This is a genomic window from Runella zeae DSM 19591 (genome assembly GCF_000423565.1).
GTDB lineage: Bacteria > Bacteroidota > Bacteroidia > Cytophagales > Spirosomataceae > Runella > Runella zeae.
This window is the reverse complement of record NZ_AUIF01000042.1, coordinates 57,672-103,969: the sequence shown is the minus strand read 5'-3', so window position 1 is coordinate 103,969 and position 46,298 is coordinate 57,672. Positions and strand designations below refer to the sequence as shown.

Sequence of the window (46,298 nt, the reverse complement as noted above, 5' to 3'; positions counted from 1 at the left end):
TGGGTCATTGAAGCCATAACTGATAAAAAAAATACCTGCAAAAGTCAGCATCTCAAGCAGCAGGCAGATAGCCTTATGAAGTACTACCAACATAATCGATACCGAATGAAATACCATGAATATCGGGCTGTATTGGGAGTGGGGCTATTGAATCGGCCATTAGCACAGTGGTGCAGCAAAGGTGCAAGCTCGTAGGACAACGTTGGACTAAAGGACTAAGCGCGGTACTCAATATGCGTACCGTTTTTAAAAGTCAGAAAAGAGATAGCTTACGCAATGTAATCGCCCTAAAAATGGGCCTCAAACACGCCGCTTAAGCGACAATTTGGTTTGCGCCCCTATAGTGGGGCTGATAATTATAAATTTAACATTGAAAATATAACACAGCAGCCAACACTGACGACCTTTCAAATACTCTCGACAGCTAAAATGCTACAAATCAACAGGATAAATAAAAGACTTAAAAAAATAGGCATACAGTTTTAGAGAAGTGTAGCTCAAAAAAAACGTCTAACTTATTGAAAATCAATTAGTTAGACGTTTAAATGTGGGCCCAGCAGGGCTCGAACCTGCGACCACCTGATTCACTTTCCTTCGATTTCCCGAAGTAGTAGGACTATCTCACCACCCTTTCCGAAGGCTTTCGGAATTAGGGTGAGGGGCGTTGTTAGAAGCTTATTGGTTGGTCTCCTCACTTCTTAGTCTCTGCACCTTCCAAGTTACTCTTAAACCTTTCACTTGGCTTGGCTCAGGATTACCATCGGCGCTATCCGTTAAGGCTTCCCTGAATTAACCCCTTTCACATCTTTTGCTTACGCAAAAGTGGCACCATTTAAAATTCTTTGAACATTTACAATGCTTAGTTCTGGATTATGCTCTTCTGCATGACAATTAGAACATAAAAGCAAACATTTACTAGCTTCCTTTACAATACTTTCCCACTTTTTATTCGAGAGAATACGAGCATCTAATTTAAAATGCTTTGTTGTCGAATCAATATGGTGAAAATGTAATGCAGCTAGATTAGCATTGTAACCGCACTTTGAACATTTACTTCCAAACATTTCAACTAATTTAACTTTGCGCGAAATTGAGCGAATTGTTTGAGAATAATACGTATTTGTTTGATGTTTAACTCTGTAATAATGGCTTTTTTGCTTACATGTATTGCTACAGTATTTTTGCTTTTGGCCAAATATTTCAGTTTGACAAACAACACAAATGCGGTTCATAAATTCAAAGAACTTTAATTGATGAGTCAGATGCTCTAACCGACTGAGCTATGGGCCCGAACTCTTTATTAAATACTCAATATACTTTCTACTTTTTTACTTCATTTTGATGAGTCATCCCGAAATTGCTTCGGGATAAACGACTGAGCTATGAGCCCGAACTCTTTATTAAATACTCAATATACTTTCTACTTTTTTTCTTTTTCACTTCAATTTCTCGTCTTCTAGCTTCTCCTAATGTTTTAAACTCTTCCCAATAAACTCTCTTCCATGGAGTTCCTTTGCTAGTAAAACTTGAAAGCCCTCTGTTATGTTCATCAAGTCTCCTGTCTAAATCTTCTGTACAACCAATATAATATTTATTTATTATCTCAGAATAAAGAATATAAACAAAATACATTTGTTATACATTTTGATGAGTCATCCCGAAATTGCTTCGGGATAAACGACTGAGCTATGAGCCCGAAAATACCGCTTTGGCATTTTGTGGGTGCAAAAGTATAAAATGCGAATGAAAACACAAAATGTTCGGCCAAAACTCATGAATAGATTTTCTGGCAATTTCTTTGATTATACTGAATATCAACAATTTATCTTTTGCCCACAAAATTCTTATTACCCATTCAAATACGCTAGCAAGGATTTTGACGTTATGATTGGCCTTGAGGGAAGCCCCCTACCCCGCCGATTTTTACGGAGCTGATGGCCTGATTCCCTCAAAATTTCTTTAGCTTAGTAGCCTCATCCACCTATGATTTAAGATTCATATGGCAAAAAAACTCCCCGTGGCGTATGCCCACCCTTACGCGTTTGACGCTCGCTACAAAAAATCCGTCGTTTATTTTTCAATGGAATTTGCCGTTGACCAAGCCCTCAAAACCTACTCGGGTGGTTTGGGATTTTTGGCAGGCTCGCACATGAAAAGCGCCCATGATTTACGCCAAAATTTGGTCGGAATCGGGATGCTTTGGAAACACGGCTACTATGACCAAGTCCGCAATACCGACAATAGCATGGTACCGCAGTTTCGCGAGAAAATGTACAACTTCTTGAAAGACACGGGTATTCGCTTTCAAATCACTATCGCCCAACAGCCCGTTTGGGTAGCGGCCTATTATCTTGATCCTAAGTATTTTGGAACGGTGCCGATGTTTTTCCTAACCACCGATACCGACGGCAACGACCCTTGGGCGCGGCGTATTTCGTATCATCTTTATGATGCCGACCCCGCTATCAAGGTCATGCAGTGCATGGTGTTGGGGCTAGGCGGAGCCAAATTTTTGGACGCTATCGACTACCAACCCGACATATATCACCTCAACGAAGCTCATGCGGTGTCGGCGGTTTTTCATTTATACAAAAAATTTGGTAAACTCGAATCCGTTAGAAAACGCTTGGTATTTACGACCCATACCCCCGAAGAAGCTGGAAATGAAAAGCATGACATTCAATTTTTGAATGATTTGAGCTTTTTTGGGGAAGTACCTCTTCCTACAGTTCATAAAATCACGGGTATCCAAGACTCAACTTTCAATCATTCATTGGTGGCATTGCGGCTTAGTCACCAAGCCAATGCGGTCTCCAAACTCCACGGAGAAGTATCCCGACACATGTGGAGTTGGGCAAGTGGTATATGTCCCATTACGCACGTTACCAATTCCCAACACAAGGCTTCGTGGACCGACCCTGAGCTAGAGCAAGCCCGCGTCAAAGGTGACCTTACGGCTATCGACAATCGCAAAAAAGCCCTCAAAAGTCAGTTGTTTTTGACCGTGGCCGACCAAGTGGGTAAAATATTTGACCCTAACGTCCTCACTATTGTGTGGGCAAGGCGTTTTGCAGCCTACAAGCGCCCCGACCTTCTCACCCGCGACCGCGAGCGTTTTGACCGCATCATGCGTAATCCCGAAATGCCGATTCAGTTTATTTGGGCGGGAAAACCTTATCCTAAAGACGAAGGAGCGATTTATACTTTCAATCAGCTTTTTTATCTGAGTCATTTGTATCCCAATATGGCGGTGCTTACAGGCTATGAGTTGGCATTGTCAAAACAGCTCAAACAAGGTTCGGATGTTTGGCTCAATACGCCTGTTGTAACCCGCGAAGCCTCAGGTACCAGCGGTATGACCGCCGCGATGAACGCTAGTCTCAATTTTTCTACCTACGACGGCTGGATATGCGAATTTGCCAAACACGGCGAAAACGCTTTTATTGTGCCCGTAGCTTCCGAAGACAATCGCGACGCCGAAGATATTTCTAACATGCTAGATGTACTCGAACACGACATCCTTCCGATGTACTATCAACGCCGCGAAGATTGGAACAAAGTTGTTTTGCAAAGTATGAACGACGTGGGAGACTTTTTCAACTCTGACCGCATGGCGGCGGAATATTATACTGAAGTCTATAAATAGGGTAAAAAACATTCATCTTTAGCAGTTAATCGTTGGGGGGAATCCTTAACGATTAGCTGCTTTTTATATTTACAAATACAAATCACAATTGATGTCGGTTCGGTCGATTTGAGCGCCCATTTTTTTGTAAAATTCGATGGCTTCGCTATTCCAGTGCGACACTTGCCAGCGTATTTTATGACACTTTTCAGCATTGGCTAGATCGATGAGTTTTTCCATGAGTCGAGTGCCTATTTGATGCCCTCGGTAGGTCTGCTCTACATACAAATCATCCAAATACAGTGCCTTGCCCGACCACGAATAATAGGCCCAGAAGAAAGAAGCAAATCCGATGACTTCGCCTTCATTTTCAACCACTAAACACTGAAAAAAATCTTTGTTTTCGAGCATTTGCGGGAGCGTAATGGTCAATTTGTCGGGTGTTTTTTGAAAAACCGAAAAATCTTTGATGAGCTTAAAAATCGCGGGAAAGTCTTCTGGGGTGGCTTTTCTTATCAAAAAATTCATCCGATGGTAGGGTTAGGTTAGTGCAAGAAATAATAACTGGACAAAAAACGGCAAAACAAAGAAGAGAAACAAAGATTGAAGCTCACTTTTAGGCGAATGTGCTCATTTGAAAATGAATATAATCAATTTTATTGGCATTTGGAACGACTTATAACAAAACATCCCTGACCTTTCTGATAAAAGTCAGGGATGTCACGCTATTTTTAAACACTAAGGAGTCTTAACGATTTTGCGAAAAGCGCGTTCGTTCCCCTGTTTGATTTCAATCACGTACGTACCCACTGGCAGCGATTTCACGTCTATTTGCTCAGATAGTTTAGTATCCACTTTCTGAATAGTCATTTCTTTGTGAAGCGTTCCTAAACTCGCATTGAAAAACTTCACTTCCAGCGGTTCAGTATTGTCATTTTCAAAAGCAATAGTAAGGTAATCGACCGAGGGATTGGGGTATACTTTTACCAACACATGCAAAGCCTGCCGCTCCGCCACCAAAGGAAGATGCTCACTCAATGTAGGCTCGATTCCTGAACGAGCAACGCTGTGAGTGAGAGCAGAATCTGACGACGAAACGATTTGGTCAGACGCAACCACAAAAATGGGCGTTTCGGTGGCAGTCACAATCAATTTTCCGTTTACGGTATTAACAGTTTGCTCACTCATCACATTGCTACCTGCCATTGGCGTGTAGATTTTGGCCCACGAAGCCGTTCCCAAATCAAGCGTATCAACGGCGGTACGCCCCACTTCATCAGGCACTACGAGTACATAGGCCGATTTACCATTCCATTCATACCTGTCTACGATAGGGTCGTTTTGGAGGGTTTGTTTGTAGGTATATTCTCCAAACAATTGATGAGTCTGGTACAGAAAATCTGCGGCAGGCTTGCGGGTCTGATTGGTGTTCAACAAGCCTGATGAACCAAATTGGGTAGGATTGTTGATGTCGAAATCATAGGTCTGATAAAAATATACTTTTTCAATGCCTTTGCGGGCATACAACAGTGCTGTTCTCAAAATCCAGTCGGCTTGGGTATCAAGCGCCGATTTGCTACCAATTGGAATGGCTTTGATAGGACTTCCTTGATTGACATCATAACCTGTTTCTGACACCCATACCGGCATATCATAAGAAGACTCATGTGATGTTTTTAAGAAATCATCAGCCACGCTCACAGCTGCCGAAATTTCGGGTGCTACTCCCCTTGAAGCCGTGCCGCTTTGGGAGGAGTTGGCATTGTCGGGATAAAGGTGATAATTAATCACGTCCCAGCACAAATCTACGCTTCCGTCGGGTTTATAACCACGGTATTGTTTACACCAATCTATCATTCCTTTGATATAATCAGCCCCGATGTAAGCCGACGCCAATCCCCCGATCACCACTTTCATGTTAGGGTCGGCATTTTTGACACCTACGCCGGCTCCCATGGTATTTTTATGTCCGTCGTAGAATGCCGACAAGTTGGCGGCATATTCACGAGCCGTTTGATAGCCTTTTCTCCCTTTCCACCACTTATCGCGCTCATTGTCACATTCCATGTATTTGATAAGATTCATCCCGATTTTGACCACATTGATACCATCCCCAAACCAACGTTGGTTAGGATTGACGCTCACAAGGGCAGGATTAACGTTTGGATTGCTTCCATAACGAGCGGCGTACTGAAAAGCCACTTTGGCTTGCTCAATGTATGAAAGCGGACTCGAAAAATCACTTCCGTACCTGACTGGGACATTTTCGTGGTCGCGCTCAGAAGAAGGATAAGTTTCGAGGAGCCAATTAGGCAATGTTTTAATACACGCCAATACCTCTATTCCTTCGACTTTACATCTTACATAAATGGTATCGTAGTTCCAGCTTCCGCTGTGGGTAGGATTGTAAGTATATCCACCTTCGCTCGATTCGAGTTTTTCCCAATCTATATAATGGCGTATACCCTTAAAACTTTTCATGGCCTGCATCTTGGTTTCGTTGATAAGCCATGAAGTTTGGGCATCTTCAAAATCCCATTCAAATGCATTGACCCCAATCATGTCTTTGAGTTTGACGGTTTTGGGAGGAATCGGCCCTGGGTTGGTAGTAGGAGGCGTATAACTACCATAAAACTCAATTTCATTGGGGTATCCCCACCAAGTATTGATGACCAAATAACGAGCATTTGAGATAGGTGCATCCAGATTGAATCTGGCCTCTCCCGTGGTGGAGCGGTCGGGGTAAGGTCCTACCCAACCGTTGTATTCTTGTCCAGTAAATGTAGCGATGGGGATTCGTTGCCAATCGCTCGTGATGATAGAAATCGTGAGCGGCTTGTCGGGCATGCTTCCTTCCCCGTCAAAAAACTTAATACGCTCAATCGTCATTTGTTCGCCTTCTAAAAGAGGGTAATAAGCATCAAAGTTTTCGAGTACCTTGCCCCAGCCCGTTTGAACCGTCGCCGAGGTATTGTTATCAAACAAGCCATCAAGTCCATTACTCACATTATTGAGCTGATACCAACGCTTAGGATTAATCGGAATTTTTACGGCATTAGGATTGGTGGGTGTTTGTATCACTAAATTCCTGACGACATTGTTGGCCGTTGTAAAGTTGCTATTGCCCGCTTGCGAAGCCGTTATATCCACGCTACCAGTGGCCAAAATAGTAGCTTTCCAGCTTCCAGTAGCATTAGAGACCGAGACCACAGAAGGATTGGAAGACGAAAAAGTAATGGGTGTTTGGGCATTGTTGCTAGTGGCTACCAAGTCAAACGGCTCCTCGCCCAAAGTTTTGGCGGGCAATGCCGCAAACGTAATGACCGACTGAACGGGTCCGCTACCTTGACTAGCCTCAAACCAGTTAAAATTCCAATCCCCACTGACGGCATAAATCCGCAATACTTGACTTCCTGCGGGCAAAGTAGCAGCAGTGGTAATGGTAGTCCAATTGTGCCAGCCGCCCGTTTGGGGTACGTCTAAAGAAGCTAAAGCCGTTCCCGCGCGATTTCTGATTTCAATTTTACCATTTCCAAAACTATTGGACACCCTAAACTGAAAAGTATAACTTCCTGTGGCAGGCACATTGAGGTTATAATCCATCCAATCGTTGGTATCAATCCACCCTACGTTTAGGTTACCGTCTACGTCGCCCGTAGTTTCGGTCTGCACACCATACATCGCATCGAAGTTTTCGGCTTCGATACGCCCTAGCATGGGTTTTGAGCCAGTTACCTCAAACCAATTGAAATTCCAATCCCCGTTTACAATGTGAAAGCGAATATTTTGCTCACCAGCGCTCAGCATCGCGGTGGTACTGATGGTAGTCCAGCCTTGCCAACCCCCTGTTTGAGGAATATTGAGAGAAGCCAAAACGCTCCCAGCGGCATCTCGAAGTTGTACAATGCCATTGCCGTAGCTATTGGCCACGCGAAGTTTGAAGGTATAAGCTCCCGTATAAGGGGCATTGACGCGGTATTCGAGCCAATCATTGCTTTCAAACCAGCCTACATTAAGCCCACCGCCCTCGTCGCTTGTGTTTTCAGTTTGTACCCCAAACATCGCATCATAGTCTTCTGCTTCCATTTTTCCGATGAGAGAAGGCACATTGCTTGGAGTTTCGGCGGTATTTACTTCAAACCAGTTAAAATTCCAATCACCATTGAGGGCATAAATTCGCAATACTTGACTGCCAGCCGCTAAAGTAGCGGTAGTAGTGAGAGTAGTCCAGCTTTGCCAACCACCCGTTTGGGGTACATCTATAGTAGCCAAAGCCGTACCCGCCGCATTTCGAATCTCTAGCTTACCGTTGCCATAGCTATTGGCAATCCTGAACTTGAAAGTATAACTACCTGCCGTGGCTACATTTACATTGTAGTCGAGCCAATCGCCCTCATCAATGCGACCCACGTTTAAGCCACCTCCTACGTCTGATGTACTCTCGGTTTGGATTTCGTACATATCATCGTAGCTTTCTGCTTCAAATTTCCCACTAAGGGGCCTTGAAGAAGCCACTTCAAACCAGTTAAAATTCCAATCGCCGTATTTGGCAAATACCCTCAGCGTCTGTTCTCCAGCCGATAATGGCACCGTGGTAGTGACCGTAGTCCAAGCTTGCCACCCTCCAGTGGTAGGTACTGCTATGGTACGCAATACATCCCCAGAGGCGGATTTGAGTTCAATCGTACCATTGCCATAACCTTTTGAAACCCTAAAACGAAAAGTATAAACCCCCGTAGCAGGTACATTGAGATTATAATCAAGCCAATCGCCGTCGCCTATCCATCCCACATTCAACCCTCCACCGTCATCACTTGTATTTTCGGTTTGAATACCCGACATTGCGCTATAACTTTCGGCTTCAATTTTGCTAGGTATATTTTGATAATTTTGTGAATAGGTTGTGGTTAAATAGAAGCACAAAAAGATAAAAAATAGTAGTTTTTTCATAGAGTTTTACATAAGATATGGATAATAGAATACATTCATGGCCTTAATATATTGGTTATTGTAAATGAAGATAATGACATACCGCTTTATTTGGCAAATAAACCTTTTAGGAATGCAATTGTACTGTGCAGGATATATAATATTGATATTTTTAGCTGTTATTTGATTTTTCTTAAAACATTATCTAATTATTATCTCTTCCTTTACAAATTGTACTTTTATCATTTAACCCTTTTTTTCATCTAAAAAACACAGAAAATGCTCTCCATCATATGGTATCTTTTTATTATGCCTATCAGCATCTATTTAGGACTCAACGTGGCTTACCTTTTGCTCTGCGCAATAGCAGGGCGTTGGGGCGGTGGAGATGATGTACCCTTGACCCAAAACCCGCAAAAATTGCGCCGAATTGCCGTTTTGATTCCTGCATATAAAGAAGATAAAGTAATCATCGACTCCGTAGAAGCCAACTTACAAGTAGACTATCCCCGTGAGTTGTTTGATTTGTACGTGATTGCAGATTCATTTTTGCCCACTACCCTCCAAACCCTCAAAGCATTACCAATTCATGTGATAGAAGTATTTTTTGAGCAATCGACCGTTCAAAAATCTATCACCTTCGCCCTAAATCAACTCCCTCATAATCAATACGATATAGTAGCAATATCGGATGCCGACAACCACATGAAGCCTGATTTTCTGAGACGCATCAATTTGGCTTTTGACCAAGGCTGGCAAGTGGTACAAGGGCATCGTATTGCCAAAAATACCAATACCAGCGTAGCGGTGTTTGACGCCATGAATGAGGAGGTCAACAATCATTTGTTTCGAAAAGGGCAGCGTGCCATTGGCATGTCGGCGTCGTTGATTGGCTCGGGAATGGCCTTCGAACCCAAAGCCATGATAAAAGGCATGAACAGTCTCCAAACCATCGGCGGCTACGATAAAGAACTAGAAATGAACCTATTGCTAGACGGATATAAAATTGCGTACTTAAAGGATGCCTATATCCTTGACGAAAAAGTACAAAATCTGGCGGTATTTGAGCGTCAGCGCTCCCGGTGGATTGCTGCCCAAATCCACTTTATCAAATTTTACTTCAAAACCGGAATTGTCGAATTGTTTAAAGGAAATGTACACGCGTTCAATGCTTTAGTTAAATCCCTCATTGTTCCCCGTACACTCTTGTTGGCTATTCTTGGGATAGGCTTTTTGGCAGGGTTGGTGTTCCTTTCGTTACCTACGCTTACCTTTTTCGGGATTTTACTTTCGGGGCTTGTGTTGAGTTTAGTACTATCAATCCCGGATTATCTTCTCACAAAAGTCTCGGCCAAAGACTTTGTGACGTTGTTTCAACTCATTTTTAGGATGGTACGTTCGCTGCTCAACCTCAACAAAGCTAGCAAGAGTTTTTTGCCTACTCCTCACGGCGAAGTAGACACTCATGCCAAATAACAATCTACAATCTTTGAGAATTCAGGCCCTTTAATGCCTCATTTTACCGCTAGGACTACGTTTTTTTAAGTTTTTGAAAAAATTATTTGGAAAAATAAAATTGACGCTTCACATTTGTATCAAGTTTAACCAGATGATTAAACCATCAGATTAATAATGCAAAACGAGGAACTCTCAACAGAAGAAAAAATCTTAAAAGCGGCGATGGAGGTGTTTTTGCGAGATGGGTACGACGGCTCCCGTATGCAAGATATTGCGGATGTTGCAGGTATCAACAAAGCTCTTTTACACTACTATTTTCGCTCTAAAGACAAATTATTTGAAAAGGTATTCGATTATAAAATACAACGTTTTTTTCCCCAAGTAGACGCCGCCTTCGATCAAGAAGGGCCGTTTATTGATAAAGTAACCTTCTTTATCGAAGCATACATCAATTTCCTGCGTAAAAACCCTTTTTTACCGCTATTTGTCTTAAACACAGTTAATAACAAAGACAAAGCAGATTTTATTAAAAAAATTCCTATTGGGATTGCCCACAAGATCATCCCACGCTATTATGCCGATTTGAAGGAGGGCAAAGTACGCACCCTCGACCCTGCTCAGTTTATTATGACTGTCATGGGAATGTGCATATTTCCTTTTTTAGCAAGACCTATTTTTGTGAGTATGCTTAAGATTGAAGATCATAATTTTGATATGGTAATGGAAGCACGTATCAACGAACTTAAGGCATATGTCAAACTCATCTTAACTCCCTGACACCAATCTCTTCTCGACTTTACTTTGGTTAAAGTCGAGAAGAGAAATAAAAGAACCTATTTTTTTACAACAAATTTAACCAAATGATTAAACCAAAAGGTTATGAAAAGTAGTATTATATGTTTAGGACTGTGGTTGGCGATGTCGACAGTAAGCTGGGCACAAACTACGCTTAGCCTAGAAGAATGCTACCGGCAAGCAGAACAACACAATCCTCAAGCTGGTCAAAGGCGGCTTATCCAAGAAGCGACCGATTTACAAATAAAATTGCTGAATCGTGGCTATATGCCTCAATCTCGCCTCAATGGTCAAGCTACTTGGCAGTCGGAGGTGACAAGCGTGCCTATCAAACTTCCTAATTTTGAGATTACTCCCCCTCCCAAAGACCAGTACAAACTCACCCTCGATGTGACCCAATCCATATGGGATGGAGGCTTGACCCAAAAACAAAAAACGATAGCCCTTGCCAATCAGCAAGTAGAACAGCAAAAAGTAACGGTGGATTTGTTCCAAATCCGCGAGCAAGTAAGCGGATTGTTTTTTGGTGCACTCTTTTCGCAACGACAGCTAAGGAATTTTGAGATTTTGCAAAAAGAGCTGCTTGCCAAACTCGAAAAAACCAAAGCTTCGGTACAAAATGGCATCGCGATTCGAGCCAATGTATTAGCACTAGAAGCACGGCTATTGGAAGTAGAGCAGCAACTTTTAGAAACCCAAAAACGGCAAGCAGCGGCATTGGAAGGACTATCGCTATTGACGGGTCAAACAGTGGATACTAAAACCACTTTTGCTACCGAATCACAAACCACCAATAGCCTTGACGTGACCCGGCCTGAATTGCAGCTTTTTGAAACCCAAAAGCAAGTTTTGACCCAAAACGAACGTCTCATCCGAGCCAAGAACCTTCCTAAATTATCGGCTTTTGCGACGGCAGGTTATGGTAGACCGGGACTAAATTTTTTGGCAACCAATTTCCAAACTTACTTCATCGGCGGTATTCAGTTACAAATTCCCCTTACGCACTGGTACACCAATACCCAAGGCATCGAAACCCAACAATTGCGCGTCAATCAGCAGCGTATCGACAAACAACGTGAAAGTTTTTTGCTAGGAACCCAAGTAAAAGTAGCCAATCAACGTCAGGAAATCAGCCGTTTGGAAGCGCTGGTCGCGAGCGATCAAAAATTAATTGAATTGCGCGGTACTATACGTAAAGCTTCAGAATCTCAACTTGATAATGGCATCATTACAGCTAGTGACTACCTGACCGAAGTTGATAATGAAGATATGGCACGGCAAAATCTGATTTTGCACGAGACACAACTCCTCCAAGCACAAAACAACCTCAAATTGCTACTGGGTCATTGATACTTAATAAAATCTTTTTCCTTTATTTTTTTTACCTCATAGTAAAACAAATTTCGACCAAGCATTGAATCCAACTACCTGACTAACAATAGCCAATTGGCATATTTTCAAAATTTACTCATTTACTTATACTCATTACATAAAGATTTTAAAGAAATGAAAAGTGGATATTTTTTCCTTTTACTACTCGCCTTAGCCGCTTGCCAAGGAAGCGAGCAAGACTTTGATGCCAGTGGTGTTTTTGAAGCCGATGAGGTAGTAATTTCGTCGGAGTCGATAGGACGGATTTTGCGTTTGGAAGTAGAAGAAGGTTCCGAATTGAAAGCCGGACAGGTTATAGGAAGTGTGGACTGCAAAAACCTGTCTTTGCAAAAAGCCCAAATCGAAGCCAGCATAGATGCTCTCTCCCAAAAAACGAATGACGCCAGTCCGCAAACTCAGATTTTGCGCGAACAACTCAATACCCAACAACGCCAAATCGCCACTCAACGCGAACAAATGAGAATACTCGATCGTGAGCACAAACGCCTTCAAAACCTCGTAAAAGCCGAAGCCGTACCTTCCAAACAACTGGACGATATTGAAGGACAAATAGAGGTATTGAAAAAACAAATCGAAACGACCGAAAGTCAAGTAGCGGTACTTCAACAGCAAATCAAATCACAACAACAACAGGTATCCATCCAAAACCGTGGCGTACTGAGCGAGAAAAAACCTTTGGAAGAACGCGTAGCACAGGTCGATGACCAACTTCAACGCTGCAATATCACCAACCCTCTCGATGGTACTGTGCTCGTCAAATATGCCACCGCCGACGAAATGACCGCTACGGGCAAGCCTCTTTATAAAATCGCCAACCTGTCTACGCTTATTTTGCGGGCATACATCACAGGCGACCAACTTAGCAGTATCAAGCTCAACCAACCCGTAAAAGTCTTTGTAGACAATGGGAAAGACAGCTACAAAGAAATCAGCGGTACTGTCACTTGGATAGCAAGTAAGGCGGAGTTTACTCCCAAAACCATTCAAACCAAAGACGAACGCTCTAACTTGGTTTACGCTACCAAAATCAAAGTCAAAAATGATGGATACCTCAAGATAGGAATGTACGGCGAAGTGAAGCTTTGAGAAAATAGGCTGCTTATCAGAGAATTGTTTTAGGTCACCCCTCATGTGATTCGACAACCTGAGAGAAATTCACAAACACCTGATAATCAAAACAGAACCTTAGATTTTCTCATTTCCAAATTATCTATTTTCAAATTCTTTCATTGAACATATGTCCACTGTCCGTGTAGAAAATATCAAAAAAACCTACGACAAAGGCACCGTGATTGCCCTTGAAGAGGTAAGTTTTGAGGTAAAATCTGGCGAGCTGTTTGGGCTTATAGGCCCAGACGGCGCCGGCAAAACCTCTCTTTTCAGGATACTTACCACTTTGCTCCTCCCCGACAGCGGCCACGCCGAAGTCGCAGGTTTGGATGTGGTAAAAGACCTATGGCAAATTCGCCGCATAGTGGGCTATATGCCTGGTAAGTTTTCGTTGTACCAAGATTTAAGCATTGAAGAAAATCTGAATTTTTTCGCAACGGTTTTTAACACTACCGTCCAGAAAAACTTCCATCTGATAGAAGAGATTTATGTTCAAATCGAGCCTTTTAAAAAACGCTTGGCGGGAAAACTTTCGGGCGGTATGAAACAAAAACTAGCCTTATGCTGTGCTCTTATCCATGAGCCTAAGGTATTGTTTTTGGACGAACCCACCACGGGTGTAGACCCAGTATCTCGCAAGGAGTTTTGGGATATGCTCGACCGCCTCAAAGCCCGTGGTATCACCATCATCGTATCTACTCCTTACATGGACGAAGCCAGCCGCTGCGACCGTATCGCCCTCCTTCAGAAAGGAAAAATCTTGGAATTAGATTCTTTAGAAAAAATCATTGCTCGCCACCCACAAAACCTCTACGCCGTGGATGCCGACAATGCCTACCAGCTCATGAAAGACCTGCGACTTACGCCCGAGATAGAAAGTACGTTTGCATTTGGAGAGGAGCAGCATGTCACACTCCAATCGCTTTTGGACGGGGAGCAGTTTCTGCATCAATACCTCAGCAACCTTGGACATACAGGTCTTAAAATCAGGAAGATTACGCCGAATATTGAGGATATTTTCATCAAACTTATGTTAGAAAATCAATAATACCTTATGGCAGATTCGGTCATATATACCAACCAACTCACGCGCAAATTCGGCGATTTTGTGGCGGTCAATGCCATTAGTTTTGAGGTAAAACGAGGCGAAATATTTGGTTTTTTGGGCGCAAATGGTGCCGGTAAAACTACCGCCATGCGCATTTTGTGCGGGTTGCTTACACCTACCTCCGGCGAAGCACGGGTCGCAGGTTTTGATGTTTATCGCCAAAACGAAGAAATCAAAAAGCACATTGGATACATGAGCCAAAAGTTTTCGCTCTACGAAAACCTCACCGTACGCGAAAATATCCAGTTTTTTGGAGGTATCTACGGCTTATCTCGACAAGAACTCAAAAACAAAACCGAAGTCCTCATTGAGCGGCTTGGACTGCACGACGAAGCCGACAAGCTAGTCGGTTCTTTGCCACTAGGCTGGAAACAAAAAATATCGTTTTCGGTGGCTATTCTTCATCGCCCCAAAATCGTGTTTTTGGACGAGCCTACGGGAGGGGTTGACCCTATCACCCGGCGTCAGTTTTGGGATATGATTTATGAAGCAGCTCATGATGGTATCACGGTTTTTGTAACTACCCATTACATGGACGAAGCCGAATATTGTGACCGTGTATCGATCATGGTCGATGGTGCCATTGCCGCCTTAGATACCCCGGCAGGGCTTAAACATCAATTTAAGGCCGCTAACATGGATGAGGTATTTTTACAATTGGCACGTGGGGCAAAACGCAGTGATGCTTAATCTACAATCAACATGAAAACCTTTTTATCTTTTATCCGAAAAGAATTTTGGCACGTACTGCGCGATACCCGTAGTTTGGTGATTTTGTTAGGCTTACCCGTGGCAATGATGATTTTGTTTGGGTTTGCGCTCTCAAGCGAGGTCAAAAACTCCAATGTAGCGATACTGGATTATTCCAAAGACGAAACTACCCGTTTGCTCATCGAGCGACTAGACCAAAGTCAGTACTTCAGCGTCAAGAAACACCTACAGTCAGAAGCCGACATAGAGCGGGTATTTAGAAAAGGGGAGGCTCGTCTAGTGGTCATTTTTCCTGCCCATTTCCGCGCCGATTTGTTGCACAGCAATTATGTACAAGTGCGACTTATCGGGGATGCCTCCGATCCCAATACCTCCAACATTGTGATTAATTATGCCAGTAGCATTTTCAGGGATTATCAAAACGAACTTACCGAAAACAAAAAGCTACCCTACAGCATCGAAACCGAAACGCGGATGTTGTACAATCCCCAACTCAAAAGCTCGTACAATTTTGTTCCCGGTGTGATGACCCTCATCCTGATGCTACTAGGTGCGATGATGACTTCGGTCTCAATTGTCAAAGAAAAAGAAACCGGCACGATGGAGATTTTGCTCGTATCGCCCATGCGACCTCTGCTAGTGGTATTGAGCAAGGCTGTCCCCTATTTGGTATTATGTTTTATTGATGTCATCATTATCCTGATTTTAGCGGTATTTCTGCTCGATATGCCCATTCGGGGTAGCTTGTTTTTATTGTTGGCCGAAAGTCTCCTTTTTATCCTCACCACCTTATCATTAGGGTTGTTGGTGTCGGCTTTGGTAGACTCCCAACAAACGGCCATGTTTTTGTCGTTGGTAGGTTTTTTGATGCCAGCTTTGGTATTTAGCGGCTTTATGTTTCCTATCGAAAATATGCCTTTACCGCTCCAAATCATCAGCAATTTTATCCCTACCAAATGGTACTACAGCATTGTGAGGGCGATTATGGTCAAAGGTTTAGGGTTTTCGTATGTCATAAAACAAACCCTCATTTTGGTGGCAATGACAGTCGTTTATCTGACCATTGCTATTAGGAAGTTTAAAATTAGATTGGCCTAACTTTCCAAGTTTGAAAGTTTAACTACAAGCATTATGAGAAATCTTACTTTTTTACTGCAAAAAGAATTTAGGCAAATATTCCGTAACCCTACCATCTTACGGATGATATTGATGATGCCCATCATTCAGTTGATTGTGATTCCTCTGGCCGCAGATTACGAAATCAAACACATTTCAATCAGCGTGGTAGATCAAGACCATTCGCCCTACTCACGTAAGTTGGTTCAAAAAATGACCTCTTCTGGTTATTTTCAGTTGGTAGAGTACACGCAATCTTATCCGCAAGCCCTACAAACCGTCGGAGATGGAAAGACGGATATTATTCTAACGATTCCAGCGCATTTTGAGCGAGATCTTATCAAAGACAACAAAGCCAAACTTCATTTGGCTGCCGATGCTGTCAATGGCGTACGGGCTGGTTTGGGCACAGCCTATGCCTCTCAGATGATTGGGGATTTGAACCGCGAAATCAGAGAAGAATGGATGGTGCTTCCTAAGTTCAACGAACTCCCCCAAATCGACATCACCTCCGCCAACTGGTTCAATCAGCACTTTGATTATCACTTGTTTATGGTACCCGGCATTTTGGCTATTTTGGTGACCATGGTGGGGGCTTTTTTGACGGCACTCAACATCGTTGCAGAAAAAGAAGTAGGTACCATAGAACAAATCAACGTGACTCCTATCAAAAAGCACGAATTTATCCTTGGCAAGCTGATTCCTTTTTGGGTGCTAGGAATGGTCTCTATCACCATGGGAGTAATTGTCGCTTTTGTGATTTTCAGGATTCTGCCTTTGGGTTCTTACCTTACGCTGTATGCTTTTGCAGCAGTTTATTTGTTGGGAATATTAGGAATCGGGCTGCTTATCAGCACTTTTGTCGATACACAGCAGCAAGCCACCCTTTTCTCATTTTTTTTCATGATGGTTTTTATCCTGTTGGGCGGGCTATACACCCCTATTGAAAGCATGCCTGAATGGGCACAGTGGCTCACTCGTATCAATCCTCCCGCTTATTTTATAAAAGTAATCAGAGCTATCTACATCAAAGGAAGTACCCTGACCGACCTCTGGCCCGATTTTATAGCTATGATCGCTTTTGCGATTGGGTTTAATGCCTTGGCGGTTTTCAATTATCGCAAACGAAGCGCCTAAAAATTTGTCTTATCGGGGTCTTGTAAAAAGCAAGTCATAGTTGTACTTCACTTGCCGATACACCGTCCGTAAAATAGATATAAGAGGATTTTTACTCTGCTGTCGCCAGTTATCGCGCTGCACAGTGCTGGGTTCATCACTGGAGTTGAGTTGGTCAAACAGCCCTTTATAATCATCATAAAACAATCCCTTGCCACCGTGCTGAATAAACGACACACACATCAAATATTCGGCTTTGTCAGATTTGATACCCTCTATGTATTTGCCAAATTTTTCTAAAAAACTACTCCTTCGTAAATGAGGGTGGTCGCTGTAATAGTATATTTTATCGTAACGAGTATACCAAGGTTTGTACAACATCCGCGAAAATCCTTTTGCAAAAGGTGCTAAATAAGGATAAGGATAATAGGCATAAAAACGCACTATATCCAACGACGCATCAGCATTCATAAAGTCGAGGCCGTCTTGTAGGGAGGCCGCCAACTTCGGCGTGGGCACAAAGTCTTCTTGAACATATAAGGTATAAGGGGTCTTGATGGCCGCTTGTCCCTTGTTTATATTATTGGCCAAGCCTTTGTTTTTGGGAGTCGTAATCAGCTCAAAATCATACACTTCTTTCAATTTCTCCAAAATAGCTAACTGTTCTGGTTTGCTGGCATCATCTGACACCACAATAGCCCCAAACGAAATCCCCCGCTCTTGCATAGTGCGGAGCAATCGCTCCAAGGAGCTACTCCGGTTGTAATGCGTCACTAGCAGACTGATGTCAGGAAAGTATGATTTGACTTGGCTCATTGCTATCAAATATTGTTAAGTGTCTTCAAACTAATGTCTATCCTCCAACGGTGTTACTTAAAAAATGCCAATTCAAAGGTATTTTTGACTAATCTAAGTTTTAAATATCCCCATCTCAATAACAAAAACAGCGGGTTTTGGCTTTCTCGCCAATCACTCCGATTGATAGTGCTGGGTTCGTCGTTGGTATTTTTTTGGTCAAACAAAGTCGTAAAATCGTCAAAAAACAGCCCTTTTCCGTTCTTTTTTAGAAACGATAAACACATCAAAAACTCGGTTTTATCAGATTTGATGCCTTCGGCATAGGGGCCAAATTTTTCTAAAAAAGAACTACGTCTCAAATGAGGATGGTCACTATAAAAATAAAACTTGAGGTGATTGGTATACCAGAGTTGAGGTTTAAAAATCATTTTGGAAAAACCCTTTGCAAAAGGTCGAAGATAAGGATAAGGGAAATAAGCATAAAACCTGACAATATCCCACGAAACATCGTCTTGCATAAATGCCAAAGCATCTTTAAAATGAGGAACAAAAGCTGCTTTTGGCACAAAATCTTCTTGGACATAAAGCGTGTAAGGCGTCTTTACTGCCGCTTGCCCTTTGTTGATGTTGTTTCCTAGACCTTTGTTTTGAGGCGTAGAGATAAGTTCAAAATGATATTGAGTGGCCAATGATTTTATTTCCTTCAAATGCTCCGGTTTAGAGGCATCGTCCGAAACCACAATCCCCCCAAAACTACAGTTGAGTTCTCGAAAAGCCCGCAGCAAACGAGCAAGCGAAGCACTTCGATTGTAATGGGTAATCAATAAAGTAACTTCCGCAAAATGATGTAAACCTGTATCCATTTTAGCAAATTTTCATTTAATACAAAAGCATAACTTGACCACTTTTCACAAATTTTTTGGGTTCAGAAGTGGCCGTAGCAGCTTCATAGTTGAGCCGCCAAGCATATACTCCTTCGGGGCATAGTTTGTTGAGATACATACCGTCCCATTTTTTGGTGGGGTCAGTGGTATAAAAAACCAAATTGCCCCAACGATTGTAAATCAAAAACTCAAACGCCACCAGATTTCCATAATACACATCTAGCTCATCGTTGATGCCGTCGCCGTTGGGGGTAAATACATCTGGGATATAAATACCCGTATACTTACAATCTGTACACTGCTTTACTCCGAAATCGTCAATCACAAAATCGTTGCCACATCCTCCAAAATTCTTGTCCAGCAATTTGATTACGACGCTTGTGGTGTCTTCCACCTGCGCCGGTATCGAAAACTTCAACGAAAACTCCCGCCAAAGCGGACTATCGGTGCGAGTGATAGTACCTGTGTTGAGACTATCCAAAAACTGCCCGTCGAGGGTTTCAATCACAATCGTAAAATTAGGGTCATTTGGAATCAAAAAACCACAAGTACCGGGTGGAAATTCGATGTTGAGATTTACCATCCAAAAAGAAAACTCGTAGGTAGCTTGGCTACACAAATTAGGAACCGTCTGCCTAAAAAATTCGCTCGGATAAGGCGCATTGACCACCAGCATGTTTCCTCTCACATCACCTAGGGTATGGTCTTGAGGCAGCCCGTGCCAGCTCGATGTGTAGCACAAGCCACTTACCGAATCGGCGAGGGTATACTGCCCGTCATTGGGGCAGCCGTCTGTTACGTACCTGTAGGGTATCTGACTAGCGGGCAAAGGCGCAACGGGCCCTCTTCCAAAATCTTGAAGAAAAACGTAATTGGTACAAGGCTGTGCCGAAACCAGCTGGGCAAAAACAAACATGCCCAACAATACCAAACAGATTTTGGCACGTATTAGCGTAGTTTGTAAATACTTATACAAATCGACAAGCATGAGTTATACTCTTTAGAAGCTATTTACCAAAACATTCCAAGCTCCTGACTTGGGCCGTCTTGGTATCACTTCAAGATGGTGTTTTTTGAGAAGGTGATAAATAAAACCCTAAATCACGAACCGAATGCCATACCCTTTTGGTAAAAGCCTTTACTAGACTTCCCTCGGCTACGAGTCGGCGGTCGCTTGTCCAGGCTCTGGCATTGATGCTAGTGACTCGCCATATTTTCCCTTTTCCTTCATTGAGCAAAGCCAAAGCCATGAGACCATCCTCACATCTTCCAGACGGTGGAGGCGGCGCTCCCGCCGCAATCAACTCAGCTACCGAACCTTCGCGGCCCGAGTCCACCTCAAAACCACCTACCGCCAACGCATCGGCGCGCCGAAAAGCAAAGTTAAAACCGTATACATTGAGATAAGCACGGTGTCGGTTGCGGACAGAATTGATAAGGTGGGCGGCTTTTTCGTAAAAAAACAGCGATATCCGGGAAGATTTTTCGCTTGGCAAAAATGAATACAATCCATACGTACAAGCTACCTGAGGCTGTTGGAGGGGAGCCGTGAGTGCCTCAAGCCAACCCGAAGGATATAAGCAATCAGAGTCGGCATTGGCCATGATTTTGCCACGCGCTGCCATTAATCCTGCTTGTCGGGCATGGGCTACGCCCGGTTTGCGTTCGATAATCGACCTCACCCCACAAGCATCTAAGATTTCTTGGGTTCGGTCTACAGAATTGTTGTTGACGACCAAAAGCTCGGTGGGTCGTGTGATTTCTTGCTCCGCCAACGATGACAACATATTGAGCAGATTGGCTTCTTCGTTGTAAGCGGGTATCACAATCGAAACCTCTGGCGTATCGACCCGAAACCGCGCCAATTTTCGATGTAATTCCGCCACCTTATCGAGCGGCAAATGTGCAGGGTCGTAAGCAAACAAATGCTTTGTAAGCCAGTGCGGCAAAAATTTCTTATTCGCTGACATGCTTGATAGATATCTTCTTATGCCCGCCCTTGAATCGCATTTCAATGTTTTTGTAAGTCCACTCCGATACTTTATATATCAAATAATAGTTGGCAAAAACCAAATACCAATACGCCGAAGGGGGAAATTTCAGGATTCTTATAAATAGAATGTTAAATATACTAATTAGCAGCGAATGTGTCATATAAATCGAATAACTATAGGTCCCAACTTTCTCCAAAAAAGTAGATTTTTTGAATAAGCGCGACACCCAGCCCTTTTCGAAAGAAAAAACCAAAATAGCCACAAAAAACAAGATTTCGTACACAAACCCTACTTCTTTTAAGGCCGCTCCGTAGTAAATCATCAGGCCAATGAGTATCAACATTAGGATTTCGGCCAAGTCAAAAACCGAAGATTTCCACTGACTTCCCACCGAATGAATATACCGAAACAACTCATAACACAACCCTCCCACAAAAAAACCAATGATTCCTCTCAAAAAACCGTAGTCGAAGCTATAGTTGAGCACAAAACCCTGAGTAATAACCGCTAACCCACCAAAAGAAAGCAGGGCGATACTACCATAAAAGAAACCTTTGTAACGCCCAAGTTTGGTCTTTGCTAAGAGTAACATGCCAAGTCCAAACACAATATAAGCAAGCATTTCGGCACTGATGGACCAACTTGGAATATTCCAACTTACGTCGGTAACACCCGGCATCTTGACTGAGTTGAGCAAAAACAAAGAAGTAAAAAAAGTAAATACGTTATTGTTTGGATTGGTAGGTTGATTGACATGAACATAAGAAGCCAAATAACCCTTAGAAATTTCGACTACCACAAAAGCTAACAGCATCAACAAATGTAAAGGGTAAATCCGACGTAATCTTTTTCGAAGAAAATCAGTCACTTGCTCACCCGTAGCGATAGACTGATAATTGTAACTAATCACAAACCCACTCAAAACGAAGAAAAAATCAACAAACATGTCGGAATTATCGACAAAATCGTTGTTGAGCAAGGGCGTTTCTGCAAATGGCGACAAGTGGAATAGCACCACCATAGAGGCAAAAATACCCCTGAAAATATCCAAAATCAGGAATCGATGTTTCATCAGGATGGGGTTAGATAGATTTTCTCATTGCCAAAATTTCGGGCAATGACATTTTATATTTGAGTGTGAGTGCTACAAACACCGCCCCGCCAATCGCAATCTGCACAAAAGTATGAATAACCCCCTCATTGCCAACAAATTGCTGATAGAGATAAACGCTCAATACCATCAACAAACAAAACAGGGCAGGCTTGACAAAATTAGCAAAGAATGCTTGATAGAAGGATCCAATCAACCACTTTGCAATCATAAAATTAAGTACCAAGTTGATAAAAGTAGAAGTCAAAAAGGCCAACGCGATACCCGTCACTTCCCAGTATGACCCAAACCAATACAACAACGGAATCTTGATGATGAGCGTCACTAGATTTAGATAAAATAGCAAGTTGGGTTTTCCTTTGGTAAAGGCAATCGTGAAAAGTGGATTAGCCAAACAACTACACAAACTTTGGAATACGAATATTTGAATCAAAGGCAAAGTAGGCTCCCAGCCTGGCCCATACAACAGCGGCACTACACTACTTGCCGTGATAAAAAGCCCCGCCAAAAGTGGCATATTGAGATAGCTTATCAAATCCAAAATCTTGATATAAGCTTTACGAAGTTCGTTGTCGTCCTCCTTCATTTTGGCCAAAAGCGGATACGCCACTTGCAAAATGATGGGGTTGAGTTTTGTAATCGGAAATATCGCCAACTGCGATGCAATGGTATAATACCCCAGTGACTTTACCCCTAATAGCCCCCCTACTACGATATTGTCAGAATTGCCTTGTACAAAGCCCAAAAAACCGTCGCCTACATTATAAAGACCAAAGCGGAGGTGTTCTTTTATCAAATCAATATTGAAATATAGCGACGGAAAAAACAGCCGAATTCCAAAAGCAATTTGCAGAATCGTACGCACCACGTGCATCGAAAGCTGCCCATAAATCAGCGACAATTCTTCAAAACCTTGATAAGCAAGCCCAATGGCCACACACATCCCTATGGCGGCTCCCGCAATCTCCATAATAGCTATATCCCTGAATCTCAGCTCTTTTTGCAGTAAAAACAAATAGATTTGTCCAAAATATATAATCAAAAAATAAAGCGAAGCCAATTTGATTACTTTGTCGAGACGGGGTTCTTTATAATACGCAATGACCAACGGGGCACTCAAGTACACCAACACAAAAATGACAAAGCCCATCATTAGGCTCAAAAAATACAAGGTCGATAGTACTTTTTGGTCGGTTTCTTGTTTGTAAATGATTGAATTAGAGAAACCTAGATTACTAAAAATATAAAAGAAATTGATGAGCAACGTACTCACACTTACTACCCCAAACACTGCGGGATCAAGCAAACGAGCCAGAATAGATACCTGCACAAACTGAAACACAGTAGATACAACGGTCGAAATGGTAATCCATTTACCGCCCTGAATAGCCTTTTTGGTATTGCTCATGCCTCAAAAAATAGAGTTTTATCCTTCAGAAGCAGAAGGAAGTTTTCGTTGATGTTTTAGTAAAAGCTCTGGTTGGACCAATATCTGCTCCGCTTCACTCCTACTTGGAGCATCAATATAATCGCTTTCTACGCGATTTAAAACCGTAATTAGGGACGACGACGCAATTTTGTTGTACAATGCCATCAATTGTCTTTCACGGCGTCCCCAGCCGCTATTGGCATCAGCCACTAAAATCGCGACATGACTTTTATGAAGCAAATACACCGGAAGAGGGCTACTGATAAGAGCTGGTAACTCTAGCAAGATTTTGTCGAAATAAAAAGGATTATATTCTTGATTTTTGGGCAACAATTCATTTAAGTCCCTCACATTCATGAATTCAGGACGTATCTCAAAGGGATAAAACGTAACGCCCCCCAACTCAAAGGGCAGGTCGTTTTTGGTAATTCGAGGATAGAAATAGGCTATTTTTTGGCCTGTTTCGGCATAGAGGCGCGCTACCCCATGAGCTACCCACGTTTTGCCTTGCTTAGAACGCATGCTAAAAAGCGTAATAATCGGGGGCGGTTGCTTGGAAGTTGCTTGTACAATATCGATATTGATGGCATTGCTAAGCTGCTCAAACATGCTGATAGCGGCTCTACTTTCTTTAGTGCCAATCGAGAATTTTTTGACTTTTGGGAATACAATTGTGACCGATTGGCCAATGCGCACTTCGGCGTGTTCGGGGGAGTCGAGACGACTGTCGAGCAAAAATCTAATGACGGTCAGCATCAAAGCAAAAAACAGGCCAATCCCGAAACCAGCCGCAATAAAAATTAATCTTTTGGTAGGTTTTGCCGTGTAAGGATATTTGGGAGGGTCCACTACCTTGAGCGGTTTGTCAAGCGAAATATCCTGACGATGCACTTGGGCTTCGTTGAGGCTTTGGGTCAAGGCCAAGTATTCTTTCTCTGCTACCTCTAGCTCACGATTGAGCTGTCGGAGTTCTGTTCCCAAAGGACTTAGCTCCGTTATTTTGTTTTGATATTCGTTGAGACGTTGTTTGTATACTTCCAAACGTGCATTGGATTCGGCATATTCAAGCACTTTAGCCAGCCAATCTTCAATCAATTTATTTGACGGAATCGACTCTGGCGAATCACCCGCCGCATAGTATTTTTGAGCTATCACTTTCATTTCGTCGGTGATTTTTCTGATTTTGGCTTCAATTCGCACTATTTCGCTATTGCTTCTGCTCGTTTGAGCACCTACTAGTTCTCCTTGGGCGTCAGCGAGTTCGGCTTGTTTTTTTACAAGTTCGCTATTGATAACCAGCAAGTTGCCACGCTGACTCATTCGCTTTGAAAGTTCATCAATAGAAGCTTTCGTAGCTCTATTTTTCATCAATTCAAGATTATACTCATTGACAAAATTTTCGCGTGAAAAAGCAATATTTTTCGATTCTTCATCATAACTCAGCAATTCATGATCTACATTGAATGCCCTCAACTTAGACTCTGCGGCATCCAATCTGCGCTTGGCTTCATTGGTTTTTTGTTCATAATACCCAATCACAGGGTTGGTATCTGAGCTTTTAAGAGAAATGTAGCGTTGGTTCAAGATTGCTATCACAAAATCTAGGGTCTGAATAGTCACCGCAGGGTCGTCCGACTCATATTCCATTTCGAGCATATCGCTTGAGTTTTTGCGGTTGGCTCTCAGCTTTTTAGAGATATACTCCCCCGAATAGTACATGTCTCCTTTGGCCAGTAAAGCTTTAATGGGATTATAAGCTTCCGACCTCCCCATACTGTCGATTTGGGCATAGCGTACTGCATCAGCTTGCCGGGCAAGGTGATTGGCAAGAGGAGCCGGAATGGCTTGATGAAGCTTCTCAAAACCCTTGGCACCCAATATCAAAGTATCAGGTTTTGTGAGTTTTAGGTGGTCTGTCAACAAACTTATCCCGACCTGTAGCATGGTTTCGGACGAATTGAGCGTAGTCAAGAGATTGTCAAAGGCATTGGTCACACCTGAGTAGTCAAAAGACCCCGAGCTATTGACAGATTTCAAATTATATCCAGACCCTAATCCCGTGTAAATAGTCGCCTGAACGGTATACTCTTTGCGCTCTTTTCGGGTAAAATAATACACCGTAGCTGCCGTCACAATCGGCAATACTATAAACCAAATGATGTGGTCTTTTAAGAATCTTATGAATAAATGATACGACATACCTGCTTCCTATTTACGTTTAAGTGAGTAGATAGGTACACCTACCATGGCTTCGAGATTATACAAAAACTTTAAAAATGTCCCTCTTACTTGTTCGGTAGCAGACTTAGACGAATAGTAGAGGTTGTTGATGGTAGACACGGCGGTCAAGTCAATCTTACGCTGCTGAAATTCTATTTCTGCCAACTGCATAGACGAAAGCGCCAGTTTTTCGTCCTGAAACCGAATCCGCAAGAGTTGTTGGGTAGTGATAAGGTCTTGGTACAAATCAATCAACTCTCTTCTAAGCTGTAACTCAATCACTTCTCTACGATACTGGGCGGCTTGATAATTGGCTTTGGATTGTTTGAGCTGCTGTTTACGGCCAAAAATATCGTACAAACTTACCTGAAAATTGGCCCCTAGTCGATAGCCATTGGCGATTTGCCCGATGGCATCCGTCGGAGCCCCTGGCCCGGTAGAAAGGATGGCTTGATTACCCGTAGAATAACTCGCCAATCCAGCACCCGACTGCAAAATCTGCATTTTTGATAGTTTATAAACGGCACTCTGAGCAGTAGAAATCTCTTTCTCGTATTTTATGGAAGGAGAGTTAGCAATGGCTAATTGGTATATTTCTTCAAAAGGCAATAACTGCTGAGCAATGTCTTTATTGAAGTCAATATATACAGAATCAGGGCGTTGTCCGGCCATCGAACCACCCGAGCTTTGCTGTGTGTGCCCTGTATGTGTACCGCAAAACACCATAATAAACAATAAGGACACATATTGAACACGAATATATTGCCAATTTTTCGTAGTTGTTATCATCCAAATATCTTATTTTATTCTTATTTATGAAGTGTATATTTTAAACACTAAAATATTTATTTTAAGCAGTTTTTGATCATAGACAATCTTAATATTATCGCTCAAAAAATTAATACAACACATTGAATTTCAGTATCTTAAAACAAAAACAAAGTTATTAATCATATTCCTATTATATTTCTTGTATATCAAAATAATCAGTAATATCTTTATTCAATTATTCCTATTTAGTGCTGCCCTACCTCTTTTCACTATGAAACACATCTATCGACGTTTTGTTTAGTATGCAACCAACCCTCCCAAAACTCAACTTTGTCATTACTTCCCGCCAAACTTGGGAAGAAAAAAACCTAGGCAGCAATATCCGAGACATGGCTCATGTTTTGTCGGAATCGCATCGAGTCCTTTTCGTCAACGACCCGCTGGATTGGTCTATTTTTATATCTCAAAAATCAGGCCGATTTCAACAACGGAAAGAGTTCATAGCCCAGCACCAAGGTCAAAATCTCATCGAAGATAAGCCCAATTTGTGGGTCTTAAGTCCACAATCGTTGCTAGCCTCCGTCAATTGGCTTCCAGATGGCCCTCTCTACGACCGCCTCAACTACCTCAATAGCAAGCGCCTCGCCAAAGAAATCAAAGGCGCTATTTCGAGCCTTGGTTGGGAGTCGTTTATACTGCTCAACGACAACGATATGCTTCAAGGGTTTTATATGAAAGAACTTCTCAAACCTAGCGTATCGGTATATTATTTGAGGGACAATTTCTTGGCCGTCGATTTTTGGCGTCGCCACGGAGCTCGCTTAGAACCTTTGCTCATGAAGAAAGTGGACTTGGTAGCAAGCAACTCCTTCTATCTCGCCAAGCAAGCAGCTCGTTACAATCCCAACTCCGTTTATGTAGGGCAAGGATGTGATTTATCGCTTTTCAACCCCCAAAAAAACGAGGTAATCCCCGAAGATTTGGCGGCGATTCCTACGCCTCGCATCGGCTATGCAGGAGCACTTACGGGCTTGCGGCTTGATGGTGGGCTGCTTCAAACCATTGCACAAAACCATCCAAAATGGCAGATTGTACTTATCGGTTCTCCTGATGATTCTTTTCCTACTGACCAGCTCAAGGCTTTTTCTAATGTGCATTTTTTAGGTTCCAAAACCCCCAAAGAAATCCCTGCTTATTTGGCAGGAATGAATGTACTCATCAATCCTCAGCTCCTCAACGAGGTTACGATTGGCAACTATCCCCGTAAAATTGATGAATATTTGGCCATGGGTAAACCCGTCATTGCCGTCAAAACCGATACCATGTCACTTTTCAAAGAACACGTCTACTTGGCCGAAACTCCACAGCAATTTGCCAAACAAATCGCCCTTGCACTTGCTGGTCAAGAACTCTCAAGTAGCCAGGAGCGCATTGCCTTTGCCCATCAGCACACTTGGGAAAATTCGGTAGGTGACCTCATCAAAGCCATTAGCACTATTTCCACCAAAGCCATTTAGTTAGCCCTTATAATCCTTGATTGTATGAGTCTCAAAAGTTATGTCGACCAGCGTCCTGCCCTCAAACGTCTCATTCACTGGTTGTTGATTCCAACTAATCAGGCCCGGCCTCGGTTATGGGTAAGTTGGTTTGTCAATCCCTTTATTCACAAGCGTCATTCTTCTTCCGTTGTCAGATCCAAAGTAAGGCTCGATGTATTGCCCTTCAATGCCTTTAGTCTTGGTGCTCATAGTACAGTGGAGTCTTTTTGCGTAGTCAACAACGGCGTCGGCGATGTACACATCGGCTCTCACTCTACGGTGGGTATCGGGTCGGTAGTGATTGGACCCGTCCATATTGGCAATGATGTGATCATTGCCCAACACGTCGTGTTTTCGGGTCTTAATCACTCTTACGAGGATATATCTGTGGCTATTCACCGTCAGCCCGTTACTACACGTCCTATCGTCATCGAAGATGAATGCTGGATTGGAGCCAATGCCGTAATTACGGCAGGTGTCACCATAGGCAAGCATTCGGTAGTAGCGGGCGGGAGCGTTGTCACCAAAAACGTACCTCCTTACTCAGTAGTAGGCGGCAATCCCGCCCGTCTCCTCAAACAATACAATTCCACCAATGGTCAGTGGGAAAAAGTAAGCAATCGTTCATAAAAAATATCTGTAAATCTGTTAGTCTTGTTTGATTTTCTCATCCAACCAATCCAATATAGAAGCGTCCGTGGCTTCGTTGAATTTACGGGCAAAAAACTTCGTCGAACTTTTCAGTACTTCTTTATCCTTTAGGGTCAATGTTTTGGGGCTACTCTTCCCTTCTGACCAGTCGATATACCTTAGGTTGTCGTTGACAAGAGTGGCATTGAAAGGAGAATTGTACAAAATAGTTTGAAAAATAATTTCATCTACCCCCCAAGTAAACTTAAAAAAACGCACCAAACGGGGATGTTCTTTGAGATAGGTTATGATAAAACGAACCGCCTCTAAAGTAATCGTAAACCATTGGGAGCGCCCCACCGCCACCATTCCTTGAGGCAGCAGACGTGGTGGAAGAATAGTATTGATAAGAGCCTCAAGCTTAAATTTTCCGGGGATATTAAAATTCACCAAATGGTATTTTTTAATCCGTGGAATTGCCTCTTGCCAGTCGTTTTCTACCTCCCTAAACTCCATGTATTGTTGAAGTGGATTGCTTGCCAAAAACCGATGAATTGTCTCCGGCGACTGCAAAGGGTAATCCTGCCCACTCAACAAATTGACATAGCCATAAGGGATGTTTGAGGCCAATATTTCTTCAAAACCGTTGAGGGTAGCCTGTACCATACTATAAGCCCCCCAGCGTACATCTACTCTTTTGGTGACAAATACGACAGAAGGGTGGGTGATTGCCTCCTCAAACGCTTTTATGTCCGCTTTTTTGTCGAGGTGTATATAAAAATCGGCTTCAGGATGAAGTAGACTTCCTATCAATCGATTGAGCTGATGAGGCTGGGTATGAACCAATATCAAATGCGCTACTTTCATCTTTTGCTCTTTTTTGACATCAACCCAAACGCCGGATCCCAGCGTTCGCTTGAAGTAAATAAAATCGAAGTAATAAAAATAAATGAGCTAGTAGGAAACTGCCCCATCACAGGATTGGAATAGCCCATCACCACCACACCTACAAACTCCGCCAACAATGCACACATGACTTTGATAAGCCAGGGGTCTTTTAGGTTCCATATACGATGTACCCCTACCGCGATGAGTCCTAATAGCATACCGATATACACATACAAACCCACTACTCCCGTCTCAATCCAAACTTGCACAAACCAGCTGTCAGGTGGGGTCTGAGAAGCAAAATGATGCGGCGAAAAACGTGCGCCGGTATCTCCTGCCGAGCCAATTCCAGCCCCAAAAGGCAAATGCCGTAAGTAGTTAGAGAGTTTTTGTTGGTTTTCGAGACGAAGCAAAAAAGAAGGGTCTTCCATGGGTCTCAAAGCAGTACGAATCCGGTAAATTTGGTAGTTGGTATTACCGATATTTGTAAAAAGCAGAATCACCATCATCGGAATAGCTACGCACATACCCAGCAAGATTTTATTGAAATCGCGCTTGATAAACAAATAGAAAGGATAGCCCGCCAACATGATGAAAAGCGCACTCCTTGTACCCGATACCGCGAAGCCCCAAAAGTAGAAAAAAGCCAAAATGAGATAGGGGATTTTTGCTTTCCAAGTCTTTTCTTCAAACATAAAAATAAGACACACAAGCGTCAAACCGGCCATTTCGGCCCCAAACTGAGAAGCATCGGTATAAAAAGAAAAACTCCTCAAATGCCCAAACAAGATATGCGTTTTGGCACCACCCGCATTAAGCCATTCTATCTCGGCATTGGTCAGGCTGATGTACTGCTGCTTAAACGCCCAGAGTGCCGCAAAAATCGACCATATCATCCAAGTTTTGAGCAAGTTGACAATATCTTTGCGAGTAATATCAATCACCAAAATGATACAACATACCATAATCCAATGGATAGAAAACTGCCGCGCGTGATAAAACCAAGCCGCTCGATATGGTGACTCAGGATTGGCGATTTCGAGTACGTTGTAAACAAACCACATCAAAATCAAGTAAAAAGCAGGATGTTGTATCCGCTCCCACTTGAAGCTCTTGGCATTGACCACCAAACTAAATAAGGTAAGCCCCAGCACTCCATCGATAATAAGCCCGTAAGGCAAACTAAAAGGCAAAAAACGCGCTAAAGCATTGACCAAATAACTCAACTGAATGTAGGTGAGAAGCCCAAGTTTGGGATTGCGAAAAATGGCCCCTACCACAATCAGCCCTATCGGGATTAAGGCCGAAAATACAACCCCCGTCATTCCCAATTTGGCAATCAATATCCCCCCAAATGCCGCACTCCCAAGACCTACTAGGCCATAAAGCCAGCGCTTGCCTTGTGGTGAATAGGGTATGGAGGAGAGCAGATTGAGCATGAGTGATAAGCAGCTATATTTTCATCCAATTGTCTGGTATCAAGTCTTTTGTGTTCATTTCTGGCTTATTCTTAAACCAGTTTTTAGGGGCAATCACCAATTTGTTATCTAAACTACTCAGCCATGCCCCCCACCAACTAAACGAGCTATTGGCAATGACATGATGTTTACACAAACTCATCAAGTGCAAGTCGTCAATATCTCCGTCATCCCCTGGATTGTCGATGTATACAGTATCCTTTCCTACTTTGAAATTTTCTTTAGTCCACTCTTTATCATCACTAAAAACAAAGAGACGAAAATCAGAAAATTGATTTTGAATCACGTTGACGGCTTGTTGATAATAGCCGTCCCCAATAAACCCAAAAGTCTGACTTGACTCTACATTGTTTACATAATCTCCCCGACGAATGTGAATAGAAATAGGGTTGGGCGTTTTTAGGATTTCATTTTTGTAAAAATCAAACTGAGGACTAAAGCTCTTTTTGAAGGTGAAGTCTTTTTTGATGGTGATGGCGTTTTCTTTAAAATATTTTTCAGACTGCCAAAATCCCTCCAAAATGATAACCGAAGACTTCGCTTGCAGCACTTCAGGGTGAAAGTTGAAACCAGACTCCTTCACAAATTCAAAGAAAGGTTTTAGCGTCCGATTTGGAAACAACTTGGTAGCCTTAGACACATATTCAAGCGGAGAGCCGTTGAGGGTTTTGTAGTCAATATTAAAATTTTGAAGCTTACATACCCTCGGCGTATCGTTGGGATAGGTGTATTTATAATAGCTCAAATCCACATATACCTGAGTACCAAGACGCAGGGCTAGATTACGCGCTAGTGCGTACTGAAAAAGCTGATTGCCAAGACCGTGGGTGATTCGTCCAAAAATCATAAGGATAAAAGTACATGCTAATGGCGCAGCTATTGTGAAGCAGCAGCCTGTGTTATTACGATTTTTTCAAGGTTACGCCCTCTGCTCGTCTTACTTTTTCCCAAGCTCCTGATTGTTTCCCTCGCAAGTATCGTACCAATCCCGCCAGCGCACATACATTCATGAAGGTAAAGTAAAACGGCACAAAAAGGAGTTTCCACCGCAGTTGACGCTGCTCAAGCTGATACCCTACCCATGCTGCTCCATAAAACAAACACTGCAATAGAAACATCACCGTCCAAGCATACGAAATCGCGTCCATAGGAGGATAAGATTTCCAAGCCAACCACGCATTAGTCAAAAAAATGAGGGGTAAACATAAAGGCGCCACCGCCCACCGAAACACTCGATGCGATACGTATTCAAAAGTAAGCACCCCATACCGGAAGGGATTCAGCAAATGTTTAAGACGTACAATCGACTGAAAACCGCCAGCCGCAATCCGAATTTTCCGTTTTTGTTCGTCCAAAATCGAATAGGAAGGAGCCTCTAAAGCATACGCATCAGGCTCGTAAGCCACTCGGTATCCCTGTCCAGCTATGCGCAATGAAATTATAAAATCGTCCAGAATGGTGTCGGTTTCGACGGGTTCATAAAGCTCGGTACGAAGCGCAAACAACTCCCCTGCCGCTCCCACTATGGTATGTAGCTCGGCATCCCAGCGTTTGAGTTGGGATTCGTATTTCCAATATAGACCTTCGCCCGCTCCCGCCGCCGACTCACTATCAGCAGTCTGAATACGTTTTTCGCCAGCTACTGCCCCCACTTTAGGGTCAGAAAAATGCCTCACTATATTTCTGACGGCAAGACGATTGAGGTGGGTATTGGCATCCGTAAAAATCACGATAGGCGTATGAACATACTGCATGGCGTTGTTCATGGCCGCTACTTTTCCACGGCGCTCGCTGCCCCCAAGTACTTCTACCACTCCTTTGTAATGCGCCTCAATCCATTGCTCCGAACCGTCGTTGGAGCCTTCTGTTACAAAAAGAAAGCGGATTTTGTCTTTTGGATATTCTTGCGCAAGAGAATTTTGGATTTTGTCGGGCAAGCACGAAAGTTCGTTGTAAGCAGGCACCGCCAATGTCACCTCAGGCAGATAGTCTTCAGAGTAGTAAGGCTTCCTGCGCCCTTTTATCGCAATCATCACCCACACCACTATTCCATACCCAAGGTAAGTATACACAACCAGCGCCAATCCAAGAATAAATAAAAATTCTATCATCGTCGAAAAAAGAGGGATTAAACTCGGTAAGGAATAAGTTCGACAGGAGGGTCTATGCTACCATTAGCTTTGATATGATGCTGCCAATTCCACTTAATAGCCTCTTTGATGGCTTTCAAATAAGGCCATTCCCTTTTAAGTAAATGCACCACAAAGGCTTTGGGAACAGCAAGGAGAAAATAATACCCACAAAACACAAAAAGTGGCCACCCTTGGGTATTGCGCCGCATAAACCACAGTCGGTTTCGTATATGATAATATACTTTCATGGGATTGGCTTTTCCCACACTCATTGATTCTTTATGATAAATCAAAGCTTGAGCTTGATAGTATATTTGAAAGCCCGCCCGTCTTATACGTGCCGACCAGTCAAGTTCTTCATAATACAAAAAGTAACTCTCCTCCCAAGTGCCTGTTTTTGCCAATACTTCTTTTTTTACCATCATGGCAGCTCCGTGCGCAAAAGGCGTAGGGCCAGATACATCATACTGCCCCTGATCTTGTTCTTTTAGACCAATCGCCCAAGTACGCCCCGTGTATTTGCTCAAAGGAAGATACCCAGCGTATTGAATCACGTTTGGGTGATCAAAAAAACGAATTTTGGGGCAAACGACTCCCACCGTAGGGTCTTTCTCAAAAGGTTGTAGGAGCTGCTCCAACAAATCGGGCGTCACTACGGTATCGTTGTTTAAGAAAAAATAATAATCACCTTTTGCCGCTTTGATTCCTAAATTATTGCCGCCCGAAAACCCTAGATTTTTGTCACTCAAAATCACCCGCACTCCTTCATAGTTTCCTTGGGCTATCAGAGGGGTGGGGTCTTCTGCGGAGGCATTGTCTACTACAATCACCTCAAAATTGCGATACGTAAGCAGGCGTGTCGAATCAAGCATCTGACAAGTCACGGCAGCTTGGTTGTAATTGATCGTAATAAAAGAGACAAAAGGTAAGCGACTCATACATTTTCTTTTTGAAACAATGCTTTGACCGTTTTCAACATAATGACCAAGTCGGTAGTGAAAGAGTATTTTTTTGCATACAAAACATCTAGCTGAATACGCTCTATATCAGACACTTTTGCTTTGCCTCTTTTGGTAACTTGCCAAAGGCCCGTCAAACCCGCAGGAGCCGCAAAGCGCCGTGCATAGCCTGTGGCGGTTAGTTTTTCGGCTTCATAGGGAGGCAAGGGGCGATTGCCCACAAACGACATATCGCCAATGAGGATGTTGAACAATTGGGGCAATTCGTCGATACTCGTATTTCTTAATATCTTACCCAGCCTAGTGACTCGCGGGTCTTCCTTAAATTTCATGAAAGTGGCTTTGGCCTTCTGCCGCTTGTGATATACATCTTCGCAGACTTGTTCGTTGTCCAAAAACAAAGGGCGTTGGCATTCAGTACCCGCTATCCGGCAGGACTCACACAAGTAATCTTCGGTGTCAGCTTCAGGAGTGGCGGTATTGTACAAATTGAGTGAGCTCATGCTCGAAATAAGCTTATCGGCTCCTGTACGCATCGTACGAAATTTGTACATATTAAACATCTTGTAGCCCATTCCGACCCTTTTAGAACCATAAAAGATAGGGCCTTTGGAGTCGAGCTTGACCAATATCGCTACTATCAGCAGTAGCGGTGACAAAAACAGCAAAGCCGTAAAAGATACCACTATATCGAAAGCCCGCTTACCTACGGGCATCCGAATCGACGAATGCGTATACGGGATTTTTTTTGACTCTTTGTATTCTTTTTTCTGGATCAGATACTGAAGCCTTATTTTTAGTGCTTCAGTAGGATAGGGAATACTAAAAACATCAATAATATGTTTTTTTAAGGCTTGATTGTTGAACGTAGATTCGTTGACAGTACTGAATACAATCACCGCCAAATGCTTCATATATTCGTGATAATCAATTCCCTCTAAGATATGGTTGTAGCCTATAGAATCATTGACTACCACCAAATCCGCCAAATTTCCTTTCTCAAGATATTCTAATGCATCTATTTGATTTTGCTGGAGGGTTATTTCAACCATATCTGCAAAATCTTTGGTAAAAGTAGCGATGAGCTGCGGGTCATTTTCGACATATACAACTCGAAAAACAACCTTGCGGTGGGTATCGGTTTGCATTTGATTCTCTTCTCATTAAAGTTGTTTGGCACGGCGCATTACTGCCATTACTTTTGCCCTGACTTCTAAGGGGTTAAAGGGCTTTGTCATATAGTCATCAGCCCCTAGTTCTAGGCATTTGATACGGGTGTTGCTATCATCAAATGTTGACAAAATCATAATAGGTAAATGACGAAAGGTAGGACTAGCCCGAATCGTCCGAATCAAATCTTCGCCGTTCATATAGGGCATTTGCAAATCTGTCAGAATTATATCTACAGGGTTGCCTTCTTCAAGCCAGCCCATAGCTTCAATGCCGTTGATATGGGTAGTTACTTCAAAGTCATCTTTCAAGGAATGGCGCAACACTTTTCGGATAAAAGCGTCATCTTCAACAATCAAAACGTGATACCGGTTTGCCATATTTTAGTAAATTTTTAATATAGTCTTTTGAGTTTTATGGTTAACATACATACTTCATCAAGCCCATGCTTAAATGAGCTCAAATGATTAAAAATGTTGAAGAGTAGGGATTTGAACTAGTAATTGGTACTTATGAATGTAGTTTTCAGGCACATTTGTTTTTAAGTCCTGAAAAGGTGTGGTATGTAATTTTATATGTTCATTAAACAAGTTTATAGAATGCTCACCCAATACTTTTATTCATAGATTACAGACTGGCTAGAAGCTAAATTATTTGCTATATAGACGCCTTTCGTTCCTTTTTGGTTACCTGCCACACCAAATTCAGCGACAATGGTTGAACACATCCTTACTTTTTTCTTTAAATGATAAATATCCTAATAAAGCTTTAGTATTTATTATTATAGCAATAATTATACCTATCTTTTACAAACAAATATACTCTCTTTGCTTCATATCCGCACTAGTACACAAAAAAAATATATACCAAAACACACCGATTATACCTTTTTACAAAGCTCTCCCTATATAATACAATCTTTTACTTGATTACTTCCTCCATTGGAAATAAAACGTACTTCCCTCACCCAGTGTAGAATCTACCCAGATATTTCCGCCTTGCTCTTCGACGAGTATTTTGAGAATCGATAGCCCCAGTCCGGTACTACTATCGGCAAAAGAATTGTTGACAGAGGTACGATAAAATTTAAAAATGGCTTCTTGGTCATCCGCCGGAATGCCCATGCCATTGTCTTTTACATAAAACTCATAGTAATCTTCTTTCTCCAAGTAGCCAATCTCTATGTACCCCTCAGGTTTATCGTTGTATTTAAAAGCATTGCTAATTAGGTTCTGAAAAATTTGTTGCAGCTTTACTTTTTTAGTAAAGAGAGTGGGTAGTTGCTGCGAGTATCTAACGTTGATATGAGCCGGCAAAAACATCGAATGTACCACTTGCTCTACTAGCTCTTGTACATCTACTTCTTCAATCACCTGCTGCTCCATGCTTTTGCGAGAGTAATCAAGCAGAGAATTGATCATATTGGAGAGGTACATTGCAGCTTCTTTGGTATGAGAGATATACTCATGGCGCTCATCTGCGGAGAGCATTTCGTCATCGTCCATCTCCAATAACGAAAGTGCGCCGATAATACCCGTCAACGGTGATTTGAGGTCGTGTGCTACAATGGAGGTAAATTTTTCGAGCTGTTTGTTAATTCTCTCTAGTTCGTTTGCGGTACTTTTGAGCTCTTGTTGATAATAGTAAAGACGCTGAAAAACCTTGACTTTCGCTTTTGTGACATTTACATCAAGGGGTTTTTGGAGATAATCCACCGCACCTTCATCAAATCCTTTCAGAATGTAATGTTCTTCCTTGTTGATGGCTGTCACGAAAATAATAGAGATATTTTTGGTTTTAGGGTTGGTTTTTAGGATACGTGCCACTTCAAACCCATCCATGCCAGGCATCTGTACATCAAGCATGATAAGGCCAATATTGTTGTGTTTGAGGGTATATTTCAGAGCTTCATTTCCCGAATTGGCTTTTAAGAAAGTGCGATTATCATCTGCCAACATTTCTTCTAACGCAAGAAGGTTTTCTTCTCTATCATCAACCAAAAGAATTTTGAATTCCCGTAAAGTATGTGGCATGTGTACTTATATGTTATCGTTAAGTTGTTTCAAAAACGTCGTTATGTGGGAGGTTGGCAAACAAAGTGCCGCTTGATTTTGTAGCAAAGCGGCATGAGGCATAACGGGGTATTCGGCGGTATTGGGATCTTGGACGATTCCTATGCCACCATGTCTGATAACCTCCGAAACCCCCTTAGTACCGTCGGTATTGGCACCACTTAATAAAATACCAACCGTCTGCTGCGCATACACCTGAGCTACACTTTCAAAAGTAACATCAATCGACGGCCTACTAAAAGAAATAGGTTCGGAATAATCAAGACTAAAGGTTTTATTGGTTTCGATAAGCAAATGATAGTTTTGGGGAGCTAAATAAACCCTGTGCGCTAAGATAGGCTCTTTGTCGTCGGGTTCATGTACATTTGGGACATTTCGTATGTGCGACAAAAGTTTGTCCATTTCGCTGAGCACATTTTTTGAACGATGAATCACAATCACTACCGTAAAAGAGAAAGTCTCTGGAAGTGCCTCTAGTAAAGACATTACTACGGGCAAACTCCCCGCAGATCCTCCAATGACCACCATCTTTATGTCTTGTTTTTGCATCTTTCCAAATTTAATTTTTTCGCCGATAGATACGAGCGGCCGCACTTACTGATTCAAACTGCTCCTTTACGTCCGTAAATAATAACGATTCTTTGATTCCAATTGCTAAGTATCCTTTGGGGGATAAGCTATTGTAAAATAGCCTGAAGACATGGTTTTGTAACTCCCGATTAAAGTAAATCATTACGTTGCGGCAACAAATTAATTGAAATTCGTTAAAAACTTGGTCTACGGCCAAATTATGTTGTGCAAAAAGAATATTAGAACGAAACTCTTTTCTAATAATAGCCGACTGATAATGAGCCGTATAATAGGTCGAAAAATCGTTTTTTCCTCCTGATTGGATATAATTGAGGGTATAATCTTTGATTTGTTCCATCGAGATAATCCCCTTCCTTGCACGCTCCAAATTGGCGGGGTTGAGATCGGTAGCGTAGAGTTTGGCCCGGTTAAGAAGCCCTGCTTCATGTAGTAAAATACTCATCGAAAACACCTCTTCGCCAGTAGCACAGCCAGCATGCCAAATTTTGATGATAGGATAAGACGCCAAAGCGGGTAAGACTTTTTCGCGTAAGTCTTTGTAAAACAAAGGGTCTCGAAACATTTCTGTAACGTTGACCGTCAACGTCTCCAAAAACCAAGTAAAAAAGGAAGATTCATTTATCAAATTATACTTCAATTCATAGAGGGTTTTCAGATTGGCGATATTCATGCATCTTGCAATACGCCTAGTAAGCGAAGTACGTGCGTAGTTTCTGAAATCATAGCCATACTTTTGTAAGATGAGCTGAATGATTTCTTCTAATTCTACCTCTGTAAGTCGATACTCTGTATCCATACCTATTTTGACAACCAAACACGCATTAAAGAGAATAATTGCCCGGTATCGATGGGCTTCGTGATATAATCAGACGCTCCTGCTTGCATTACTTTTTCTTTGTCGTCGGGCATCGCCTTGGCCGTCAGAGCAATAATCGGCAAGGCTCCAAGTTTCAAATCGTGTCTTATACGGCGGATGGCCTCATAGCCATCCATTTCGGGCATCATGATATCCATCAAAACTAAATCCGTATCAGGGTTTTGTTTGAGCATCTCAAGGGCTTCTCGGCCATTATCGGCGGTGACTATGTTTGCTTCCTGCTCTTCGAGCAACGTACTCAACGCAAAGACATTGCGCATATCGTCGTCGACAAGCAACACTTTTTTTCCTTTGAGTCCAGTATTGTTAAGAGCCGTCAAAGATACAGGCAGTTTTTTGGCCTCTACTTCTTTGACTTTATAAATAAACAATTCTAACTCATCCATCAATCGTTCCATTGACTGCGCCGACTCTCGAATCACTACATTGGCCAAGCGGTGCAATTGACGGTCAGTAGCAGGGCTAAGGTCTTCGGCTATATACACGATTACGGGTAGGGATTTCGGATGTTTGACAGCTTGTAGTTCTTTTAAATTTTCAATCCCTTTTTGGAGATTTTTGCGCATATCAACAATCAAGCAATCATAATCCAACTGATTCATTTTGTCGATTGCTTCCGAATTACTTTTTACGAAGTCGCTTTTCAAATCACTATAACGAGCCTCTATTTCTTTGCCCAGCAAGTCACCTTGATGACGTTGCTCATCCGATAGAATCAAAACATTTTTGAGGTCCAACTCTAACTGCGCCCCCAAAAGGCTAAATACTTTTTCTAAATCTTGTACTTTGACTGGTTTTTGGATATAGGCCAATGCCCCTCCAATAGACACCCGAGTATCTTCAGCTCCCGAAATCACATGGACTGGAATATTTTTGAGGGCTTCATTGTTTTTGAGCCAATGCAAAATATTCCATCCATCCACTACGGGAAGGTGTAAGTCAAGAATAATGGCCGAAGGATTGTATTTTTTTGCATACATGAGCCCTTCATCTCCTTGTAGAGCCACAATAGTCTTATAGTTTTTGGTTCTAGCAAAGTCCTGCACGATATTAGCAAACACTGGGTCATCCTCAATAATAAGCATGATTTGGTCCCCATTTTTAAGGTTGTTCCGGTCATCGGTGATAGTAGTCTGCGAAATGATTTCTTTAGAAAGAGCGATTTCTTCGATTTTTTTCTCTTCAATGGGTTGGATGGGCACTGCCAAGGTGACTGGTGGCTCAAAAGAATCTAAGGGTAAAAACACCGAAAATTTGCTTCCTTTAGAAATCTCACTTTGTAGTCTAATCTCCCCACCCATGCGCTTTACTAATTCTTTGATAATCGAAAGCCCAAGACCCGTACCTCCATATTTACGGTTGGTAGCACCGTCTGCTTGTTGAAATGCCTCAAAGATAAGCTGTTGCTTGTCTTCAGGAATACCGATTCCGGTATCCGAAACAGATATAGATATTTGTCTTTGGGTCTTGTTGAGAGGGCTTTCCAGATGCGCGTGGGAAGCATTTGTCAGCTCAAAAGTCAAATGTACTTGTCCGCCTTTGGGGGTAAATTTAAAGGCGTTGGAAAGCAGGTTTTGGATAATTTGCTGTAAACGCTGTTTATCGGTAAAAATACTTTTCGGCAAATTTTCATCTACTTTGGTAATCATTTGAACCGATTTTTCTTCTGCTACCACCAGAAACAACTGTTTAATATCTTCTACAATACCCTGTAGCGGTACTTGTTCGTACTGAAACTCAATTTTTCCAGCTTCTATTTTCGACAAGTCTAATATATCATTGATAAGGTTGAGCAAATCAGACCCAGATTTATGAATTACCTTGGCATACTCAAGCTGTTTATCGGTCAAATTGTTGTTTTTATTTTCTTTTAATAAGTTAGCCAAAATCAAAACACTATTCAATGGCGTTCGCAACTCGTGCGACATATTAGCCAAAAACTCTGACTTATACTTACTCGTAATTTCGAGTTCTTTGGCTTTCAAGGCCAAAGCCTGCCGAGCTACTTCTACGGCTTCATTTTTTTCTTCTAGCTCCGTATTGATGTGGCGGAGTTCTTCTTCTTGCACTCTCAATTCTTCTTCAGAAGCTTGCAGGCGCTCTGCTTGAAGCGACAGCTCTTCGTTGGTTTGACGTAGCTCATCTTGTTGGTTTTCCAAAACACTTTTTTGGTACTGAACTTGCTCCAACAAATTAACAATCTGCAAGTGCGATTGAATAGAATTCAAGGCAGCGGCAATGTCTTTTGCGGTATTTTTTAGCAAATTGAGCTGATTCTCACTTAAAGCAAAAAAAGAAACTAATTCTATTACTCCTTTAAGCTCTTTCCCAAACCACAATGGGATACAATGAATCTCTCCGGGTTTTTTTTCACCACTAGCCGATTTGATAGTCCAATAGGATTCTGGAATAGCTCTGACACTCACCAACTCCCGTTCTTTGGCGGCTTGCCCCACAATCCCCTCTCCTATTTCACAAAAGTAAGGAGCTTGTGGCGAAAGCGCACTTGAACCACTCAAAACGAGTTGTTTGGTTTCGGCATGGTAGCAGTAAAACGCACCAGCGGGCAGTTCTAAATACGAAGTAAGAGCTTTGAGTACTTTTTGGGCTAATTCTTCGATTTCATTCACGTTTTGAAGTGCATCATTCACCACAGTAAGGCCTTTCAGATACCAATTTCTATCCTTACTTATTTGGTTTAATTCCTCAAGCTCACGGAGATTATCCTGCAATTTCTGCTCAGTAGCGCTTTTATTTCTGAATTCTAAATAGTAAAAGTAGGTCAGAACAAAAGCTAAAATGAATAAAAAAACCGTAGCCCAAATGCTATCTCTGGTAAGGTCATTGATACGAGTGACTATGTATTGATCTCTTGTCACAATCAGCCTTTGCTCATTATCATACATCTGCTTGAGCAGACGTCGCACGTCATCCATCTGTTTCTTTTCATTCTCCACAAATTCCGTCACCACCTTTCTATCATACTGTTCAAAAGTAGGTGGCTGCGTACTCCATAGATTTCGCATTGCCAAAATCACTATTTCGATCTGAGAAAGGCGATTTAGTTGTTTGGCATTGTCACTGACTAGCTCTGAGAGTTTTTCGATGGTTGGATTAAGATGAGACTGAGCCAGCGTAAATGGGAGTAGGTATTTTTTTTCGTTGGTACTCCGATAGGCTCGTTGCCCCGTTTCCATGTCTACGAGAAGTTTTTCAAGCGTCACAATTTGATTAATCGCCTCATGTTTTCTTTTGTTCCATGCTGCCTCGGCCAACTGCATTTGGATGGTATCATAAAAAGTATACCCCACAAACCCCCCTAGCGTAATAATCATAATAGAACCTAAATAAAGCCAGTTGGTCGAAGAAATTTTCATATATTCCAAAGTAGTTATTAAAATATGGAAGTACTATTGCAAAAAATGAACCAATTTGAATATCATAAAAATGGGGGTGGTTGCTCTGACCCAAATATAACTAACTTATAAACAAGTACAAAGCCCTCACACTTAACGATTAATCTAGTTTCATATCTTATAAACTCATAATTTTGGTATATTTTTAATTTTTATCAACAAACCCCAAAAACTTCATTTTTTACTGTTATTTCATCTATAAATACCAATTTTATTTTTTTAATGAGTACACCCCAAAAACTTGAAGTATGGCTTAGAGGCCCTCTACCAAATATCCCCGCCCTACTCCAACCAGTAGCCCATGCTTTGCTACAAGCACGCGAAGAAGTCGCCGCTCTTGGGCATGATTTTGATAACCAACTCCTCTGGCAACGCCCAGCAGGAATGGCATCCGTTGGTTTCCATTTACAGCACCTTACAGGGGTTTTGGATAGGTTGTTTACCTATGCGCGTGGCGAAGCACTCTCTCCTGTCCAGCTTCAGTGGCTTGCGGCCGAAGGGTCTCCCCAAATAGAAGCCGATAGTTTTGAGCGTTTATTCCAAAAATTTAGTAATCAAATTGAGAAAGCACTTCTCCAGCTTGAGCATACTGATATAGCCCAACTGACCGAAGTAAGGGGTGTAGGTCGTGCCCAAATTCCCTCTACGGTCATAGGGCTGCTCTTTCATGCAGCCGAGCATAGCCAACGCCACTTGGGGCAGTTGCTAGTCACGGCAGCAATCGTTAAAACGCAATCAAGGTAGTTGCAAATGTAGAATCGGGTAGGGTTTTCCCAAGCCGTCGAGTGGAGAGCGAGAGACAACTTCAAAACCCTGACTTTGGTAAAAACCGAGCGCGTCAGGGTTTTGCTCATTTACATCTACCTTGCGAATCCCAAGCCCAATGGCACGCTGCAACAGTAGTTTACCAATACCTTTTCCGCGCATATCAGGGTGTATAAAGAGCATTTCTAAGCTGTCTTCATGCAATCCCATAAAGCCCACTATCGCTCCGCTATTGTCTTTGATACAAAACAAAGTGACGGCTTTCAAAAACTCATTCAGAATCAAAGGCTTAAAATATTGAATATCTGATTCTAACAAAAAATGATGCGTAGCTCTCACGGAGGCTTCCCATACTTCTACAATCTCCTGATAGTCTTCAGGAAATACCGGATATATCTGTGAATCAAACAAACGTAGTTGCATAGACGATAAGAAATGAGAAACTTTAATTCAGGAATTTAGCGCGGTATTGGGCAGGCGTTTGGCCCGTTATTCGCTTAAAAGCCGTATGGAATGCCGAAGTAGAATTATACCCTACTTGCTCCGCAATTTCGTCAATTTTAAGATGCATATGTGCCCCATCTGTCAGCAGTTTTTGGGCTTCTTCTACCCGGCACTTTGCCATCAGATCAAAAAAACTTTGCCCAAGGCGGTCGTTGAGTACCTGCGACAAATGATGCGGAGATACGGCTAATCGCTGCGCCAGTTTCGGCAGTGTCAGGTCGTTTTCGAGATAAGGTTTTTGGGTTTGGAGATAGGTCTGTAATTTTTGCAAAATCACTTCACTACTATCCTCTGACAACGAAGACTTTTCGTATTTTTTTCGGTTTTCAACTGTATTCTCTACCTGAAACAACACCGAATGACTCAAAGTAAGGTAGCTTGTAGCATAGATGTAAAAAGTCACTAAGCTTCCCAGTAAATAGTCTCCCAAATCTTTCTGAAAGCTAAGTTTGACTCCTACAAAGACGATTGGAAAAAGGCAAAAAAGAAAAACATAATTGCGTACTTGCGTAAGGGGAACTACTATTTGCCTCGTAAAAAAAGGTAGTTGATTTTTTGTAAATGAAAAATATACTTCTCTCAAACTCAACCCGATATAGATCAAGATACTTACGAGAGTTAGGTCATTGACGTGGTCGCGTAAATATAAAGGGTCTGGGTGAATCCAATAAGTAAATGACCGATAGGACAGTTCGGGATGCCAAGCCGTAATATAAGAGTTGTATTTATAATCGTAAGACTGGTATTGCCAAAAAATCGAGTAGAGACACCAAAACCCAAACGGAAGTAGGTGCCATCGCCAGTGCTTCGGCAATCGCCCATGTAAGCGGGCATACACAAAAAAATAAGGCAATACCGCCAATAGAAAGTTGGTGGGTTCGGCAAAATTATCGGCCCACAGCGTCTGAAATTGATAGTTGGTATAGCACAAAAATATCTCAAAAATAGCCGCCGAATAAGCCCACATAATCCACCCCAAAGTACGATTGGCCGCAGAAGCAGCTCTAGTACCCGTGAGAAAAAGCCCTCCCAATAAGATGCCTTGTACGACACCCAACAAAATCACAATCGCAAAAATATCAATGCGTGGAGCCATAATGGGAAGGATTTCAAAAAAGAAGGGTGAAATTGTAATAGCAAATTTACAACTTCACCCTCTAAGATTTGATGGTACTACCGCCAACGCTTGTATTGATTAATCAAGCCATTGGTACTGCTATCGTGAGCATCGATAGGCCAGTCATTTTGAAGTTCGGGATAGATTTGATTGGCAAGCTGTTTGCCAAGTTCTACGCCCCACTGGTCAAAACTGAAAATATTCCATAACACCCCCTGCACGAAGATTTTGTGTTCGTACATTGCAATCAAGCTCCCCAACACCCTTGGGGTGACTTTCTTCACCAAAATAGAGTTGGTAGGGCGATTTCCTTCAAATACTTTAAAAGGAGCCAAAGCCGCTATTTCTTCGGGTGACTTACCTGCTTTGGCCAATTCCGCTGCTGCTTCTTCGTAGGTTTTGCCATTCATGAGGGCTTCGGTTTGAGCAAAGAAGTTAGAAAGCAACATTTTATGATGCTCCCCGATAGGATTATGACTCAATGCTGGCGCGATAAAATCCGCAGGAATCAATTTGGTACCTTGGTGAATCAACTGATAAAAAGCGTGCTGACCATTGGTTCCTGGTTCTCCCCAAATAATAGGGCCAGTCTGATAATTTACTTTTTCGCCACTTCTGCTGACATACTTGCCGTTTGATTCCATATCTCCTTGTTGGAAATAAGCCGCAAAACGATGCAAATACTGGTCGTAAGGTAAAATAGCGTGGGTATCAGCATCAAAGAAATTGTTGTACCAAATTCCCAACAAAGCCAATACGACCGGGATATTTTTCTCAAAACGAGCCGACTGGAAATGATTGTCCATATCGTGAGCACCCGCTAAAAGCTGTTCGAAGTTTTGAAAACCGATAAAGCACGCAATCGACAAGCCAATCGCCGACCATAACGAGTAACGCCCTCCTACCCAATCCCAAAAACCAAACATATTTTCGGGGTCGATACCAAACTTTTCTACTTCCGAACGATTGGTCGAAATCGCCACAAAGTGCTTGGCAACGTGTGCGCTTTCTTTGGCTGTTTCCAAAAACCAACGCCGCGCCGAAAGCGCATTAGCCATGGTTTCTTGGGTAGTGAAGGTTTTGGAAGCAATCATGAAGAGGGTCGTCTCAGGATTGAGTGTAGCCAGGGTTTCGGCGATATGAGTTCCGTCCACATTTGAAACAAAATGCACATTCAGCCCTTTTTTTCCGTATGACTTCAATGCTTCTGTTACCATCACTGGGCCTAAATCTGACCCCCCGATACCGATATTTACTAAATCAGTGATTTTTTTACCCGAAAAACCTTTCCATTCGCCGCTACGGATTTTTTCCGAAAACCCTTTCATCTTTTCCAACACTTCATTCACATCCGGCATTACGTCTTTACCATCTACAACAATAGGCGTATTAGAACGATTGCGCAGGGCAGTATGCAATACGGCACGATTTTCGGTGGCATTGATTTTATCGCCTGTAAACATCTTCTCGATGGCGTCAGAAAGCTGACACTCACGCGCCAAATCACATAGATAGGCAATGGTACGGCCATTGATGCGGTTTTTGGAATAATCGACCACAATATCTCCCAAACGCAATGAAAATTTTTTGAAAC

39 protein-coding genes (1 of these 39 only partly in view) are annotated in these 46,298 nt (G+C 42.4%); 13 read left to right on the top strand and 26 right to left on the bottom strand.

What is annotated here, in order from left to right; all coding sequences use genetic code 11:
• A partial coding sequence (locus tag G563_RS38640) for a hypothetical protein (protein WP_028665709.1) occupies positions 1 to 195 on the top strand: 195 nt, incomplete at its 5' end.
• Positions 196 to 812: 617 nt separating this feature from the next.
• Here the strand turns inward: G563_RS38640 and G563_RS38040 are convergent.
• Positions 813 to 1,232, bottom strand: coding sequence for a hypothetical protein (locus G563_RS38040; protein ID WP_157585296.1), 420 nt, complete (start codon positions 1,230 to 1,232; stop codon positions 813 to 815).
• Between the two features lie 148 nt (positions 1,233 to 1,380).
• Positions 1,381 to 1,632: a GIY-YIG nuclease family protein gene (locus G563_RS0113060; protein ID WP_028665708.1), complete on the bottom strand. Its 252-nt coding sequence runs from the start codon at positions 1,630 to 1,632 to the stop codon at positions 1,381 to 1,383.
• Positions 1,633 to 1,999: 367 nt separating this feature from the next.
• Here G563_RS0113060 and glgP point away from each other — a divergent pair, with 367 nt between their 5' ends.
• A complete protein-coding gene (gene glgP, locus G563_RS0113050; protein WP_028665707.1) occupies positions 2,000 to 3,646 on the top strand; it encodes an alpha-glucan family phosphorylase in 1,647 nt (548 codons plus the stop codon).
• A gap of 69 nt (positions 3,647 to 3,715) precedes the next feature.
• On the opposite strand, the gene G563_RS0113045 is transcribed toward glgP, so the two are convergent.
• Together G563_RS0113045 and G563_RS0113040 are read right to left on the bottom strand one after the other, a co-directional pair.
• Positions 3,716 to 4,153: a GNAT family N-acetyltransferase gene (locus G563_RS0113045; RefSeq protein WP_028665706.1), complete on the bottom strand. Its 438-nt coding sequence runs from the start codon at positions 4,151 to 4,153 to the stop codon at positions 3,716 to 3,718.
• A 210-nt stretch (positions 4,154 to 4,363) separates the two neighbouring features.
• The gene (locus G563_RS0113040) at positions 4,364 to 8,575 is read right to left on the bottom strand and encodes a carbohydrate-binding protein (protein ID WP_084650844.1); all 4,212 of its coding nucleotides are present in this window, start codon (positions 8,573 to 8,575) and stop codon (positions 4,364 to 4,366) included.
• A gap of 258 nt (positions 8,576 to 8,833) precedes the next feature.
• Between G563_RS0113040 and G563_RS0113035 the strand changes: the two genes are divergently transcribed.
• The 8 genes from G563_RS0113035 (at position 8,834) to G563_RS0113000 (ending at position 17,381) form a co-directional block, all read left to right on the top strand.
• Positions 8,834 to 10,030, top strand: a complete 1,197-nt coding sequence (locus G563_RS0113035) for a glycosyltransferase family 2 protein (protein WP_028665704.1) — start codon at positions 8,834 to 8,836, stop codon at positions 10,028 to 10,030.
• A gap of 156 nt (positions 10,031 to 10,186) precedes the next feature.
• On the top strand, positions 10,187 to 10,789 hold the full coding sequence (locus tag G563_RS0113030) for a TetR/AcrR family transcriptional regulator (RefSeq protein WP_037326756.1): 603 nt from the start codon (positions 10,187 to 10,189) through the stop codon (positions 10,787 to 10,789).
• 102 nt (positions 10,790 to 10,891) lie between these two features.
• Positions 10,892 to 12,157 carry a TolC family protein gene (locus G563_RS0113025; protein WP_028665702.1) on the top strand — a complete coding sequence of 422 codons (1,266 nt, stop codon included), beginning with the start codon at positions 10,892 to 10,894 and terminating at the stop codon, positions 12,155 to 12,157.
• A gap of 156 nt (positions 12,158 to 12,313) precedes the next feature.
• Positions 12,314 to 13,285, top strand: coding sequence for an HlyD family secretion protein (locus G563_RS0113020; protein ID WP_028665701.1), 972 nt, complete (start codon positions 12,314 to 12,316; stop codon positions 13,283 to 13,285).
• A gap of 151 nt (positions 13,286 to 13,436) precedes the next feature.
• Entirely contained in the window at positions 13,437 to 14,357 is a 921-nt protein-coding gene (locus G563_RS0113015; RefSeq protein WP_028665700.1) for an ABC transporter ATP-binding protein, read from the top strand.
• 6 nt (positions 14,358 to 14,363) lie between these two features.
• Complete coding sequence (locus G563_RS0113010) at positions 14,364 to 15,107, top strand: ABC transporter ATP-binding protein (protein WP_028665699.1); 744 nt, start codon at positions 14,364 to 14,366, stop codon at positions 15,105 to 15,107.
• 12 nt (positions 15,108 to 15,119) lie between these two features.
• A complete protein-coding gene (locus G563_RS0113005) occupies positions 15,120 to 16,226 on the top strand; it encodes an ABC transporter permease (protein ID WP_028665698.1) in 1,107 nt (368 codons plus the stop codon).
• Between the two features lie 33 nt (positions 16,227 to 16,259).
• Positions 16,260 to 17,381: an ABC transporter permease gene (locus G563_RS0113000; protein ID WP_028665697.1), complete on the top strand. Its 1,122-nt coding sequence runs from the start codon at positions 16,260 to 16,262 to the stop codon at positions 17,379 to 17,381.
• Positions 17,382 to 17,390: 9 nt separating this feature from the next.
• Here the strand turns inward: G563_RS0113000 and G563_RS0112995 are convergent, their stop codons facing one another.
• From G563_RS0112995 to G563_RS0112960, 8 genes are all read right to left on the bottom strand, one after another.
• Positions 17,391 to 18,176, bottom strand: coding sequence for a glycosyltransferase (locus G563_RS0112995; RefSeq protein ID WP_028665696.1), 786 nt, complete (start codon positions 18,174 to 18,176; stop codon positions 17,391 to 17,393).
• A 53-nt stretch (positions 18,177 to 18,229) separates the two neighbouring features.
• Positions 18,230 to 19,021: a glycosyltransferase gene (locus tag G563_RS0112990; protein WP_028665695.1), complete on the bottom strand. Its 792-nt coding sequence runs from the start codon at positions 19,019 to 19,021 to the stop codon at positions 18,230 to 18,232.
• A gap of 16 nt (positions 19,022 to 19,037) precedes the next feature.
• Positions 19,038 to 20,030 (bottom strand): T9SS type B sorting domain-containing protein, encoded by a 993-nt coding sequence (locus G563_RS0112985; RefSeq protein WP_028665694.1) that lies wholly within the window; start codon positions 20,028 to 20,030, stop codon positions 19,038 to 19,040.
• Between the two features lie 70 nt (positions 20,031 to 20,100).
• Positions 20,101 to 21,012 (bottom strand): glycosyltransferase family 2 protein, encoded by a 912-nt coding sequence (locus tag G563_RS0112980; protein WP_028665693.1) that lies wholly within the window; start codon positions 21,010 to 21,012, stop codon positions 20,101 to 20,103.
• Positions 20,999 to 22,108 carry an acyltransferase family protein gene (locus G563_RS0112975; RefSeq protein ID WP_028665692.1) on the bottom strand — a complete coding sequence of 370 codons (1,110 nt, stop codon included), beginning with the start codon at positions 22,106 to 22,108 and terminating at the stop codon, positions 20,999 to 21,001. Before G563_RS0112975 ends, G563_RS0112980 begins: the two co-directional genes overlap by 14 nt.
• 10 nt (positions 22,109 to 22,118) lie before the next feature.
• Positions 22,119 to 23,555 (bottom strand): MOP flippase family protein, encoded by a 1,437-nt coding sequence (locus tag G563_RS0112970; protein WP_028665691.1) that lies wholly within the window; start codon positions 23,553 to 23,555, stop codon positions 22,119 to 22,121.
• An 18-nt stretch (positions 23,556 to 23,573) separates the two neighbouring features.
• Positions 23,574 to 25,775, bottom strand: coding sequence for a GumC family protein (locus G563_RS0112965; RefSeq protein WP_028665690.1), 2,202 nt, complete (start codon positions 25,773 to 25,775; stop codon positions 23,574 to 23,576).
• 9 nt (positions 25,776 to 25,784) lie between these two features.
• Positions 25,785 to 26,585, bottom strand: a complete 801-nt coding sequence (locus tag G563_RS0112960; protein ID WP_037326748.1) for a TolC family protein — start codon at positions 26,583 to 26,585, stop codon at positions 25,785 to 25,787.
• 284 nt (positions 26,586 to 26,869) lie between these two features.
• On the opposite strand from G563_RS0112960, the gene G563_RS0112955 reads away from it, so the two are divergent.
• Complete coding sequence (locus G563_RS0112955; RefSeq protein ID WP_028665688.1) at positions 26,870 to 28,084, top strand: glycosyltransferase; 1,215 nt, start codon at positions 26,870 to 26,872, stop codon at positions 28,082 to 28,084.
• A 24-nt stretch (positions 28,085 to 28,108) separates the two neighbouring features.
• Positions 28,109 to 28,735, top strand: a complete 627-nt coding sequence (locus tag G563_RS0112950) for an acyltransferase (protein WP_028665687.1) — start codon at positions 28,109 to 28,111, stop codon at positions 28,733 to 28,735.
• A gap of 18 nt (positions 28,736 to 28,753) precedes the next feature.
• Here the strand turns inward: G563_RS0112950 and G563_RS0112945 are convergent, their stop codons facing one another.
• The 11 genes from G563_RS0112945 to G563_RS0112895 form a co-directional block, all read right to left on the bottom strand.
• Entirely contained in the window at positions 28,754 to 29,602 is an 849-nt protein-coding gene (locus G563_RS0112945) for a beta-1,6-N-acetylglucosaminyltransferase (RefSeq protein WP_028665686.1), read from the bottom strand.
• The gene (locus tag G563_RS34630; protein WP_051210952.1) at positions 29,599 to 31,062 is read right to left on the bottom strand and encodes an O-antigen ligase family protein; all 1,464 of its coding nucleotides are present in this window, start codon (positions 31,060 to 31,062) and stop codon (positions 29,599 to 29,601) included. The genes G563_RS0112945 and G563_RS34630 overlap by 4 nt, the downstream gene beginning before the upstream one ends.
• A 13-nt stretch (positions 31,063 to 31,075) precedes the next feature.
• On the bottom strand, positions 31,076 to 31,948 hold the full coding sequence (locus G563_RS0112935) for an alpha-1,2-fucosyltransferase (RefSeq protein ID WP_028665685.1): 873 nt from the start codon (positions 31,946 to 31,948) through the stop codon (positions 31,076 to 31,078).
• A gap of 55 nt (positions 31,949 to 32,003) precedes the next feature.
• Entirely contained in the window at positions 32,004 to 33,212 is a 1,209-nt protein-coding gene (locus G563_RS0112930; protein ID WP_028665684.1) for a glycosyltransferase family 2 protein, read from the bottom strand.
• Between the two features lie 17 nt (positions 33,213 to 33,229).
• Positions 33,230 to 34,171, bottom strand: a complete 942-nt coding sequence (locus G563_RS0112925) for a glycosyltransferase family 2 protein (protein ID WP_028665683.1) — start codon at positions 34,169 to 34,171, stop codon at positions 33,230 to 33,232.
• Entirely contained in the window at positions 34,168 to 35,340 is a 1,173-nt protein-coding gene (locus G563_RS39150) for a sugar transferase (protein WP_028665682.1), read from the bottom strand. Before G563_RS39150 ends, G563_RS0112925 begins: the two co-directional genes overlap by 4 nt.
• A gap of 15 nt (positions 35,341 to 35,355) precedes the next feature.
• Positions 35,356 to 35,742 carry a response regulator gene (locus G563_RS0112915; protein WP_028665681.1) on the bottom strand — a complete coding sequence of 129 codons (387 nt, stop codon included), beginning with the start codon at positions 35,740 to 35,742 and terminating at the stop codon, positions 35,356 to 35,358.
• A gap of 549 nt (positions 35,743 to 36,291) precedes the next feature.
• Positions 36,292 to 37,395 carry a sensor histidine kinase gene (locus tag G563_RS0112910; protein ID WP_028665680.1) on the bottom strand — a complete coding sequence of 368 codons (1,104 nt, stop codon included), beginning with the start codon at positions 37,393 to 37,395 and terminating at the stop codon, positions 36,292 to 36,294.
• Between the two features lie 6 nt (positions 37,396 to 37,401).
• Positions 37,402 to 37,983 (bottom strand): chemotaxis protein CheB, encoded by a 582-nt coding sequence (locus G563_RS0112905; protein WP_028665679.1) that lies wholly within the window; start codon positions 37,981 to 37,983, stop codon positions 37,402 to 37,404.
• A gap of 10 nt (positions 37,984 to 37,993) precedes the next feature.
• A complete protein-coding gene (locus G563_RS0112900; protein ID WP_028665678.1) occupies positions 37,994 to 38,821 on the bottom strand; it encodes a CheR family methyltransferase in 828 nt (275 codons plus the stop codon).
• A gap of 2 nt (positions 38,822 to 38,823) precedes the next feature.
• On the bottom strand, positions 38,824 to 42,279 hold the full coding sequence (locus G563_RS0112895) for a response regulator (protein WP_028665677.1): 3,456 nt from the start codon (positions 42,277 to 42,279) through the stop codon (positions 38,824 to 38,826).
• Positions 42,280 to 42,540: 261 nt separating this feature from the next.
• On the opposite strand from G563_RS0112895, the gene G563_RS0112890 reads away from it, so the two are divergent.
• Entirely contained in the window at positions 42,541 to 43,062 is a 522-nt protein-coding gene (locus G563_RS0112890) for a DinB family protein (RefSeq protein ID WP_028665676.1), read from the top strand.
• Here the strand turns inward: G563_RS0112890 and G563_RS0112885 are convergent.
• The 3 genes from G563_RS0112885 to pgi all read right to left on the bottom strand — a co-directional run.
• Positions 43,054 to 43,506, bottom strand: coding sequence for a GNAT family N-acetyltransferase (locus G563_RS0112885; protein WP_051210951.1), 453 nt, complete (start codon positions 43,504 to 43,506; stop codon positions 43,054 to 43,056). The two genes, G563_RS0112890 and G563_RS0112885, sit on opposite strands and share 9 nt — an antisense overlap.
• A 22-nt stretch (positions 43,507 to 43,528) precedes the next feature.
• The gene (locus G563_RS0112880; RefSeq protein WP_028665674.1) at positions 43,529 to 44,683 is read right to left on the bottom strand and encodes a helix-turn-helix transcriptional regulator; all 1,155 of its coding nucleotides are present in this window, start codon (positions 44,681 to 44,683) and stop codon (positions 43,529 to 43,531) included.
• Positions 44,684 to 44,760: 77 nt separating this feature from the next.
• Positions 44,761 to 46,298: the 3' portion of a glucose-6-phosphate isomerase gene (pgi, locus tag G563_RS0112875; protein WP_028665673.1), read on the bottom strand. The gene runs 112 nt beyond the window's last position; the window shows 1,538 of its 1,650 coding nt (coding positions 113-1,650); the start codon falls outside the window, past its right edge — the gene reads right to left on this strand; the stop codon is at positions 44,761 to 44,763.

Excerpts from the sequence above, each read along its gene's own strand:
- G563_RS38040 (WP_157585296.1), bottom strand. The coding sequence starts at position 1,232 with ATGAACCGCATTTGTGTTGTTTGTCAAACTGAAATATTTGGCCAAAAG.
- G563_RS0113060 (WP_028665708.1), bottom strand. The coding sequence starts at position 1,632 with ATGTATTTTGTTTATATTCTTTATTCTGAGATAATAAATAAATATTAT.
- G563_RS0112935 (WP_028665685.1), bottom strand. The coding sequence starts at position 31,948 with ATGATTTTTGGACGAATCACCCACGGTCTTGGCAATCAGCTTTTTCAG.
- G563_RS0113015 (WP_028665700.1), top strand. The coding sequence starts at position 13,437 with ATGTCCACTGTCCGTGTAGAAAATATCAAAAAAACCTACGACAAAGGC.
- G563_RS0112890 (WP_028665676.1), top strand. The coding sequence starts at position 42,541 with ATGAGTACACCCCAAAAACTTGAAGTATGGCTTAGAGGCCCTCTACCA.
- G563_RS0112965 (WP_028665690.1), bottom strand. The coding sequence starts at position 25,775 with ATGTCGTATCATTTATTCATAAGATTCTTAAAAGACCACATCATTTGG.
- G563_RS0112880 (WP_028665674.1), bottom strand. The coding sequence starts at position 44,683 with ATGGCTCCACGCATTGATATTTTTGCGATTGTGATTTTGTTGGGTGTC.
- G563_RS0113005 (WP_028665698.1), top strand. The coding sequence starts at position 15,120 with ATGAAAACCTTTTTATCTTTTATCCGAAAAGAATTTTGGCACGTACTG.
- G563_RS0112970 (WP_028665691.1), bottom strand. The coding sequence starts at position 23,555 with ATGAGCAATACCAAAAAGGCTATTCAGGGCGGTAAATGGATTACCATT.
- G563_RS0113010 (WP_028665699.1), top strand. The coding sequence starts at position 14,364 with ATGGCAGATTCGGTCATATATACCAACCAACTCACGCGCAAATTCGGC.
- G563_RS34630 (WP_051210952.1), bottom strand. The coding sequence starts at position 31,062 with ATGCTCAATCTGCTCTCCTCCATACCCTATTCACCACAAGGCAAGCGC.
- G563_RS0112900 (WP_028665678.1), bottom strand. The coding sequence starts at position 38,821 with ATGGATACAGAGTATCGACTTACAGAGGTAGAATTAGAAGAAATCATT.
- glgP (WP_028665707.1), top strand. The coding sequence starts at position 2,000 with ATGGCAAAAAAACTCCCCGTGGCGTATGCCCACCCTTACGCGTTTGAC.
- G563_RS0113030 (WP_037326756.1), top strand. The coding sequence starts at position 10,187 with ATGCAAAACGAGGAACTCTCAACAGAAGAAAAAATCTTAAAAGCGGCG.
- G563_RS0112945 (WP_028665686.1), bottom strand. The coding sequence starts at position 29,602 with ATGAAAGTAGCGCATTTGATATTGGTTCATACCCAGCCTCATCAGCTC.
- G563_RS0112895 (WP_028665677.1), bottom strand. The coding sequence starts at position 42,279 with ATGAAAATTTCTTCGACCAACTGGCTTTATTTAGGTTCTATTATGATT.
- G563_RS0112955 (WP_028665688.1), top strand. The coding sequence starts at position 26,870 with ATGCAACCAACCCTCCCAAAACTCAACTTTGTCATTACTTCCCGCCAA.
- G563_RS0113045 (WP_028665706.1), bottom strand. The coding sequence starts at position 4,153 with ATGAATTTTTTGATAAGAAAAGCCACCCCAGAAGACTTTCCCGCGATT.
- G563_RS0113020 (WP_028665701.1), top strand. The coding sequence starts at position 12,314 with ATGAAAAGTGGATATTTTTTCCTTTTACTACTCGCCTTAGCCGCTTGC.
- G563_RS39150 (WP_028665682.1), bottom strand. The coding sequence starts at position 35,340 with ATGCAAACCGATACCCACCGCAAGGTTGTTTTTCGAGTTGTATATGTC.
- G563_RS0112990 (WP_028665695.1), bottom strand. The coding sequence starts at position 19,021 with ATGGATACAGGTTTACATCATTTTGCGGAAGTTACTTTATTGATTACC.
- G563_RS0112975 (WP_028665692.1), bottom strand. The coding sequence starts at position 22,108 with ATGAAACATCGATTCCTGATTTTGGATATTTTCAGGGGTATTTTTGCC.
- G563_RS0112985 (WP_028665694.1), bottom strand. The coding sequence starts at position 20,030 with ATGCTTGTCGATTTGTATAAGTATTTACAAACTACGCTAATACGTGCC.
- G563_RS0112915 (WP_028665681.1), bottom strand. The coding sequence starts at position 35,742 with ATGGCAAACCGGTATCACGTTTTGATTGTTGAAGATGACGCTTTTATC.
- G563_RS0113000 (WP_028665697.1), top strand. The coding sequence starts at position 16,260 with ATGAGAAATCTTACTTTTTTACTGCAAAAAGAATTTAGGCAAATATTC.
- G563_RS0112905 (WP_028665679.1), bottom strand. The coding sequence starts at position 37,983 with ATGCAAAAACAAGACATAAAGATGGTGGTCATTGGAGGATCTGCGGGG.
- G563_RS0113025 (WP_028665702.1), top strand. The coding sequence starts at position 10,892 with ATGAAAAGTAGTATTATATGTTTAGGACTGTGGTTGGCGATGTCGACA.
- G563_RS0113035 (WP_028665704.1), top strand. The coding sequence starts at position 8,834 with ATGCTCTCCATCATATGGTATCTTTTTATTATGCCTATCAGCATCTAT.
- G563_RS0112925 (WP_028665683.1), bottom strand. The coding sequence starts at position 34,171 with ATGAGTCGCTTACCTTTTGTCTCTTTTATTACGATCAATTACAACCAA.
- G563_RS0112885 (WP_051210951.1), bottom strand. The coding sequence starts at position 43,506 with ATGCAACTACGTTTGTTTGATTCACAGATATATCCGGTATTTCCTGAA.
- G563_RS0113040 (WP_084650844.1), bottom strand. The coding sequence starts at position 8,575 with ATGAAAAAACTACTATTTTTTATCTTTTTGTGCTTCTATTTAACCACA.
- G563_RS0112960 (WP_037326748.1), bottom strand. The coding sequence starts at position 26,585 with ATGATAACAACTACGAAAAATTGGCAATATATTCGTGTTCAATATGTG.
- G563_RS0112995 (WP_028665696.1), bottom strand. The coding sequence starts at position 18,176 with ATGAGCCAAGTCAAATCATACTTTCCTGACATCAGTCTGCTAGTGACG.
- G563_RS0112930 (WP_028665684.1), bottom strand. The coding sequence starts at position 33,212 with ATGATAGAATTTTTATTTATTCTTGGATTGGCGCTGGTTGTGTATACT.
- G563_RS0112950 (WP_028665687.1), top strand. The coding sequence starts at position 28,109 with ATGAGTCTCAAAAGTTATGTCGACCAGCGTCCTGCCCTCAAACGTCTC.
- G563_RS0112910 (WP_028665680.1), bottom strand. The coding sequence starts at position 37,395 with ATGCCACATACTTTACGGGAATTCAAAATTCTTTTGGTTGATGATAGA.
- G563_RS0112980 (WP_028665693.1), bottom strand. The coding sequence starts at position 21,012 with ATGTCAGCGAATAAGAAATTTTTGCCGCACTGGCTTACAAAGCATTTG.